Genomic DNA, 57,671 nt, shown 5'->3' with positions numbered 1-57,671 from the left:
AGGCCGAACGGGCGGCGATCCCCCGGCTGCCCGACGGCCGCAGCGGCGTGCTCGGCGCGCTGATCACCGACCCCCGGCCGCTGCGGCTGGACGACCTCGCGCAGGACCCCCGCTCGGCCGGCCTGCCGCCCGGGCACCCGCCCATGCGCAGCTTCCTCGGCGTGCCGATCAGGGTGCACACCGAGGTCTTCGGGAATCTCTACCTCACGGAGAAGGCCGGCGGCGGCCCCTTCACGGACGAGGACCTCACCCTGGTGCGGGTCCTGGCCTCGCAGGCCGGGATAGCGATCGGCAACGCCCGACTGTTCGAGACCGCCCGCCGCCGGGAGCGCTGGATCGAGGGCGCGGCCGCCGTGACCACCACCCTGCTGGCGGGGCGGCCGGCGGCCGACGCCCTGATGTGCGTCGCCGAACGGGCCCGGCTGCTGGCGGACGCGGCGGCCGGCGTGGTGCTCCAGCCGACCCCGGAGGGCGGCATGGAGATCGTGGCCGCCTCCACGCACGGGGACCCCGGCGACCTGATCGGCACCACCATCGCGCCGGGTTCGCCCGTACTGGTGCAACTGCTGGGCGGAGAACCCGTCTTCATAGAGGACTCGTCGACCGACCCCCGGATGACCACGCACGTCCGCAAGCGGTTCGGGCCGAGCATGATGCTCCCCCTCCAGAGCGGCGGCCAGCTGATCGGCACCCTCGCCCTGCCCAGAGCCCGGGGCGGGCGCCCGTACGACGCCGTCGACCGGCTGCTGGCCTCGCAGTTCGCCTCGCAGGCGGCGCTGGCACTCGTCCTGGCGGACGCGCAGCACGACCGCGAGCAGCTCGCCGTCTACGAGGACCGCGACCGCATCGCCCGCGACCTGCACGATCTCGTGGTCCAGCGGCTGTTCGCGACGGAGATGATGCTGGAGAGCACCCGGCGGCGGTCCTCGAACGCGCCGACGGGGGACGTGGCGGACGTGGGCGACGAGCTGAGCCGGGCCGTGGACGAGCTCGACTCCACCATCCAGGAGGTCCGCACGGCCATCTTCGCCCTCCAGCAGCCTCCGACGGACGCCCCGACGACCTTCCGGGGACGGGTGCTGCGGGAAACCGGCGGAGCCGCCGTCCTGCTGGGCTTCCAGCCGTCGGTCCACTTCGCGGGGGCGGTCGACGCGCTGCTCCCTGACCGGGTGACGGACGCCCTCCTGGCCACCCTCCGCAGCGCCCTGGCAGCGGCCCACCGCCGCAGCGGGGTCACGGCGATCGCGGTCGAGGTGGACGCCACCCCGTCCCGCGTCCGCCTCACGGTCTCGGACGACGGCGACACGGACGCGGGCTCCCGGGGAACGACGGTGACGTGGGAGTCGGGGCTGTAGCAGGGGGGTGCGGGCCGTCTCCTTTGGCACACCCGACTCCCATGGCCGCCCGGCTCCCCGTCTGCGGCTGGGTGGGCCGGGGGCGGAGTCCCGCCGGGTCGGCTCCGCACCGCGGGGCGGGACCGGGAAGGGCGGGACCTCGGCCGGGCGGTCCGGGGAGGGCTCGGGGGGTTCCCGGAGGGACGGCACGGTTCGGTGATGGACATGCGGCAGGACCAGGAATCAGACGAGGTCGTCGGGGCCGCCTCGCCGGGCGTCCGGGCCGGCCACAGGCCTCAAGCGGCACCGCCCGACGCATCGGATCGCCACGCGCTCCTCCCGTCTCGGCGTCAGACGCCCGCCTGGGGCCGCTGCCTGCACGAAATGCCGATCAGGAAGGCATCCGGGGCGGACAGGCGCATCGGATCGCTACGCGCTTCCCATGTCTCGGCGTCAACCGGCCGTCCGGGCCTGGCCATGGGCAGGGACGTCCGGCCGAGACCCCGCCATGGCCCCGGCACCCCGCGCGGGCAGTGGCGGGCCTCCGCCACGGGCCCCCGTACGCCGCGCCCACCGCCTACCCTGGCCGCGTGACGACCCGTCTCTCGGCCCGTGCCGCCATCGCCGCCCTGACCGACCCCGGGAGCTTCGCCGAGCTGCCCGCGCCCGCCGCGGAGTACCCCGACGACGACGGGCCGCTCGGCTGGGCCGGGTACGACGCCTCGCGGGCCCGGGCCGGGGCGCGGACCGGGGAGCGGGAGTCCGTCGTCACCGGGACCGCCCGCATCGGCGGGCACGAGGCCGCCCTCGTCTCCTTCGAGTTCGGGTTCCTCGGGGGCAGCCTCGGCCGGCGTACCGGCGACCGGCTGGAGGCCGCGTACGCGCACGCCCGCGAGCGCCGCCTGCCGCTGGTCTCCCTGATCGCCACCGGCGGCTCCCGCATGCAGGAGGGGATGCTCGCGCTGGCGCAGCTCCAGCGCGTGGCCCGCCAGTGCGTGCTGACCCGGGCCGCCGGGCTCCCGCAGATCGCGGTGCTGCGCGACCCCACCACCGGCGGCGGCTGGGCCACCCTCGGAGCGGGGGCCGACGTGGTGCTGGCGCTGCCCGGGGCGCAGGTCGGCTTCGCCGGGTCCCGGGTGCGGCCGGCGGACGCCGATCCGGCGGCGTACACCGCCGAGGGGCAGTACGCCGCCGGGCACGTCGACGCCGTCGTCCCCCCGGCGGAGCTGCCCGCGGCGGTCGGGGACTGGCTGCGGGTGCTGGCCGCGCCCCGGGCGGGCGTCCGCGTCGAGCCCCCGGCCGCGCTGGGTGTCGTCACGCCCCCGCTGACCGGCTGGGACGCCGTCCGGCAGGCCCGGCGCCCCGAGCGCCCCCGGGCGGAGGCGTACCTGGACGCGTACTTCGGGCTGCGGCTGCCGCTGCGCGGGGACCGGGCCGGGGCCTTCGACGCCGGGATGCTGTGCGGGTTCGGGCTGCGGGAGGGGCGGGCGGTGGCGTACGCGGCCCAGTGCGGCACCGCCACCCGCCCGGCGGGCTACCGTACGGCGGCCCGCGTGATCCGCCTCGCGGACCGGCTCGGCGTCCCCGTGCTCACCCTGGTCGACACCCCGGGCGCGGCCAACGACGCCGCCGCCGAGCACGCGGGCGCCGGTCCGGCCATCGCGGACTGCTTCGCGGCGGTCGCGGCAGCGACCGTCCCGGTGACGACCCTGCTGATCGGCGAGGGCGGTTCGGGCGGGGCTCTCGCCCTGGCCGCGCCGGGCAACACATGGGTGACCCCGGACAGCTACTTCTCGGTGATCGCCCCCGAGCTGGCGGCGGCCATTCTCAAGCGCCCCGCCGAGGAGGCCCCCGCCACGGCGGACCAGCTCCGCATCCGCCCCCAGGACCTGGTGGACCTCGGCGTGGCGCGGGGCGTCGTCGGCCCGGAGGCCCGCGCGTAGGCCGGACCGCGGATCCCGGGAGACCGGCGCCATGGCACATGACCGAGGCGCCGTCGCGAAGATGCCCGGCCTCTTCGACCCCGGCCCCGGCCGTTGGGGCCCGGGCGGCGATCCCCACGTCCGGCAGGCACTCCGCGACGCCCTGTCCGGTACGGACGTCCCGCCGTCGGCCGAGGCGGTCGCCGGCCTCTCGCGGGCGACGTCCGAAGAGCTCGTGGAGGTCGCCCTCGACGGAGCGGTACGCCCACGGCAGGGTGTCCGGCGGCGTGGTCCATCCCGTCAGGTGGCGGCAGAGGTTGCTGCCGCTGGTGGTGGAGCGTGCCGGCAGGCCCCGGGACCCGCTGACGGCGCGGCGCACCCGCCGGCTCCCGTTCACAGCCGGGCCCCGGCCCCGTCCCCCCTACGCCTGCGGCGACCGGGAGTCGTACCGGGCGAAGGACCGCCACCGCGCGGCCAGCAGCCCCAGGACGGCCACGCACGCGAGGCCGCCGCCGGTGACGGCGACGGTCGGGGAGGCGAGGTCGCCCACGGTTCCGGCCAGGAAGTCGCCGAGGCGGGGCCCGCCCGCGACGACGACGATGAACACGCCCTGGAGCCGGCCCCGCATCCCGTCCGGGGTCGCGGTCTGCATCATCGTGGAGCGGAACACCATCGAGATGGTGTCGGCGCACCCGGCCAGCGCGAGGAAGAGCAGCCCCAGCCAGAGGTTGCGGGTCAGTCCGAACACGGCGATGGCCAGCCCCCACGCGGCGACGGACAGCAGGATCGCCAGCCCGTGCCGCCGGATCCGCCCCTGCCAGCCGGAGAACAGCCCGCCGAGCAGCGCGCCCACGGCGGGGGCGGCGACCAGCAGGCCGACGGTCTTGGCGTCGCCGCCGTACCAGAGGACGGCGATGGCCGGGAACAGCGCCTTCGGCTGGGCGAAGATCATCGCGGCCATGTCGGAGAAGAAGGTCATCCGGATGTTGGGCGTGGTCCCGAGGAAACGCAGCCCGTCCATCACCGAGGCCCGCCCCTTGCGCCCCTCCGGAAGCATCGCGGGGAGCCGCCACATGGCATAGAGGGCGGCGACGAAGGTCACGACGTCGATCAGGTAGGCCGCCTGGTAGCCCCACCAGCCGACGATCAGCCCGCCCAGCACCGGGCCGAGCATGGTGCCGGAGGTCATGGTGACGGAGCCCAGCGCGTTCGCGGCGGGAAGCTGCTCGGGCGGCAGCAGCTTCGGGATCATGGCCGAGCGGGCCGGCCCGTTCAGCGCCCCGCAGACGGCCTGGAGGGCGACGACGGTGTAGAGCAGCCAGACCCGGTGGTAGTCGAGCAGGGCCGCGGCCGCCAGGCCGGCGGACAGGACGGTGAGCCCGATCTGGCTGTAGAGGCCGAGTTTGCGCCGGTCCACGGTGTCGGCGATGGCTCCGCCGTACAGGCCGAAGGCGACGAGCGGGACGAGGGAGAAGAGGCCGACCAGCCCGACGGAGAAGCTGGAGCCGGTGATCTCGTAGACCTGGAGCGAGATCGCCAGGGCCGTCATGGCCTGGCCCATCCAGGAGATGGTGCCGCCCACCCACAGCCGTCTGTAGTGGGCGGAGGTGCGCAGCGGTGTCAGGTCGGCGAGTATGCGCCGCTTCGGTCGGGTCGGGGAGGCGGTACCGGTCACACGGGATGGTAACCGGACCTTTCTAGGGCGCTCCTGGAGCCCGGAGGGCGTTCGTACGGGCATCACGCGCGCGCAGCGCGCGACCGCACACCCGCACCGCGCGACCCACCCGGACCGGTGGTTTCAGTGCGCGATCGGTCTTGCCGCTAACTCGCCATTATCACCCGACATTTGACCGGATCGACGTTGCGTCCCGGGCGCCTGTTCGGCTCATGATGAAAGACTCGTATGTCCAGGGAGGCGTAGTGATCGATCCTGGCAACAGCACCACGAGCACCAGTGACACCGGCCCCGCGGGCCACGCCCTGCACACCGCGAGCGGTGTCACCACCCCCCTCACGGTCGGGGTCGAGGAAGAGTTCCTGCTCGTCGACGACCGCACCCTTCGGGTCGTCCCGGCCGCGCCGCTCGTCCTCGCCACCGCGGCCGGGCTCCCCCAGCAGCTGCATCCCGAGGGGACCCGGTACCAGGTGGAGATCTCCACCCCGGTCGCCGACTCGGCGACCGGCCTGCGCGAGGAGCTCGCCGCCCTGCGGCGGACCCTCGCCGCGGCGGCCCGTGAGCACGGCTGCCGCCTGCTGGCCGCGCCCTCGCCCGTCGTGGCCGTCGAAGGGCCGCTGCACCTGACCGACGACGAGCCGCGCCAGCGCGAGCAGCACCGCCGCTTCGGCGCGCTGACCGACACCCTGGTCAGCTGCGGCCGCCACATCCACATCGGCACCCTCGACGTGGACACCGCGGTGGCGGTGTCCAACCGGGTCCGGCCCTGGCTGCCCACGCTGATCGCGCTGGCGGCCAACTCCCCCTTCTGGAACGGCCGTGACACCGGCCACTCCAGCTGGCGGGCGATGGCCTGGGCGGGCTGGCCCTCGGCGGGCCCGCCGCCGCACTTCCCGTCCACGGCCCATTTCCGGCGATCGGTGCAGACCCTGCTCGGCTCCGGGGCCGCCCTGGACACCAAGATGGTCTACTGGGACCTCCGCCCCTCCGGAAACTGGCCCACGCTCGAGATCCGGGCGCCCGACATGTCCCCGGACATCGACACGGCCGTGCTCCAGGCCGAGCTGGGCCGCGCCCTGGTCTCCTCGGCGCTGCGCGACATCGCGGAGCAGCGGCCCGAACGGCCCGTACGGGACGAGGTACTGCGTCTCGCGCGGTGGCGGGCGGCGCACGACGGGCTGGAGGGATTCGGCCTGGACCCGTACACGGGCGCCGAGCTCCCGGCGGCCGACCTGGCGGAGGCCCTGCTCGACCTGGTCGCCCCGGACCTGGCCGCCGCCGGCGACCTGGACCACGCGGCGAAGACCCTGGGCGGACTGCTGCGCGACGGCTCGGGCGCGGCCCGTCAGCGCTCGGCGTTCGCCCGCCGCCAGGACCTGACGGACGTCCTGCGCCACCTGGTGGAGGAGACGGAGAAGTTCTGACCCCGGCCGCCGCCGGCACACGGGGCCGCAGGCACCGACGCGCACGCCTGCGGCCCCTTCGCGCGCCTCGGGGACGTCACGGGCGACATCGGCGGGACCCGTGTCGTCCCGAAACGGAGAAGTGCCCCCACCCAGGCCTGGGCAGGGGCACCGATGACGCCGACGACACCAGCCGCAACGTTTCTGCGACACGGGCCTCGTGGTGGGGCGGGTGGGACTCGAACCCACGGCCGACGGATTATGAGTCCGCTGCTCTAACCGGCTGAGCTACCGCCCCTTCACGGCGTGGCGCGTACATGTGTGCGCGCCGTCTGCCGCAGCATAGCCGCTCATACGATCTCCTGCTTCGGATGCCCCGCATGATCGGCTTCGCATGTCCAGAGAGACCGCGCTGGAAGCTGCCCGGTTCCAGATCCGGGGTAAAAAGAAAGAGGACCCGACCGGGTCCTCTTCCCTTCCTGCTCCCCCGACTGGACTCGAACCAGTAACCTGCCGGTTAACAGCCGGCTGCTCTGCCAATTGAGCTACAGGGGACCGCGCTCCCCCGACTGGACTCGAACCAGTAACCTGCCGGTTAACAGCCGGCTGCTCTGCCAATTGAGCTACAGGGGATTGCTGCGGTGCCACGAACAGCCCACCTCCGGCCTTGCCGGGGGGCGAGCGCCCGTTGCGAGTCATAGATTAGCGCAAGCAGGGGGGTGCTCCGCCAATCGGTATCGCCAGCCGGCCGGGCACCGACACGACGAAGGGTGACAGGCATGCGGTACAAGGTCACGTTCCTCGCCGGAGTGGTCCTCGGCTACGTGGTGGGAACCGCCGCGGGGCGCGAGCGGTACGAGGAGATGAAGAAGTCCGCCCGGCGCTTCGCGCAGAACCCGGTGGTGCGCAACGCCGCCGAGACGGCGGGGCAGAACGGGCGGGCGTTCGCGGGCAAGGCGTTCACCGCCGTCGGCGGCAGGGTCGGCGACGCCCTGCCGCCCTCGGTGGCCAGGCGGGTGCCCGGACTGCGGGACCGGCGGCAGGGGTCCGAGGACGAGTGGGGAACCAGCAACACCTGACCCTCCTGGCAGGGCCGTTCGGTGGGGCAGAATTCTCCGCATGGGGATAGTCGCCGGGCTGGACAGCTCTTCCACCTTCACTCGCATCGTCGTCTGCGACACGGACACGGGCGCCGTACTGCGCCAGGGCTACGCACCCCATCCGCAGCAGGCGGGCGAGGCGGTCCCCCACGAGACCGACCCGCAGGCCTGGCTGCTCTCCCTCGGCGAGGCCGCCGGCGGCGGGCTGCTGGAGGGCGTCCAGGCCATCGGGGTCTCCGCGCGGCGCGGCCTGCTGGCACTGGACGCGCAGGGCGGGCTGGTCGGGCCCGCCCTGGTCGGCAACGACCGGCGCGGGCAGGTCGCCGCGGCCGACCTGGTCGAGGCGCTCGGCGGCAAGGCCGCCTGGACGGCGGCCGTGGGCTCGGTCCCGCACCCCGCGCAGCCGATCGTGAAGCTCGCCTGGCTGGCCCGTACCGACCCCGAGGCCGCGCGCCGGGTGGCGGTGCTGATGTCCCCGCACGACTGGCTCGTCTGGCAGCTGCTGGGCCGGCCCGCCCGCCGCACCACCGACCGGGCCGACGCCTCCGGGACCGGGTACTGGTCGGCGGCCACCGGCTCCTACCGGCCGGACCTGGTCGAGCTGGCGCTCGGCCACCAGGCGCTGCTGCCCGAGGTCCTCGGCCCGTGCGACGCGGCCGGGATGACCCCGGAAGGGCTGCTGATCTCCGCCGGGACCGGGGAGACCACGGCGGCCGTGCTCGGGCTGGGCCTGGGGCCGGGGGACGCGGTGGTCTCGCTGGGGGCCACCGGTTCGGTGATGGCCGTGCACCACGAGGCGCTGGCCGAGCCGGGCGGCCTGATCACCTCCCTCGCCGACGCCGGCGGCATGCACCTGCCGGTGGTGAACACCTCCAACGCCGTACGGACCCTGCGCGGCACCGCCGACATGCTGGGAACCGACCTGGAGGGGCTGAGCGCGCTCGCGCTGAAGTCGACGCCGGGCGCCCACGGGCTCGTGCTCCTGCCGTACCTGGAGGGGGAGCGCACCCCGAACCTGCCGCACACCGCCGGGACCCTGTCCGGGCTGCGCCGGGACTCCATGAAGCCGGAGCACCTGGCGCGGGCCGCGTTCGAGGGGATGCTGTGCGGGCTGGTCGACGCCCTCGACGTGCTGCGGCACCGGGGCGTGGGGATCCGGCGGGTGTTCCTGCTGGGCGCGGCGGCCGAGCTGCCCGCCGTACAGGCCGCCGCTCCGGGGCTGTTCGGGACGCAGGTCGTCGTGCCCGCCCCGGCGGACTACGCGGCGCTGGGCGCGGCCCGGCAGGCGGCGTGGGCGCTCGGGGTGCGGCAGGGCACGCTGGCCCCGCACACCCCGCCGCTGTGGCCGGCGCCGGCCGCGCAGGTCTTCGAGCCGGGCGAGGAGTTCGCGGCCTGGCAGGCGGTGCGCCATCAGTACGTCGCGACGCGGGAGCAACTGCACCCGGGGGCCTTCTGAGCGGGAAGTGACAGCATGCGCGCCCGGTCCGCAAGGCTTTGCGCGTGCGGGTTCTGGCAGCAAGGGGACCTTGGCATGAAGAGGCCTCCGCCTTTTGACCCGGTTTTGCGAAAAGCGGTAGGGATCAAGCCTGCGCTTGGCACAAGATGGAGTGAACCCCCTCGATCTTGCCTACCGGAGCCTGCGCGTGCTCATACGACTTCTGCGGACGTACCTGCGTCCGCACCGGAAACCCATCGCCGCACTGGTGCTGCTGCAACTCCTGCAGACCAGTGCGAGCCTCTACCTGCCCACGCTCAACGCCGACATCATCGACCACGGTGTCGTCAGCGGTGACACGGGTTACATCCTGCGCTTCGGCGCACTGATGCTCGGTGTCTCGCTCGTCCAGCTCGTCTGCAACGTCGGGGCCGTCTACTTCGGTGCGCGGACCGCCGCCGCGCTGGGCCGGGACCTCCGGGCCGCCGTCTTCGACCGGGTGCAGAGCTTCTCCGCCCGCGAGCTGGGCCAGTTCGGCGCGCCGTCGCTGATCACCCGTACGACCAACGACGTCCAGCAGGTCCAGATGCTGGCGCTGCTGACCTTCACGCTGATGGTCTCGGCGCCGATCATGTGCATCGGCGGCATCGCCATGGCGCTCTCCCTGGACGTGAAGCTGTCGGGCGTGCTGCTCGCCGTGGTCCCGGTGCTGGGCATCTCGGTCGGCGCGATCGTCTGGAAGACGCGTCCGCTGTTCCGCCGGATGCAGGAGCGTCTCGACGTGGTCAACCGGGTGCTGCGCGAGCAGATCACCGGCAACCGCGTGATCCGCGCCTTCGTCCGCGACGGCTACGAGGAGGAGCGTTTCCGCGGGGCGAACACCGAGCTGACGGGCGTCTCGCTGGCCTCGGGCCGGCTGCTCGCGCTGATGTTCCCCGTCGTCATCCTGGTCGTGAACATCTCCAGCGTGGCCGTCATCTGGTTCGGCGCGATGCGCGTCGACGGCCGGGAGATGGAGATCGGCCAGCTGACGGCCTTCCTCGCCTACCTGATGCAGATCGTGATGGCCGTGATGATGGCCACCTTCATGTTCATGATGGTGCCGCGCGCCGAGGTCTGCGCGGAGCGCATCCAGGAGGTCCTGGACACCGAGTCCAGCGTGGTCCCGCCCGTGGACCCGGTGCGTTCGGTGTCCCTGCGCGGCCGGCTGGAGCTGCGCGGCGCCGACTTCCACTACCCGGGCGCCGAGGCGCCGGTGCTGCGCGGGGTGGACCTGGTGGCCCGCCCCGGCGAGACGACGGCGGTGATCGGCTCCACCGGCAGCGGCAAGTCCACACTGCTGGGCCTGGTGCCCCGGCTGTTCGACGCGACGGGCGGCGAGGTGCTCGTCGACGGCGAGGACGTGCGCCGGCTGGACCCGCAGCTGCTGGCCCGGACGGTCGGCATGGTCCCGCAGAAGCCGTACCTGTTCTCCGGGACCGTCGCCTCGAACCTGCGCTACGGCCGTCCGGACGCGACGGACGAGGAGCTGTGGCGGGCCCTGGAGGTGGCCCAGGCCAAGGACTTCGTCTCCGAGCTGGAGCACGGCCTCGAAGCCCCCATCACCCAGGGCGGGACGAACGTCTCCGGCGGCCAGCGCCAGCGCCTGGCGATCGCCCGCACGCTGGTGCAGCGCCCGGAGATCTACCTCTTCGACGACTCCTTCTCGGCCCTGGACTACGCGACGGACGCGGCACTGCGCGCGGCGCTGGCCCGTGAGACGGAGGAGGCGACGGTGGTCATCGTCGCCCAGCGGGTCTCCACGATCCGCGACGCCGACCGGATCATCGTCCTCGACGAGGGCCAGGTGGTCGGCGAGGGCCGCCACCACGAGCTGATGGCCGGCAACGAGACCTACCGGGAGATCGTGCTCTCCCAGCTGACGGAGGCGGAGGCCGCATGAGCGGGCCCGGAGGACGGATGATGATGGGCTCGCCCCAGAGGTCCATGGACTTCAAGGGGTCGGGCAAGCGGCTGCTGGGGCAGCTGGCGAGGGACAAGAAGAAGCTGTGGGGCATGGTCGCGGCCGTGGTCGGCAGCGTCGCCTGTTCGGTGGTCGGGCCGAAGATCCTGGGCGAGGCCACGGACCTGGTGTTCGCGGGGATCGTCGGCCGGGAGATGCCCGAGGGCCTCACCAAGGAGCAGGCGCTGGAAGGGCTGCGCGCCCAGGGGCACGGCGGCATGGCGGACATGCTGGCGAGCACCGACTTCACGCCGGGCGAGGGCATCGACTTCGGCGCCGTCGGGGTCGTGTCGCTCTGGGCGCTGGCGGTCTTCGTCATGGCGGCCCTGCTGATGCTGGTCGCGACGAGGCTGTCGAACCTCGTGCAGAACGGCATGGTGTACCGGATGCGCGAGGAGCTCCAGGCGAAGCTGTCGCGGCTGCCGCTGTCGTACTTCGACCAGCAGAAGCGCGGCGAGGTGCTGAGCCGGGCGACGAACGACATCGACAACATCGGGCAGACCCTCCAGCAGACGCTGGGTCAGCTGATGAACTCGCTGCTGACGATCGTCGGCGTGCTGGCGATGATGTTCTGGATCTCGCCGCTGCTGGCGCTGGTCGCGCTGGCGACCGTACCGGTGGCCATGGTGGTCGCGGCGAAGATCGGCAAGAAGTCGCAGCCGCAGTTCGTGGCCCAGTGGAAGAGCACCGGCACGCTGAACGCCCACATCGAGGAGATGTACTCCGGCCACGCGCTGGTGAAGGTCTTCGGGCGGCAGAAGGAGTCGGCGGAGGTCTTCGCCGAGCAGAACGAGGAGCTGTACCGGGCCTCGTTCAAGGCGCAGCTGGTCAGCGGCATCATGCAGCCGGTGATGTTCTTCGTCTCGAACATCAACTACGTGCTGGTGGCGGTCGTCGGCGGTCTGCGGGTGGCCTCGGGCAACCTGTCGATCGGTGACGTGCAGGCGTTCATCCAGTACTCGCGCCAGTTCTCGATGCCGCTGACGCAGGTGGCGTCGATGGCGAACCTGGTGCAGTCCGGCGTCGCCTCGGCGGAGCGGGTGTACGAGCTGATGGACGCGCCCGAGCAGGAGCCGGACGCCGAGGTCCCGGAGCGTCCGGAGGAGCTGCGCGGACAGGTCGTCCTCGACAAGGTGGCGTTCCGCTACGAGCCGGACAAGCCGCTGATCGAGGACCTGTCGCTGCGCGTGGAGCCGGGCCAGACGGTCGCGATCGTCGGCCCGACCGGCGCGGGCAAGACCACCCTGGTCAACCTGCTGATGCGGTTCTACGAGGTCACCGGCGGCGAGATCGCCCTCGACGGGGTGGACATCGCGAAGATGACCCGCGAGGAGCTGCGCTCCGGGATCGGCATGGTCCTCCAGGACACCTGGCTGTTCGGCGGGACCATCGCGGAGAACATCGCGTACGGCGCCTCCCGCGAGGTCACGCGCGCCGAGATCGAGGAGGCCGCGCGGGCGGCGCACGCGGACCGGTTCGTCCGTACGCTGCCCGACGGCTACGACACGGTGCTCGACGACGAGGGCGCGGGCGTCAGCGCGGGCGAGAAGCAGCTGATCACGATCGCCCGGGCGTTCCTGTCGGACCCGGTGATCCTCGTGCTGGACGAGGCGACGAGCTCGGTGGACACCCGTACCGAGGTGCTGATCCAGAAGGCGATGGCCCGCCTGGCGCACGGCCGTACGTCCTTCGTGATCGCGCACCGTCTGTCGACGATCCGCGACGCCGACGTGATCCTGGTGATGGAGAGCGGCTCGATCGTCGAGCAGGGCACGCACCAGGAGCTGCTGGACGCGGACGGCGCGTACGCGCGGCTGTACGCGGCGCAGTTCGCGCAGGCGGTGGCCGAGGTCGACTGACCCGGGTCACGCGCGAGCGGTGGGGGCGTCCTTCGGGGCGCCCCCTTCCCGTGGGCGGCGCGGTCAGTCGAGGTAGCCGCGCAGCTGGTCCGCGAAGGCGTGGTCGCGGAGTTTGGCGAGGGTCTTGGACTCGATCTGGCGGATCCGTTCGCGGGTGACGCCGAAGATGCGGCCGATCTCCTCCAGGGTGCGCGGGCGGCCGTCGGCGAGCCCGTAGCGGAGCTGGACGACCTTGCGTTCGCGTTCGCCGAGGGTCGACAGGACGGCTTCGAGGTGTTCGCGCAGCAGGAAGAAGGCGGCGGACTCCATGGGGGAGGCGGCGTCGCCGTCCTCGATGAGGTCACCGAGCGCGACGTCCTCCTCCTCGCCGACGGGGGCGTGCAGGGAGACGGGCTCCTGGGCGAGGCGCAGGACCTCCAGGACCCGTTCGGGGGTCAGTTCCAGGTGGAGGGCGACCTCTTCGGCGGTGGGCTCGTAGCCGCGCTCCTGGAGCATGCGGCGCTGGACGCGGACCACGCGGTTGATGAGTTCGACGACGTGGACGGGGACGCGGATGGTACGGGCCTGGTCGGCGAGGGCCCGTGACATCGCCTGGCGGATCCACCAGGTGGCGTAGGTGGAGAACTTGTAGCCGCGCGCGTAGTCGAACTTCTCGACGGCGCGGATCAGTCCGAGGTTGCCCTCCTGGACCAGGTCGAGCATGGTGAGCCCGCGGCCGACGTAGCGTTTGGCGACGGAGACGACGAGGCGCAGGTTGGACTCGATGAGCCTGCGTTTGGCCATCCGGCCCATGACGACGAGTTTGTCGAGGTCGACGGCGAGCTGGGAGCCGAGGTCGGCGGCGCCGCCGAGCTTCTCCTCGGCGAAGAGTCCCGCCTCCACCCGCCGGGCGAGTTCCACCTCTTCGGCGGCGGTGAGGAGCGGGATCCTCCCTATCTCGCGCAGGTACTGGCGGAAGAGGTCGGCGGAGGGCCCTCCCGCGGCCGGTCCCATCGGTCCCCGGCCGGGCTTCGGGGGTGCCGGCTCGATGAGTTCGAGCACCTCGGGCCCGTCGTCCTCGGCGTGCTCCGCGGCTGCGCGTGCGGCGGCGTCTGCGGTTTCGTCCACGGTCTCGGCCTCGGCCTCTGCGGTTGCGACGGCGTCGGCGTCGGCGTGGAAGGAGCTGCCGGCGGGGTGGCTCACGTTCACGGTCAGGGTCCGGGTCTGCACGGGGGCGACCTCCAGGGGCTCCGAGGACGGTGGCACCGCACCTCAGTGTGGGGTACGACACATCGCCGCCACGAGGGGCGTGCGGGCATTTTCTGGGCCCGCTGCGTGACCGGATGGTTACCCCCCGGCGGCAACCCCGATGCGGATCGGACTCATGTCCGAGACGATCGGGGGCCGCCCGCGCCGGGCCCGTGCAGGGCGTCCGGTCAGGCCATCCAGAAGAAGACGGCCGTCATCCGCTTGTCCTCCAGGGTGGTGCCCCAGTAGCCGGTGGCGCTGTGGATCAGGTTGGCGGAGTAGAGCAGGAGGCGGTTGTAGCGGTGCGGGACGCGGAGGTCCTCGGTGAAGGAGTCCTCGGGGACGAAGCGAGTGCCGAGGGCGTCGACGAGGTTGTTGTGGGGGGCGAGGACCTGGTTGCCGCCGAGAACCCCGCCGGGGAGGCTCTGGCGGTAGAAGCTGGTGCCGCAGTCCTTGGGGATGCCGGGGGTGAGGTAGAGCACGGCGGCGTAGCGGCACAGGGTCCGGGAGTCGGTGTGCGGCCGGGACTCGCACTCCCCCTCGCCGACGACCTGGACGCAGTTGTGGTTGAAGGTGCCGGCGCCGGCGGGGTCCTCGGCCCAGATCCGCTTCGCCCCGGTGGCCTGCCGCACCAGCTTCTCGACGTGGGCGAGTTCGTCCGGCTCCAGGCCCGGCATGGCGCGCAGGCCGGGCCAGGGCTCGGGCTTGTGCGGGGCGCCCTGGACCCAGTCGTCCTTGGCGAGGCAGCGTTCCCGTACGGCGTCCACGTCGGGCAGGACGTTGTCCAGCACCCAGTAGTCGCGGCCGCGCGTGGGCTTGCGGTAGGGCAGCACGGGGAGGGTGTTCGGGGGTCGGAGTGACATGCGCGGAAGGCTAGTTGGGGCAGCTGTGAGGCTCCCCAAAGCGGGTGCCAAGAGTGCGGCAAGAGATGGTCCGCGGCCGGACCGGGGCCGGGCCGTGTCTCCGGGGTCAGGCCGGCTCCACGCGGACGGCGCAGACCTTGAACTCGGGCATCCGGGAGACGGGGTCCAGGGCGGGGTTGGTGAGGGTGTTGGCGCGGCCTTCGCCGTACCAGTGGAAGGGCATGAACACGGTGTCCGCCCGGATGGTGTCGGTGATCCGGGCCGGGGCCACCGCCCGGCCGCGCCGCGAGGTGACGGCCAGCGGGGTGCCGTCGGCCACCCCGAGGCGCGCGGCGAGGCGCGGGTGGAGTTCCACGAAGGGGCCGGGCGCGGCCTCGTTGAGCTCGGGCACGCGACGGGTCTGCGCCCCGGACTGGTACTGGGCGACGACCCTGCCGGTGGTGAGCAGCAGGGGGTAGGCGGCGTCGGGGGTCTCGGCGGCCTCGCGGTGGGCGACGGGCATGAAGCGGGCCCGGCCGTCCTCGGTGGCGAAGCGGTCGAGGAAGAGCCGGGGCGTTCCCGGGGAGCCCTCGGGGCAGGGCCAGAAGACGCCCTGTTCGGCGGTGATGCGGTCGTAGGAGATGCCGGAGTAGTCGGCGGGGCCGCCCTCGGAGGCGCGGCGCAGTTCCCCGAAGACCTCCTCGGGGTCGGTGGGGAACCCCTTCTCCACGCCGAGGCGGGCGGCGAGGCCGTGCAGGACCTCCAGGTCGCTGCGGACGCCGGGGGGCGGGGTGAGGGCGCGGCGGCGCAGCAGGACGCGGCCCTCCAGGTTGGTGGTGGTGCCGGTCTCCTCCGCCCACTGGGTGACCGGCAGGACCACGTCGGCGAGGGCGGCCGTCTCGGAGAGGACGACGTCGGCGACGGCGAGGAAGTCCAGGGAGCGGACGCGTTCCTCCACGTGCGCGGCGCGGGGGGCGGAGACGACCGGGTTGGAGCCCATGAGGAGGAGGGCCTTCACGTCGGTGCCGAGGGCGTCGAGGAGTTCGTAGGCGCTGCGGCCGGGGCCGGGCAGGGTCTGCGGGTCGACGCCCCAGACCCGGGCGACGTGTTCCCGGGCGGCGGGGTCGGTGAGCTTGCGGTAGCCGGGGAGCTGGTCGGCCTTCTGGCCGTGTTCGCGGCCGCCCTGGCCGTTGCCCTGTCCGGTGAGGCAGCCGTAGCCGGAGAGGGGGCGGCCGGCGCGGCCGGTGGCGAGGCAGAGGTTGATCCAGGCGCCGACGGTGTCGGTGCCCTTGGCCTGCTGTTCGGGGCCGCGGGCGGTGAGCACCATGGCGGAGGAGGGCGCGCAGAACATCTCGACGGCGCGGCGCAGCCGGGGTACCGGGACGCCGGTGATCCGCTCGACGAGTTCGGGCCAGTGGGCCATCGCGGCGGCTCGGGCGTCCTCCCAGCCGGTGGTGCGGGCGGCGATGAACTCCGTGTCGGTGCGGCCCTCGGCGACGACGAGGTGCAGCAGGCCGAGGGCCAGGGCGAGGTCGGTGCCGGGGCGGGGGGCCAGGTGCAGGTCGGCGTGTTCGGCGGTGCGGGTGCGGCGGGGGTCCACGACGATGAGGGTGCCGCCGTTGGCCTTGAGCTCGGTGAGGTAGCGCAGGGCGGGGGGCATCGTCTCGGCGGGGTTGGAGCCGACGAGGATCACGCAGCCGGTGCGCGGGATGTCCTCCAGCGGGAAGGGCAGCCCGCGGTCGAGGCCGAAGGCGCGCTGGTGGGCGGCGGCGGCGGAGGACATGCAGAAGCGGCCGTTGTAGTCGATCTGCGAGGTGCCGAGGGCGACGCGGGCGAACTTCCCGAGGGTGTAGGCCTTCTCGTTGGTGAGGCCGCCGCCGCCGAAGACGCCGACCGCGTCGGGGCCGTGCGCGCGGCGGGTGCGGGCGAGGCCGGCGGCGACGGCGTCGAGGGCCTCCTCCCAGGTGGCCGGTACGAGCGGCCCGTCGGCGCGGGTACGGACCAGCGGCTCGGTGAGGCGCACCCGGGAGGAGAGCACGGCGGGGGCGGTGCGGCCCTTGCCGCAGAGCGCGCCCCGGTTGACGGGGAAGTCGGCCCGCTCCTCGACCACGACGCCGTCGCCGTCCGGGCGGGGGCGCAGGTTCATGCCGCACTGCAGGGCGCAGTAGGGGCAGTGGGTGGCGGTGGCTTCCTCGGTGCGGTGCATACGGGTCAGGGTGCGGGCGGGGTGTTACGCCGGGCCGCGTCCTTGCGTTACGGGCAAGGGTGCGGGGGCTCAGCGCGGGCGGGCGGGAGCGGTGAGGCCCCGGCGGCGGGGCGGAGGGGTCTTCTCCCCGCCCCGCTCTCCTCCGTTCCCGCCTCAGTCGCCGGCGCGGCTCGACGATTCGCCGCAAACGCCGGCGGGGCTGTCCATGGCCCCGCCGGCGTTTGCGGCGTGGGGGGCCGGGGGCGTGGCCCCGGGGGGAAACGGGCGAAGGGCGGGCAGGGGACCCGGCCCAGCGCAGCGGTACCCGGTCAATACCCGCGATCGCGGCGTCAGCCTGCCAGAGCGCCCAGCGCCCGCGACACTCCCTCCTCCTTGGGTCCGAGGAACCTGGGCGACGGCTGGAGGACGGCGTCCACGGCCGCCTTGCCCGCCGCGAAGACCTCGCGGACGCCGCCGTAGTACCAGGTGGCGTCGTGCGCGTTGTCGACGCCGACCCCGTACGCGTCGACGCCCGCGGCCCGGCACAGCGTGACGGCCCGGTGGATGTGGAAGCTCTGGCTGACCAGCACGGCCCGGCGGACCCCGAAGATCTGGTGGGCGCGGACGCAGGAGTCCCAGGTGTCGAAGCCGGCGAAGTCGCTGACGATCCGGCCGTCGGGCACCCCGTGCCCGGTGAGGTAGGTGCGCATCGCGTCGGGCTCGTCGTACTCGGTGCGGCTGTTGTCCCCGGTCACCAGGACCGCCTTCACCTTCCCGGCCCGGTACAGCTCGACGGCCGCGTCCAGGCGGGCCGCGAGGTAGGGGGTGGGCCGGCCGTCCCACAGCCCGGCCCCGAACACCACGGCCACCCCCGCGGCGGGCGCCCCCGCGGTGTCACGCAGCCGGCCGGCGGCGGTCGCGTGGGTCCAGGCCGAGGGCAGCAGGGCCAGCACGCACAGCGCCATCACGGCCTGCACGGCCCGCCGCCGGGCCGCGACGGTGCGCGGCATCCGGTTCCGCAGGGCGCGCGCGATCCTGCTCGGGCGCGGTGTGCGCATGAACGTTCCCCCTGGTCGTCCCGCCGGCGCGGTCGCCCGGCTCGCAGACCAGGACGCGCCGGGAGATCGTCCCGGTTTCAGGGCGGGGTGCCGGGCGGGCGGTGTGAGGAGGCGGCAAACACCCGTCACCGCCGCGCAACGCGCACGCAATCTGCGGCCCGCAGGATCGGTTCATGACGGAGCCGGTGCACCCTCCCGAAAGCCAGTCCCCCTTCTCCCCCTCCCTCCCCTTCGGCAGCGCGGCCGAGCTGCTGACCCGGATCACCGACCAGCTCGGCGCCCAGCTGAGCGGAGTGCGCCCGCCGCGCGCCCGGCCCCACGGAGCCCCCTCATGCGCCCCACCCTCGTCGCCGTGGCCCACGGCAGCCGCGACCCCCTCGCGGCGCACACCGTCCTCGCCCTCCTCGAACGGGTCCGCGAGCTCCGTCCGCGTCTCGACGTCCGGCTCGGGCACATCGAGCTGAACCGGCCGCTGCTCGCCGACACCCTGCGGGACGCCACCGGCGCGGCGGTCCTCGTCCCCCTGCTGCTCGGGCGCGGGACCCACGTCAAACGGGACCTCCCCGCCGCCGCGGCCCGGGCCGGACACCTGCGGACCCGGGTCGCGGCTCCGCTCGGCCCGCACCCGCTGCTGGTGGAGGCCCTGTTCGAGCGGCTGCTGGAGGCCGGCTGGCAGCCGGGCACGGCCGTCGTCCTGGCCTCGGCCGGCTCCCTCGACCCGGACTCCGCCGCCGACGCCCGCCGCTCCGCCGCCCTGCTCGCGGAGCGGATCGGCGGGGTGCCCGTGGTCCCGGCGTACGCCTCGGCGGCCGCTCCGGGCGTACCGGAGGCCGTACGGGCGCTCGCGGCGCGGGGCCATCGGGTCGCGGTGGCCTCGTACTTCGCCGCCCCGGGCCGCTTCGCCACCGCGAGCGCGGCCGCCGCACCGGGCCCGGCGGCCGCCCCGCTGGGCGCCCATCCGGCACTGGCCCGCCTCGTCCTGCACCGCTACGACGAGGCACTGGCCCGCCCCGCCCGCCACCGGGAACTGGCCAGCGCCTGAAAGGGACGGGACCGGATTGCTCGGATTGTCGGTGTCTGCGGTTACCGTCTGAACCATGGAAGGCACCGCGCACACCCCCGCGTACGACTCCTACGACCCCGCCGCCACCGAGCGGTGGGCCCCCGAGCCCGACAAGCGGCCCGGACGGACCGCCTTCCAGCGCGACCGCGCCCGCGTGCTGCACTCGGCCGCTCTGCGCCGCCTCGCGGGGAAGACCCAGGTGGTCACCCCGGGCACCCGCTCCTACGACTGGGACGCGAGCCCGCGCACCCGGCTGACCCACTCGCTGGAGTGCGCGCAGGTCGGCCGTGAGCTCGGCGCGGCCCTCGGCTGCGATCCCGACCTGGTCGAGGCGGCCTGCCTGTCGCACGACATGGGCCACCCTCCGTTCGGCCACAACGGCGAGGAGGCGCTCAACGAGTTCGCGAAGGACTGCGGCGGCTTCGAGGGCAACGCGCAGTCGCTGCGCCTGCTGACCCGGCTGGAGCCCAAGCGGTTCGTGCCCGACCCGGCCACGGGCGACCCCGTGAGCGTCGGCCTCAATCTGACCCGGGCCTGTCTGGACGCGGCCACCAAGTACCCCTGGGCCCGCGGCGGCCACCCCACGGACCCCGGCTCGGTCAAGTTCGGGGCCTACGAGGACGACCTGCCGGTCTTCGCCTGGCTGCGCAGCGGCGCGCCCGCCGACCGCAAGTGCTTCGAGGCCCAGGTGATGGACTGGTCGGACGACGTGGCGTACTCGGTGCACGACTTCGAGGACGGCCTGCACGCCGGGCACCTCGACCCCAACCTGCTGTTCGCCGAGCCCGAGCGCGCCGCCATCTGGCAGGTCGCCATCGGCCGGTACGTCCCCGCCGACACCGAGCCGGAGGAACTGCGCGAGGCACTGGACCGGCTGATGGAGCAGGAGTGGTGGCCGCACGGCTACGACGGCTCGGCCGTGGCGCAGGCCCGCCTGAAGGACGCCACCAGCCAGCTGATCGGCCGGTTCTGCCTGGCCGCCGAGAGCGCCACCCGCGAGGCGTATGGCCCCGGCCCGCTGACCCGGTACGCGGCGGAGCTGGTGGTGCCGCGCCGGGCGCGCAACGAGTGCGCCGTCCTGAAGGCGGTCGCCGACCTGTACGTGATGCAGCGCGACGAACAGGAGCGGCTGCGGGCCGACCAGCGCATCGTCCTGGCCGAACTCGCCGAGGCGCTCAGCGCCCGCGCGCCGGAGGGGCTCGACCCGCAGTTCCGGGCGATCTTCGACGCGGCGCCGGACGACAGGGCCCGCAAGCGCGCGGTCATCGACCAGATCGCCTGCCTCACCGACGCCTCCGCCCGGTCCCTGCACGCCCGCCTCACCCGTCGCGGGCGGCGCGCCGAAGGGTGAGCCGATCGGGCCATTCCCCCTTCACTGGGCAGGCTCGGTGCGGGACGCTCGCAAGTGGCCGCACATGGCGGAGAGGTTATGAGGAGGCATCAGGTGGTCGACGCACACCAGACGTTCATCATCGTCGGCGCGGGGCTGGCCGGGGCGAAGGCCGCCGAGACGCTGAGGTCGGAGGGGTTCACCGGCCGGGTGATCCTGATCGGCGACGAGCGCGACCATCCGTACGAGCGGCCCCCGCTGTCCAAGGGCTACCTGCTGGGCAAGGAGGAGCGCGACAGCGTCTTCGTGCACGAGCCGTCCTGGTACGCGGGTGCCGACATCGAGCTGCACCTGGGCCAGCCCGCCGTGCACCTGGACCGCGGGGCGAAGACGGTGCGCCTGGGTGACGGCACCCTGCTGCACTACGACAAGCTGCTCCTGGCGACGGGCTCCGAGCCGCGCCGCCTGGACATCCCGGGCACCGGCCTGGCCGGGGTGCACCACCTGCGCCGGCTCGCCCACGCCGACCTGCTGCGCAAGGCCCTGACCTCCCTGGGCCGGGACAACGGGCACCTGCTGATCGCGGGCGCGGGCTGGATCGGCCTGGAGGTGGCGGCCGCCGCCCGCTCCTATGGCGCCGAGGTGACCGTGGTCGAGCCGCTGCCCACCCCGCTGCACACGGTGCTCGGCCCGGAGATCGGCCAGTTCTTCGCCGACCTGCACGCCGAGCACGGGGTGCGCTTCCACTTCGGGGCGACGCTGACGGAGATCGTCGGACAGGACGGCATGGTGCTGGCCGCCCGTACGGACGACGGCGAGGAGCACCCGGCGCACGCCGTGCTCGCCGCGATCGGGGCGGCGCCGCGCACCGCGCTCGCCGAGACCTCCGGGCTGGCCCTGGTGGACCGGGAGCACGGCGGCGGGATCGCCGTGGACGCCTCGCTGCGCACCTCCGACCCGGACGTCTTCGCGGTCGGTGACGTGGCCGCCGCCCAGCACCCGGGGCTGGGAACCCGGCTGCGGGTGGAGCACTGGGCCAACGCCCTCAACGGCGGGCCGGCCGCCGCGCGGGCGATGCTGGGGCAGGAGGTCTCGTACGAGCGGGTTCCGTACTTCTTCTCCGACCAGTACGACGTGGGCCTGGAGTACTCCGGGTTCGCCCCGGCGGGCGGCTACGACCAGGTGCTGGTGCGCGGGGACGTGGCCAAGCGGGAGTTCATCGCGTTCTGGCTCTCCGAGGGCCGGGTGCTGGCCGGGATGAACGTGAACGTGTGGGACGTCACCGAGCACCTCCAGAACCTGATCCGGTCGAAGGCCCCGGTGGACCGGGAGAGGCTGGCGGACCCGTCCGTTCCGCTCGCCTCCCTGGTCCCGGCCGAGGGGGCCTGACGGGTTTGCCGCCGACCCACCGTAGAATTCTCGGGTGGCAGGACGGATCAACGACGACGACGTGAAGGCGGTACGGGACGCGGTCCCGATCGACGCCGTGGTCTCCGAGTACCTCCAGCTGCGCAACGCCGGCGGCGGCAACCTCAAGGGCCTGTGCCCCTTCCACGACGAGAAGTCCCCGTCCTTCCAGGTCAGCCCGAGCAAGGGGCTCTACCACTGCTTCGGCTGCCAGGCCGGCGGGGACACCCTCGACTTCATCATGAAGATCGACCACCTCTCCTTCTCGGAGGCGGTCGAGCGGCTGGCCGGCCAGGCCGGCATCACCCTGCGCTACGAGGAGGGCGGCTACACCGCCGGCACCAGCGGCCGCGGCGAGCGGATCCGACTGGTCGAGGCGCACAAGGCCGCCGCGCAGTTCTACGTCGACCAGCTCGGCGGCGCCGAGGCCGAGATCGCCCGCCGCTTCCTGGCGGAGCGCGGCTTCGACCAGGGGGCGGCCGAGCACTTCGGCGTGGGCTACAGCCCGGCGGGCTGGGACCACCTGACCCGGTTCCTGCGCGGGCGGGGCTTCAGCGACAAGGAGCTGATCCTCTCCGGGCTGGCCCAGGACAGCCGCAGCGGCAAGCCCATCGACCGCTTCCGCGGCCGCCTGATGTGGCCGATCCGGGACATCAGCGGCGAGGTGGTCGGCTTCGGCGCGCGCAAGCTGCGCGAGGACGACAACGGCCCCAAGTACCTGAACACCCCCGAGACGCCGATCTACAAGAAGTCCCAGGTCCTGTACGGCATCGACCTGGCCAAGAAGGAGATCGCGAAGACCTCCCGGGCCGTGGTCGTCGAGGGCTACACCGACGTGATGGCCTGCCACCTGGCCGGAGTCACCACCGCCATCGCCACCTGTGGCACCGCCTTCGGCGGGGAGCACATCAAGATCCTGCGCCGGCTGCTGATGGACAACGCGACCGCCGAGGTGATCTTCACCTTCGACGGCGACGCGGCTGGGCAGAAGGCCGCCCTGCGCGCCTTCGAGGACGACCAGAAGTTCGCGGCGGAGACCTCGATCGCGATCACCCCGGGCGGGATGGACCCCTGCGACCTGCGGCTCGCGCAGGGCGACGCGGCCGTCTCCGGGCTGGTGGAGTCCCGCACCCCGCTGTTCGAGTTCGCGCTGCGGCACATCGTGTCCCGGCACAACCTGGAGAACCCGGCGGGGCGGGCGGCCGCCCTGGACGAGGCCGCTCCCGTCGTCGCCGGGATCAAGAACATCGCGATCCAGCACGAGTCGGCGGTGCAGCTGGCAGGCATGCTGGGCATCCGCGACGAGCAGTTCGTGGTCAAGCGCGTCGCGCAGCAGGCCCGCTGGGCGCGCGAGCGCGGCCAGCAGTCGGACCGGCGGCAGCCGCAGCAGTCCGGCCGCCGCTACGAGGAGGCCCCGGCCGCGCCTGCCGCGGCACGGCCGAGCGGTCCCGCCCTGAACCTGCGCAGCCCGGCGCACCGCACGGAGCGGGAGCTGCTCAAGCTGGCGCTCCAGCGGCCGGCCCTGGTCTCCCCGGCGTTCGACGCGTACGGGGCCGACGAGTTCACCGCCCCGCCGTACGCGGAGGTCCGCCAGGCCATCCAGGACGCGGGCGGCGTCGCGCAGGGCACCGAGGACTATCTGGCGCGGGTGCGCGAGGCGGCCCCGAACGACACGGTGCGCGCGCTGGTGACGGAGCTGGCGGTGGAGGCCATCCACGCCAAGACGGTGGACGAGGTCTACGCGGGGGTCCAGCTGGTGCAGGTCCGCCTGCGCGCCGTGGACCGCCGGGTCCACGAGATCCAGGGCCAGATGGCCCGCCTCGGCCCCCAGGCCCCGCCGGAGCAGCACGCGGCGGTCCAGCAGGAGCTGTGGGTCCTCCAGCAGTACGGCCAGCGCCTGCGCAACCGCGGCGCGGAGGGCCTGTAGGCCCTGGGGGTGCCGCTGCGCGGGGCAGTCCCCTGCCCGCCGTTCCCCGGGCTCCGCCCGGACCCGTTCCGGACGCTCCGCTCCCCGCCGGTGTCCGAGGCGGGGGGTACTCCCAGCGGTTGCCGGGGGAGAAACGGAGAAAGGGCGGGGAGAGGCACCGCGCAGCGCCACCGCCCCGCTCCCGGCTACCGCCGCAGCCAGTCCCCGCCCGGTATCTCGGTCCCCGACCGGGCGAGCCGGCGGGCCAGCGGCGCGGCCGCCAGGTACACCCAGGCCCGCACCCGGCTCCCGTCGGGCCGTACGGCGTCCCGCGCCACGCGGTCGTAGACGTTCCCCGGGCTGTCCGGCCCGGCGTACTCCTCCAGCAGGTCCAGCGCGTCCAGCAGCTCCCCGTACGCGTCCGCCGACGGGGTGATCAGCTCCCCGGCTATCACCGAGCCGGCCCGCTCCACCGCGTACGGGTACCCCGGCCCCTCGTACAGCACGGCGCCCGGCAGCCGGGCCGGCTCCTCGGCGGCGGTGCGGCCGCGCAGGAACAGGTCGTGGTTGACCTCCCCGGGCCGCAGCGTCCCGTACACGAAGAACGGCAGCACACCGCCGGATCCCGGCCGGTCGACCGATGCCACGAGCCCCTCCTCCGACTGCACCGGACCTGCTCGGACCGGGCCCGAAGGCCCCTCTTTCCCGTGCACCCCCACCGTACGCAGGCGCCGGGGTGCGCCTGCGGGCCCCCGCCTCCGGGGGGGCGCGGCAGCGACGGTGACCCTGCCGGAGGCCCGAGCGGGCCGCGTTTCACCCGGACGGGGTGGGGGCGCCCGGATGGCCGCGCAGTGCCCCTGACGTGCCCGGATGACCTCTCGGAGGACAGTCGGGGCCATATCTGACGATGGGTCAGCAGGCGGCTGCCGGGCGCCCCGGTTTTCCTCGAGACACGACCCCGTGTCCCCTGGAGTGACCCATGCGCCGCAGGACCGCCCACGCGCTGACCGCCGCCGCACTGACCGCCGCCGCCTTCGCGGGCCCGGTCGCGGGAGCGGTGGCCGCCGCGGACCTCGGCATGCCACCCTTCGCGCCGGGGGACTTCGCCGTGCTGGAGGTCTGGCCGAAGTCCGCGCTGCCGGGGACCACGGTCACCGTGAACACCAAGGCCTGCGGCCCGGGCGGGCATGCCGAGGGCGATGCCACCACCGTGGGCGGGGGCCGCTTCAAGCTGACCCCGGGCACCCACAAGGAGGGGGTGGCGGGCCAGTTCCAGGTCGCCCGCGACCTGCGGCCCGGCACCTACGGCATCGGCGCCACCTGCGCCGACGGCAAGTTCGCCACCGGCGACCTGATCGTCACCGCGCACGGCCCCCAGGGGCACGTACGCACCGGGGTGGGCGGTGGCACGTCCACCACCACGGACCCGGCCAAGATCACGGCGGGAGCGGCAGTGCTGGCCGCGGCCGCCGTCGGCGGTACCTGGCTCCTGCGTCGCCGGGCGAGCGGCACGCGGAGCTGACGGGCGCCCACCGCGGCTGCGGCCGCGGTCCGACCGGTACCGCCCCCCGTCGCCCGCCCCGCGAGGTCCCCCCCGTTCGCGGGGCCGGGCGACGGCCACTCCTGTCCACGGCGAGGCAAGGGGGTACGAGGCATGGCCGGCGGCTTCCCGGGCTTCCGGGGCATCCGTGACATCCGGGAGGTCGCGCGCACCCGCGGCCGCCGGCCCGGGGCCGGCGGGGGCACGGGGTCCGGCACAGGCGCCGGCGACGGCAGGGGCGACGAACACGGCCGCGGCACAGGCGACGGCCGTGGCACGGCCGGCGCGCACGGCACGGCCGGCGCACACGGGACGGGTGACGGCCGCGGCACGACCGGCGGGCACGGCACGGACGGCGGGTACGGGACGCATCCCGGTCCGGCGGCCCGGCGCGGGCGGGCCGGCCTGGTCGCGGTGGCCGCCTGCGTCGGCGTATGGCTGATCACCACCGGGTCGAACGAGACCGTCCGGCCGCCGCTCCCCTCCCCCGCCGACGCCCTGAGCGCGCAGGCCGTCTACCCCGGGAGCATCGACCCGCTCCCCGGCTCCCCGCCGACCCGGATCCGGATCCCTGCCATCCGCGTGGACGCCCCGCTCACCGGGCTCGGCCTGGAGCGCGACGGCAGCCTGGAAGTGCCGCCGCCCGCCCGGGGCGACCTCGCGGGCTGGTACCGCGACGGGACCACCCCGGGCGCGACCGGCACCGCCGTGATCGCGGGCCACGTGGACAACGCGAGCGGCCCGGCGGTCTTCTACCACCTGGGCGCGCTGCACCGGGGGGCCGTCATCGAGGTCGTCCGCGCGGACGGACGCACGGCGGTGTTCACGGTCCACGCGGTCGCGGTCTACGACGCGAAGTCCTTCCCCGACCGGCGCGTGTACGGCCCCTCGCCGCGCGCCGAGCTGCGGGTGATCACCTGCGGCGGGGGATTCTCGCCGCGCACCGGCTACCAGGGCAACGTGGTCGTCTTCGCGCACCTCACCGGGACCTACTGAACCGGGCACCCCGCCTCCAGGATCAAGATCATCAACTTGCAGAATGACCCTTATGTCGATAAGGAACACGCCCAGAGCAGCCACCCTCGACGACGCCGCGGACCTCGGCCGGACCCTGGCCCGCGCCTTCGCCGACGACCCGATGATGTGCTGGTTCTTCCCCGACGAGACCACCCGCGAGGAGGGCCTGACCCGCTACTTCTCGACGATCTTCACCCGGCAGTACGGCCGTCACGGCTTCTGCGAGCGCACCGACCTGGCCGCCTCCTTCTGGGTGGCGCCGGAGGCGCAGGCCAAGGCCGTTCCGGACGCGGAGACCATCGCGGAGCTGACGGACATCCTCGGCGACACGGCTCCCCTGTTCCGCGAGGCCGTCGAGGCCGCCGCCGAGCACGCGCCGCCGGAGGAGCACTGGTACCTGGCCGTGGTCGGCGCCGACCCGGCCGGCCAGGGCCAGGGGCACGGGGCCGCGCTGCTGCGCTCCGGGCTGGCCCGGGCCGACGCGGCGGGCCTGCCCGTCTACCTGGAGTCCTCCAAGGAGTCCAACCTGCCCTTCTACGAGCACTTCGGCTTCACCGTGCTCGGCGAGGCGCAGCTGCCCGGCGGCGGGCCGACCCTGTGGGTGATGCGCCGCGCCCCGCGCGCCTGACCCCCGGCGGGTGCGGGGCCCGCGGGTCCCGCACCCGCTCAGCCCCACTGCTCCAGGCCGAGCTTGACCACCAGCGCGCCGACGACCGTCAGCAGCACGCCCCGGACGAACCCGCTGCCCTTCTTGAGGGCCATCCGGGCCCCGACCATGCCGCCGGCCAGGTTGAACACCGCCATCAGCGCGGCCAGCTGCCAGAAGACCATCCCCTGGTAGGCGAACATCGCGAGCGCGCCCGCGTTGGTGCAGCAGTTGACGATCTTCGCGGTGGCGGAGGCGGTGACCAGGTCGAGGTGGAGCAGGGCGGTGAGGGCCAACACCAGGAACGTTCCGGTGCCGGGTCCGATGAGGCCGTCGTAGAAGCCGATGCCCAGGCCGGCGAGGGCGATGGTGAGCAGCACCCGCTTCCGGGAGACCGGCGAGGCGGAGGGGGCGGCACCGAACCCCGGCTTGAAGATCACGACGGCGGCGACCACCACCAGCACGCCCATGATCAGCGGCCGCATGGCGTCCTTGCTGATCCCGCCGGCGAGCGCGGCCCCGCCCATCGAGCCGGCCAGCGCGGCCAGGCCGATCCGGACGGCGAGCTTCACGTCCACGGGGGTCTTGCGCGCGTAGGTGACGGCCGCTCCGGCCGTGCCGACGATGGCCACCGCCTTGTTGGTCCCCAGCACGGCGGCGGGCTGGGCGTGCGGCAGGCCGAGCAGCAGGGCCGGCAGGAGCAGCAGCCCGCCGCCGCCCACCACCGCGTCGATCCAGCCGGCCGCCGCGGCGGCCGTGCACAGCACGATGATCATGGTCGTTGATATGTCAGGCACGCACCCGACCCTAGGGAGCGGATCCGTGCACGTCCCATCGATCGCCGGAAAGTTGCGCGAAGCTTGAGGTTCACGGCCCGCGCCCGGCGGCGGGCGCAAGCCTCACCGGCCGCCGCCGCGGGCGCTGAGGCCGGCGTTCCGTCCGGGTAACAGGAGCGATGCCACGGGGAAACAGCCGCCCCGCACGCTCGTTCCATGACCTCGGAACAGCGTGTGGTGGTGATCGGCGGCGGCCTGGCGGGCCTGCGGCTCGCCGCGCGGCTGGGACCGGCCGCCTCGGTGACCGTCCTCGGCGAGGAGTCCCGCGCCCCCTACAACCGGGTCCTGCTGGCGGAGGTGCTGGCCGGCCGGTACGCCCCCGACGTGGCCGCGCTCCCGGACCCGGGCCCGGCGCTGCGGCGCGGGGTGCGGGCGGTGCGGATCGACCGCGCCGCGCGGCGGGTGCACTGCGACGACGGCACGGCCCCGGAGTACGACGCCCTCGTCCTGGCCACCGGCTCGAACCCCGTCCTGCCGCCGCTGCGCGGGCTGTTCCCGCCCGGCGGCGGGGAACTCCCCGAGGGGGTGCACGCGTTCCGCACCATGGACGACTGCCTCGCCCTGGGCGCGGCCGTCCGTCCGGGCGTGCGCGCGGTGGTGATCGGCGGCGGGCTCCTCGGCGTCTCCGCGGCCCGCGCGCTGGCCGCCCGGGGCGCCCAGGTGGTCCTCGCGCAGCAGGCCGAGCGGCTGATGGAGCGGCAGCTCGACGCCGACGCCTCGGCACTGCTGCACACCCACCTGACCGCGCTCGGCGCGGAGATCCACACCGAGTGCCGCGTCAGGGGCCTGGCCACGACCGGTGCGCCGCCGTCCCCAGCCCCTGCCCGGCCCGGCCGGGCCCACCGCAGGGTCGTCACCGGGGTCGAGCTCGCCGACGGCTACCGGCTCGACGCCGACCTCGTCGTCCTCGCCTGCGGCGTCCGCCCCCGCACCGGACTCGCCCAGGCCGCCGGGCTGGAGGTCCGCAAGGGCGTCGTGGTCGACGACCGGCTGCGCACCAGTGACCCGTACGTCCACGCCATCGGCGACTGCGCCGAGCACGCCGGCCGGCTCTACGGCCTGGCCGGACCCGCCCTGGAGCAGGCCGACGCCCTCGCCGCCACCCTCGCCGGCTCCCCCACCGACTACACCGGCACCCGCGCCCTGACCCGGCTCACCCTCGGCGGCGCCGACCGCCCCCTCGACCTCGCCGCCTTCGGCGACCCCACCCCGCTCCCCGGCGACGACGTGGTCCGCCTCACCGACGCCACCCGGCGCACCTACCGCAAGGTCGTCCTGCGCGGCGACCGGCTCGTCGGCGGGGTCCTGCTGGGCGAGCTCTCCACCGTGGGGGCCCTGGCCCGCACCTGGGAGGGCGACGAGTCCCTGGACGCACCGCACGACATGTTCCACCTGCTCACCGACGACGGAGGCCACTGACATGACCGAGCCCCTGCCCGCGATCGTGCTCATCGGGCACGGCATGGTCGGCCAGCGCTACCTGGAGGCGCTCGCCGAACGCGGGGCCACCGCCACGCACCGCGTCACCGTGCTCTGCGAGGAGCCCCGGCCCGCCTACGACCGGGTGCACCTCACCTCGTACTTCTCCGGCAGCAGCCCCGAGGAGCTCTCCCTCACCCCGCCCGGCTTCCTGGAGGAGCACGGCATCGAGCTGCACCTGGACGACCCCGCCGAGGTTGTCGACCGCGGGGCCCGCACCGTCACCTCGCGCTCCGGGCGCGTCTTCCCGTACGACGTGCTCGTCCTGGCGACCGGCAGCCACCCGTTCGTCCCGCCCGTCCCCGGCAAGGACGCCCCGGGCTGCTTCGTGTACCGCACCATCGAGGACCTCCTCGCGATCGAGGAGTACGCGAAGACCCGGTCCAGCGGCGCCGTGGTCGGCGGCGGGCTCCTCGGACTGGAGGCCGCCGGCGCCCTCCAGGGTCTCGGACTCGCCACCCGCATCGTGGAGTTCGCGCCCCGGCTGATGCCCGTCCAGGTGGACGAGGGCGGCGGCGCGGCCCTGCTGCGCACCATCGAGGGCATGGGCCTGACCGTGCACACCGGCGTCGGCACCCAGGCGGTGCTGACCGGCGCGGACGGCTCCGTCACCGGGATGAGCCTGTCCGACGGGTCCACGGTCGACACCGAGCTCGTCGTCTTCTCCGCCGGGGTCCGCCCCCGCGACCAGCTCGGCCGTGACTGCGGCCTGGCCGTCGGCGAGCGCGGCGGGATCTCCGTCGACGCCCGCTGCCGCACCTCCGACCCGCGCGTGTACGCGATCGGCGAGTGCGCGCAGGCCGTCGACGGCCGGGTCTACGGCCTGGTTGCGCCCGGCTACGAGATGGCGGAGACCGCCGCCGAGGACCTGCTGGGCCGCGAACGGGAGTTCACCGGGGCCGACCTGTCCACCAAGCTCAAGCTGCTCGGCGTGGACGTGGCCTCCTTCGGCGACGCGCACGGCGCCGCCGAGGGCAGCCTGGACGTCGTCTGGTCCGACTCCCGCTCCGGGATCTACAAGAAGCTCGTCATGTCCTCCGAGGGGGTCCTGCTCGGCGGGGTGCTGGTCGGCGACGCCGACGCCTACGGGCTGCTGCGCCCGCTGACCGGCAGCGTCCCGCCCGTCGCCCCCGAGCAGCTGGTGCTGCCCGCCGGACTCGGCCCCGCCGCACAGCTCGGACCGTCCGCGCTGCCCGACACCGCGGTGATCTGCTCCTGCCACAACGTCACCAAGAAGGCCATCACCGCCTGCTCGACCCTGCCCGAGGTCAAGAAGTGCACCAAGGCCGGGACCGGCTGCGGCGGCTGCCTCAAGGTGATCGGGCAGCTGCTGCCGCCCGCCGCCGACCCGGGGCTGTGCGGCTGCTTCGCGTACACGCGGGCGGAGCTGTACGAGATCGTCCGGACCCGGCGCCTCGCCTCGTTCCGGGAACTCCTCGACGGGCACGGCCGGCCGGAGGCCCGGGGCGGCGAGGGCTGCGAGGTCTGCAAGCCGGCCGTCGGCTCGGTCATCGCCTCGCTCGCCCCCGCCGTCGGCGCCAGCGGCTACGTCCTCGACGGGGAGCAGGCCGCCCTCCAGGACACCAACGACCACTTCCTGGCGAACCTCCAGCGCAACGGCTCGTACTCGGTCGTGCCGCGCATCCCGGGGGGCGAGATCACCCCCGAGAAGCTGATCGTGATCGGCGAGGTGGCCCGCGACTTCGGCCTCTACACGAAGATCACCGGCGGCCAGCGCATCGATCTGTTCGGGGCGCGCGTGGAGCAGCTGCCGGGGATCTGGGCCCGGCTGGTCGACGCCGGCTTCGAGTCCGGGCACGCGTACGGGAAGGCCCTGCGGACGGTGAAGTCCTGCGTGGGGCAGACCTGGTGCCGCTACGGCGTCCAGGACAGCGTGCGGATGGCCATCGACCTGGAGCTGCGCTACCGGGGCCTGCGCGCCCCGCACAAGCTGAAGTCGGCGGTGTCCGGCTGCACCCGCGAGTGCGCGGAGGCGCAGAGCAAGGACTTCGGGGTCATCGCGACGGCCAACGGCTGGAACCTCTACGTCGGAGGCAACGGCGGCGCCGTCCCGCGCCACGCGGACCTGCTCGCACAGGACCTCTCGGACGCCGAACTGGTACGGCTCATCGACCGGTTCCTCATGTTCTACATCCGCACCGCCGACCGGCTGGAGCGGACCTCCACCTGGCTGGAGCGGCTGGAGGGGGGCCTGGACCACCTGCGGGACGTGGTGGTGCACGACTCGCTCGGACTCTGCGCGGAGCTGGAGTCGCTGATGGCCGAGCACGTGGCGCACTACCGCGACGAATGGGCCGAGACGCTCCGGGACCCGGACCGGCTGCGGCGGTTCGTGTCCTTCGTCAACGCCCCCGGCGCCCCCGACCCGACCGTGAGGTTCGTCCCCGAGCGCGACCAGGTCAAGCCCGACCTGGCCGTCCTGACCATTGGAGGTCCTGTCCGATGACCGTCGAACTGCACGTGGCCGAGGGCTGGCTGACGGTGTGCGAGCTGTCCTCGCTCACCCCGGGCCGCGGGGTCGCGGCCCTGCTTCCGGACGGGTCCCAGGCCGCGGTGTTCGTCGACCGTACCGGGCGCCCGTACGCGATCGGCAACCAGGACCCCTTCACCGGCGCGCAGGTGCTGTCGCGCGGGCTGGTGGGGTGGGCGGCGGGCCGGGCCTTCGTGGCCTCGCCGCTGCTGAAGCAGCGCTTCGACCTGGAGTCGGGGCGCTGCCTGGACGACGAGGAGGTGGCGGTCCGGACGTACCCGGTGCGGACCGCCGCGACCTCGTAGGGCGGAGGATCAGCCCTGCACCATGGCCGGGTCCATCCACATGATCTCCCAGGTGTGGCCGTCGAGGTCGTCGAAGGCCCGGCCGTACATGACGCCGTGGTCCTGGGCGGGGCGGGGCTCGGTGGCCCCGGCCGCCAGGGCCCCGTCGACCAGCTCGTCGACCGCGGCGCGGCTCTCGGCGCTGAGGCAGACCAGCACCTCGGAGGTGGTCCGCGCGTCCGCGATGGCCTTGTGGGTGAAGTCCTTGTAGCGGGCCTCGGTCAGGAACATCGCGACGATGCTGTCGGAGATGGGCATGGCGGCGCAGTTCTCGTCGGTGAACTGGGCGTTGAAGGAGTAGCCCAGCTTGCCCCAGAACGCCTTCGTGGCCTCCAGGTCGCTGACGGGCAGGTTGACGAAGATCATGGTGGAGGACATCCCGGTGTCTCTTCTCTCTGGTGGGGCCCGGCGCGCGGTGCGCGTGGTCCGTTCGTTGCTGTCGAGGGGTAGACCGGGGCCGGCCCGCGAACTCATCGCTCTGCGCGAGATTTTTTCGACTTTTTTCGACGGGCCGGGAATCCGCAGGTCAGAGCCGGTTCCGGGGTGGCGGCCGGAGGGGCCGCCACCCCGGTGAAGCGATCCTTCAGGAGACCACCGCGCCACCCTTGAGGAGGGCCGCGCCGAGCGGGGTCACCGTGTGCAGGACGGCGTTGCCGTGGCGCAGGGTGGTCACCAGGCCCGCCTCGCGCATCACGCAGGCGTGCTGGCTCGCCGAGGCCAGGGAGACCCCGGCCCGGCGGGCGAGTTCGCTGGTGGTGGCCCCGTCGCCGATGGCCCGCAGCACCACCGAGCGGGTGTGGCCCACCAGCTTGCCCAGGGTGCGCTGGCGCTGCTCCTCGGCCGGCCGCGCGGCCTCCCCGCCGGCTCCGGCGGAGGCCAGCTGGGCGGCCGCCGGATAGACCAGCACGGGCGGCAGCTCCGGGTCGTGGAGGGTCACCGCCGTGCGCCGGCAGAAGAAGGACGGCTGGAGCAGCAGCCCTCGCCCCCGCAGCCGTACGTCCCGGTCCACCGGGTACTCGCATTCGAGCACCGGGGCCCGCCAGCGCAGCATCGGCGGCAGCGAGGCCAGCAGCTCGTCGGCGCCCCCGTCGAGGAGGGCGCGGCCGCGCGCGGCCCGCTCCGCCTCGATCTGGGCCTGGATGTGGGTCCAGTACGGTTCCACGGCCGCCCGGTGGTAGCCGCGCAGCTCGCCCAGCAGCCGGGGCAGGTGCTTGGTGCCGCCGTCCATGAACTCCCGCAGCCGGGTCGGCGGCGGGGTCCCGAAGGCCGCGCCGAAGCCCGCGGCGGCGCCCGCGCCCACGAGGGACAGTTCGTGGCGCAGCCGGTCCGCGTGGAGGCCGCGCAGGGCGTCGAGGCCGACGTCCCACCCGTACTGGCCCTCGGACGGGGTCAGGAAATCGGGGAAATAGCCGCGAGCCGGTATCAGCGCGCTCAGCAGCCTTGTTTCACCATTCAACCGGCTCCGGGCTTCCGTACGCCATTCGCCGAACAGCCGGGCGTCACGCCGGTCTCTTAAGCGATGAAAACTAAGAATCGTTTCCCACAACGCATCGGGACGCCCTGCCATCCGTACGCGTGCCAGGTCCACTCCAGTGAAATGGATACGCAGCACCGAACCCCCACCTGTGCAACCGCAATCCCCCCGCCCCACGAGTATGCATGCCGTCACACGTGGTCACCACGCCCTTTCGGCCACAGTTGAAACCCCTTTCGGCAGGGGCGTGACAAGCGAAATCCTGTACTCCGCCAGGCACACTCCGGCGCGACCGAAACGCTCCGTGAAGGCCGTGGGGGGCTTTGCGGGGCCTGGCGGTCGGTCGCACCGGGAAGCGCCGACGTGCCTGGCGGATAGGCGGCAGGCGGCGGACGGGTGGGGATCCGTCCGCCGCCTGGCGCCGTAATGACTTCGTTGAATATTCGCGAAACGCGGTCCGGGTGAGGCGCACGGGGCTTCCCGGGGCATCACGGGGCTTCCGGGGGGGGCTTCCAGGGAAGGCTTCCGAATAGATGGAAGCGCCCGCCCCCGGCAGTCAGGGAACCGGGGGCGGGCGCTGTCGGGGGGCCGGGCTCAGCGGCTGTCGGAGCCCTTGGCCTCGGCGGCGGCTCGGCCGGCCTCCAGGCGCGCCACCGGGATCCGGAACGGCGAGCAGGAGACGTAGTCGAGGCCGACCTCGTGGAAGAAGTGCACGGACTCGGGGTCGCCACCGTGCTCGCCGCAGACGCCGAGCTTGAGGTCGGGACGGGTGGCCCGGCCCTGCTCGACCGCGTGGCGCACGAGGGAGCCGACGCCGTCCTTGTCGATGGTCTCGAAGGGCGAAACCCCGAAGATGCCCTTCTCCAGGTACGCGGTGAAGAAGCTGGCCTCGACGTCGTCGCGGGAGAAGCCCCACACCGTCTGGGTCAGGTCGTTCGTGCCGAAGGAGAAGAACTGCGCGGCCTCGGCGATCTGGGCGGCCGTCAGCGCGGCGCGCGGCAGCTCGATCATCGTGCCGACCGTCAGCCTGAGGCTGGTGCCGGTGGCGGCCTCGACCTCGGCGATGATCGCGTCGGCCTCCTCGCGGACGATCTCCAGTTCCTGGACGGTGCCCACGAGCGGGACCATGATCTCGGCGCGCGGGTCGCCCTTGGCGTTCTTGCGCTCGGCGGCGGCCTCGGCGATCGCCCGGACCTGCATGGCGAACAGGCCGGGGATGACCAGGCCGAGGCGGACGCCGCGCAGACCCAGCATCGGGTTCTGCTCGTGCAGCTTGTGCACGGCCTGGAGCAGGCGCAGGTCGTTCTCGTTGGCGTCCTGGCGGGACTCGGCGAGGGCGACGCGCACCGAGAGCTCGGTGATGTCGGGCAGGAACTCGTGCAGCGGCGGGTCCAGGAGGCGGACGGTGACGGGCAGGCCGTCCATCGCCTCGAACAGCTCGACGAAGTCCTTCTTCTGCAGCGGCAGGAGGGCACTGAGTGCCTCCTCGCGCTCCGAGTCGGTGTCCGCGAGGATCAGGCGCTCGACCATCTCGCGGCGCTCGCCGAGGAACATGTGCTCGGTGCGGCACAGACCGATGCCCTGGGCGCCGAAGCGGCGGGCGCGCAGCGCGTCCTCGGCGTTGTCGGCGTTGGCGCGCACCCGCAGGCGGCGGACGCGGTCGGCGTAGGCCATGATCCGGTGCACGGCGCCGACGAGCTCGTCGGCGTCGTCCGCACCGGCGTGCATGCGGCCCTCGAAGTACTCGACGACCGGGGACGGTACGACGGGCACCTCGCCCAGGTAGACCTTGCCGGTGGAGCCGTCGATGGAGACGACGTCGCCCTCTTCGATGACCTGCCCGCCGACCGTCATCCGGCGGCGCTTGGTGTCGACGTCCAGGTCCTCGGCGCCGCAGACGCAGGTCTTGCCCATGCCGCGGGCGACGACGGCGGCGTGCGAGGTCTTGCCACCGCGCGAGGTCAGGATGCCCTCGGAGGCGATCATGCCGTCCAGGTCGTCCGGGTTGGTCTCGCGGCGGATCAGGATGACCTTCTCGCCGGACCGGGACCACTTGACGGCCGTGTAGGAGTCGAAGACGGCCTTGCCGACCGCCGCGCCCGGGGAGGCGGCGATGCCGCGGCCCAGGAGGGTGGTCGTGGCGTCCTCGTCGAAGCGCGGGAACATCAGCTGGGCCAGCTGGGCGCCGGTGACGCGCTGGAGGGCCTCGGCCTCGGAGATCAGGCCCTGGTCCACGAGCTGGGTGGCGATACGGAAGGCGGCGCCGGCGGTGCGCTTGCCGACGCGGGTCTGGAGCATCCACAGCTGGCCGCGCTCGATGGTGAACTCGATGTCGCAGAGATCCTTGTAGTGGGTCTCCAGCTTCGTCATGATCGCCATGAGCTGGTCGTAGGAGGCCTTGTCGATGGCCTCCAGGTCCGCGAGCGGCACGGTGTTGCGGATGCCCGCGACGACGTCCTCGCCCTGGGCGTTCTGCAGGTAGTCGCCGTAGACGCCGGCGTGGCCGCTGGCGGGGTCGCGGGTGAAGGCGACGCCGGTGCCCGAGTCGGGGCCGAGGTTGCCGAAGACCATGGAGCAGACGTTGACGGCGGTGCCCAGGTCGCCGGGGATGCGCTCCTGGCGGCGGTAGAGCTTGGCGCGCTCGGTGTTCCAGGAGTTGAAGACGGCCTCGACGGCGAGGTCGAGCTGCTCGCGGGCGTCCTGCGGGAACTCGCGGCCGGCCTCCTTCGCGACGATCTTCTTGAAGGCCTTGACCAGCTTCTTGAGGTCGGCGGCGTCGAGGTCGGTGTCGACGGTGACCTTCTTGGCGGCCTTGGCCGCGTCGAGGGCGTCCTCGAAGAGCTCGCCCTCGACGCCGAGGACGGTCTTGCCGAACATCTGGATGAGCCGGCGGTACGAGTCCCACGCGAAGCGCTCGTTGTCGGCCTGGGCGGCGAGGCCGACCACGGACTCGTCGGAGAGGCCGATGTTGAGGACCGTGTCCATCATGCCGGGCATGGAGAACTTGGCGCCGGAGCGCACGGAGACCAGGAGCGGGTCGTCCGACTGGCCGAGCTTCTTGCCCATCTTCGCTTCGAGGGCGTCGAGGTGCGCGCTGACCTCGTCGCGCAGCTCGGCCGGGGCCGTGCCGCTCTCGAGGTAGACCTTGCAGGCCTCGGTGGTGATGGTGAAGCCGGGGGGGACCGGGAGACCGAGGTTGGTCATCTCGGCGAGGTTGGCCCCCTTGCCGCCGAGGAGGTCCTTGAGGTCCCGGTTGCCCTCGGTGAAGTCGTAGACGAACTTCTGATCTTTGTTTTCCGACACGGGTCTCGACTCCTCGAGGACTCGGGTGGCTGCCCTGACGGCCAGGAACATACCCAGATCGAAGGCTTATCGGTACGTCCACTTGGCGGTCATGGGGCCGTAACCACCCGTGCGCCACCGTATCGAAAGTAACCGGTCGGTAATGAGAACCCACGATCAGCGTTCACATCCCGAAGGGTGAGGGGCCCAGAAAGGCTTGATCCCGCTCGGATGAGCGATCATCGATACATTTGCGTTCAAGTCTTGAACACACAAAGGGTGGCACCCAGTGCCACCCTTTGGAAGTCTTACCCGTGACTTACGCGCTCATATGAGCGAAACCTCTCCCATGCGTGGCGTATATCACGCACCACGCAGGGCGATTTGTCAGCCTCCGGACGTGTCCAGCTCGGCATCCTCGCTCACACCGGCGCAGTCGTACGGGTCCTTCAGCCAGCCGTCCGGCAGGACAACCCGGTTGTTTCCGGACGTCCGGCCCCGAGGGCCGTCCGCGCTCTCGGGCCACGGCTGGTCCAGGTCGAGCTCGCTCAGATGAGCGTCCAGCTCGGCCAGGGACGAGACGACCGCCAGCTTCCCGCGCATCTCGGACCCGACCGAGAACCCCTTGAGGTACCAGGCCACGTGCTTACGGAAGTCGATCACCCCGCGGGCCTCGTCGCCGATCCACTCCCCCAGCAGCTGGGCGTGGCGCAGCATGGTGCGCTTGACCTCGCGCAGCACCGGCTTGTGGAAGTCCTCGGGACGGCCCTCGAAGGCCGCGACCAGGTCGTTGAAGAGCCAGGGCCGGCCCAGGCAGCCGCGCCCCACGACCACGCCGTCGCAGCCGGTCTCGCGGACCATGCGCAGCGCGTCCTCGGCGCACCAGATGTCACCGTTGCCGAGCACCGGGATCTCCGGCACGTGCTCCTTGAGGCGGGCGATGGCCTCCCAGTCGGCGGTGCCGCCGTAGTGCTGGGCGGTGGTGCGGCCGTGCAGGGCGATGGCGGTCACCCCCTCCTCGACGGCGATCCGGCCGGCGTCGAGGTAGGTGAGATGGTCGTCGTCGATGCCCTTGCGCATCTTCATGGTCACCGGCAGGTCGCCGGCGCCCGCGACGGCCTCGCGGAGGATGGCGCGCAGCAGGTGGCGCTTGTAGGGCAGGGCGGAGCCGCCGCCCTTGCGGGTCACCTTGGGGACCGGGCAGCCGAAGTTGAGGTCGATGTGGTCGGCGCGGTCCTCTTCGACGATCATGCGGACCGCCTTGCCGACCGTCACGGGGTCCACCCCGTACAGCTGAATCGACCGCGGCTTTTCGGTCGCGTCGAAGTGGATCAGCTGCATGGTCTTCTCGTTGCGCTCGACCAGGGCGCGGGTCGTGATCATCTCGCTCACGAACAGCCCCTTGCCGCCCGAGAACTCGCGGCAGAGGGTCCGGAAGGGGGCGTTGGTGATGCCGGCCATCGGCGCGAGCACCACCGGGGGCTGCACGGTGTGCGGGCCGATCGCGAGGGGGGCGGGAAGCGTGGTCATCCCCCCATTGTCCCGCAGCGCCGTTGCCTGCTTATTCGTACGATCGGCGGTATGCATCACATGAGTGGCGTGGATCAAGCGGGCCGCCGGCACCGCCTGCTCGTCCTGGCGGTCTGCTGCATGAGCCTGCTGATCGTCAGCCTGGACAACACCGTCCTGAACGTGGCCCTGCCGGCGATGCGCCGCGAGTTCGACGCCTCGGTCTCGGGGATGCAGTGGACCATCGACGCCTACACGCTGGTCATCGCCTCGCTGCTGATACTGGCCGGGTCCACGGCGGACCGGATCGGGCGGCGCAGGGTCTTCGCGTGGGGACTGGTGCTGTTCACGGCGGGATCGGTGCTGTGCTCCCTGGCGCCCGGCCTCCACTGGCTCATCGCCTTCCGGATGGTCCAGGCCGTCGGCGGGGCGATGCTCAACCCCGTCGCCATGTCGATCATCACCAACACCTTCACCGACCCCAAGGAGCGTGCCCGCGCCATCGGCGTCTGGGGTGCGGTGGTCGGCATCTCCATGGCCGCCGGACCGCTGATCGGCGGCCTGCTGGTGGACTCGGTGGGCTGGCGGTCCATCTTCTGGGTCAACCTGCCCGTCGGGCTGGTCGCCCTGGCGCTGACCCTGCGCTTCGTTCCGGAGTCCCGGTCCGAGCGACCGCGCCGGCCGGATCCGGTGGGGCAGCTGCTGGTCGTGGTGCTGCTGGGCGGGATGACGTACGCGATCATCGAGGCGCCGGCCCAGGGCTGGAGCTCGCCGCCGATCCTCGGGTGCGCGCTGGGCGCGGCCGCCGCGCTGGGCGGGCTCCTGTTCTACGAGCCCCGGCGGACCGATCCGCTGATCGACCCCCGGTTCTTCCGCAGCGCCCCCTTCAGCGGGGCGACCGTGATCGCGGTGAGCACCTTCGCCTCGCTCTCCGGGTTCCTCTTCCTGACCACCCTCTACCTCCAGGAGGCACGGGGGCTCGACGCCCTGGACGCGGGGCTGCACATGCTGCCGATGGCCCTCTTCGCCTTCCTGTGCGCGCCGGTCTCGGGGCGCCTGGTCGCCAACCACGGGCCCCGGCCGTCGCTGCTGGTGTCCGGGGTGGCCATGGGGGCGAGCGGGCTGCTGTTCGCGGCGTTCTCGGCGGAGACCTCCACGCCGCTGATGTTCACCGGGTACGTGCTCTTCGGCATCGGCTTCGGGCTGGTCAACGCCCCGATCACCAACACGGCGCTGTCCGGGATGCCACGCAGCCAGGCGGGCGTGGCGGCCGCGGTGGCCTCCACCAGCAGGCAGACCGGCGGGGCGCTCGGCGTGGCCGTCATAGGAGCCGTGCTGGCCGCCGGGACGGCGGGCGGGGCGGACTTCGCGACGGCGGCCCGGCCCGCCTGGTGGATCATCACCGGCTGCGCGTTCCTGGTGCTCGTCGTGGGCGCCGTCACCACCGGCCCGTGGGCCCATGCCACCGCGCTGCGGACGGCCCGGGAGCTCGAACCGTCACCGCCCGCCCCCGCCGCCGCCCAGGCGGGGCAGACCCCCGGCCCCCGCAGGGACGGCGGGATGCCCCCGACCCCGGGGCCCGCCCCGGCGGGCTGATCCGCCTCCGCAGGACGGCCTTCCTCCGATGCGCCGTGCCGCGACCCCGCCATCCTGACGAGTGACAGATATTGAAATCTGTCAGCCGTCATGCCATTCTCGCTCCATGACCTCGAACGAGAACACCTCCGCGTCCGCCGCCGCCACCGCCCGCCGGCTCGGGGCCGCCGGGCCGTCCGTCTTCCCCCTGGGGCTGGGCTGCATGGGCATGTCCGCCCTCTACGGCGAGGCCGACCGGGCCGAGTCCCTGGCGACGATCCACGCCTTCCTGGAAGCCGCCCCCGCGGGCATGAACACGCTCCTGGACACCGGCGACTTCTACGGCATGGGCCACAACGAGCTGCTGATCGCCGAAGCCCTGCGCACCGCCCCCACGGCAGCCCGCGAGCAGGCCCTGACCAGCGTCAAGTTCGGCGCCCTGCGGACCGTCGAGGGCGGCTTCACCGGGTACGACGGGCGGCCCGAGGCCGTGAAGAACTTCCTGGCCTACTCGCTCCAGCGGCTCGGCCGGGACCACATCGACATCTACCGGATCGCGCGCGTGGACCCGGACGTCCCCGTCGAGGAGACCGTCGGCGCCATCGCCGAGGCCGTGCAGGCGGGGCATGTCCGGCACATCGGCCTCTCCGAGGTCGGTGCGGACACCCTGCGCCGGGCCGCGGCGGTGGCCCCGATCTCGGACCTCCAGATCGAGTACTCGCTGATCTCGCGCGGCATCGAGGACCGGATCCTGCCGGCCGCCCGGGAGCTCGGCATAGGCGTGACGGCGTACGGGGTGCTGTCCCGGGGCCTGATCAGCGGGCACTTCAGCCGCGACCGGGCACTGGCGCCCGGCGACTTCCGCGGGATGAGCCCCCGCTTCCAGGGCGAGAACCTGGACCACAACCTCGGCCTGGTCGAGGCCCTGCGCAAGGTCGCCGAGGAGAAGGGGGTGACCGTCGCCCAGATCGCGATCGCCTGGGTACTCGCCCAGGGCCCGCGCCGCGGCGTCGACATCGTGCCGCTGGTGGGCGCCCGCCGGCGGGACCGGCTGGCCGAGGCGCTCGGCGCGAGGGAGGTCGGGCTGACCGAGACCGACCTGGCCGCCATCGAGGCCGCGGTCCCCGCCGGGGCCGCTTCCGGCGACCGGTATCCGGCGGCGCAGATGGCCCACCTCGACAGCGAGCACTGAGCTGGCGGTACGGTCGTACCCATGCCCTCCGCTGCTGCCGAGCCCCTGACCCCCGAGCGCATCCTCGAGACCACCGAGGAGGTGCTGCGCCGCTTCGGCCCCACCAAGGCGACCGTGGTGGACGTGGCGCGCGCCCTGGGCGTCAGCCACGGCAGCGTGTACCGGCACTTCCCCTCGAAGGCGGCGCTGCGCGAGGCCGTCACGGACCGCTGGCTCGCCAAGAGCGTGGTCATGCTGGAGGGGATCGCCTCGGCGCCGGGCGAGGCCGCCCCCTCCAAGCTGGAGTCCTGGCTGGAGGCCCTCTTCGAGGCCAAGCGCCACAAGGCGGGGGACGACCCGGAGCTGTTCGCGACGTACACGGTGCTGCTCGCCGAGAACAGCGGGGTGGTCGACGCGCACCTGACGGAGCTGATCGAGCAGCTGACCCGGATCATCGCCGAGGGCGTCGCCGCCGGCACCCTGGCCGCGCCCGACGTGCCGGCCGCCGCGCGCGCCGTCTTCGACGCCACCGGCCGGTTCCATGACCCCCAGTACGTGACGGAGTGGCTCTCCCCCACGATCATCACGGAGTTCGAGGCGGTCGTCGCCCTCGTCATCCGGGGTCTGCGCGCCTGAACCGGCGCGGTTCCGCGCCCCGTTGGGCGGAATGAGAGGCTCCGGACGGCTTGGTGATCATTTTGAGCCGTGTCGACTTGTACATGCCATCGACAGTTCCTTACGGTCCCCTTACCGCACTACTCAGGCACGTTCCAGGGGGAACCTTGTCCACGGCAGCAGTACAGCCCTCACCTCCCGCCCGCTCCGGCGGAGCCGCAGCCATCGGCTTGATCCTGACCATCGCGCTCAGCGTGGTGGCACCGATCGTCACCTACAACGCCCTCGTCGACGACCACGGCTGGAGCGAGGCCTCGGCGCTGCTCGTCAGCGGCGCCTGGCCGGTGCTCGACACCGCCGTCATGGTGGCCTGGCGGCGCAAGCTGGACGAGTTCGCCATCGTCACGCTGGTGTTCCTGGCGATCACCGCCGCCGTGTCCCTGATCGGCGCCAACTCCACCCGGGCCCTGCTCGTCAAGGACTCCGCCGTCACCGGGCTGTTCGGGCTCCTGTGCCTGGCCACGCTGCTCGCGCCCCGGCCGCTGATGTTCTACTTCGGCCGGAAGTTCGGCACGGACGGCACCCCGGCGGGCGTGGCGTACTACAACGGCCTGTGGCAGTTCGAGGGCTTCCGCAACGCCCAGCGCCGCATGACCCTGGTCTGGGGCGTGGTCTACCTGATCGAGGCGGCGGTCCGGATCGCCCTGTCGTACGTCCTGGACACCTCCACCATGGTGACCATCAGCCCGTTCATGATCTACGGCACGCTCGGCGGGCTGGCCCTCTGGACGATCAGCTTCGTCAAGCGGACCAAGGCCGAGGGCGAGAGGCGGGCCGCCGCGAACGCCGCCGCGGCCACGGCCGCGCAGGCCGGGGGCTCCGCGGCCTGACCGCGGCGAACGGGGAAAGGCCGGTGGCCCGGTGCGCGGATCGCGCACCGGGCCACCGGCCTTCCGGCGGGAACTAGCAGCCCAGCAGACGGCTGCCGAGGTAGGCCTGGATCTGGTCCAGGGAGACGCGCTCCTGCTTCATGGTGTCGCGCTCGCGCACGGTCACCGCGTTGTCCTCCAGGGTGTCGAAGTCGACGGTGACGCAGAACGGCGTACCGATCTCGTCCTGGCGGCGGTAGCGGCGGCCGATGGCACCCGCGTCGTCGAACTCGATGTTCCAGAACTTGCGCAGGTCGGCGGCCAGGCCCTTGGCCTTCGGCGACAGCTGGGCGTTACGGGACAGCGGCAGGACGGCGACCTTGACCGGGGCCAGGCGCGGGTCGAAGCGCATCACGGTGCGCTTCTCCATGACGCCCTTGGCGTTCGGGGCCTCGTCCTCGACGAACGCGTCCAGCATGAAGGCGAGCATGGCGCGGTTCACGCCGGCCGCCGGCTCGATGACGTAGGGGGTGTAGCGCTCCTTCGACTCCTGGTCGAAGTAGACGAGGTCCTGGCCGGAGGCGGCCGAGTGCGACTTCAGGTCGAAGTCGGTGCGGTTGGCGATGCCCTCCAGCTCGGAGAACTCACTGCCACCGAAGTTGAAGCGGTACTCGATGTCGGCGGTGCGCTTCGAGTAGTGGGACAGCTTCTCCTTCGGGTGGTCGTACCAGCGGATGTTCTCCTCGCGGATGCCGAGGTCGCGGTACCAGTTCCACCGCTCCTGCATCCAGTACTCCTGCCACTGCTCGTCCTCGCCCGGCTTGACGAAGAACTCCATCTCCATCTGCTCGAACTCGCGCGTGCGGAAGATGAAGTTGCCCGGCGTGATCTCGTTGCGGAAGGACTTGCCCATCTGCGCGATGCCGAAGGGCGGCTTCTTGCGCGAGGTGGTCTGCACGTGGGCGAAGTTGGTGAAGATGCCCTGGGCGGTCTCGGGGCGCAGGTACGCCTTCGAGCCGGTGTCCTGGGTCGGGCCGAGGTGGGTCTCCAGCATGCCGGAGAACTGCTTCGGCTCGGTGAACTGGCCCTTCACGCCGCAGTGAGGGCAGTTGACGTCCGCGAGGCCGTTCTCGGGGAGGCGGCCGTGCTTGGCCTCGTAGGCCTCTTCGAGGTGGTCCGCGCGGTGACGCTTGTGACAGGCGGTGCACTCGGTCAGCGGGTCCGAGAAGGTCGCCACATGGCCGGAGGCCACCCAGACCTCGGGGGCCAGGATCACCGAGGAGTCGAGGCCGACGATGTCCTCCCGTCCGGTGACCATCGCCTTCCACCACTGGCGCTTGATGTTCTCCTTGAGCTCGACACCCAGCGGACCGTAGTCCCAGGCAGCCCTGGAGCCGCCGTAGATGTCACTGCAAGGGAAAACGAAGCCACGGCGCTTGCTCAGGCTGACGATGGTTTCGATCTTGTCGGCGGCCACGGTGCTCTCTTCATTACGAGGACGAACGGCGAAGGCTTTAGGTTACCGGCGCCCGCACCCTCCACTTCAAGTCGGTACCCCTCTTCCAGCATGCGCTCGGGCCCCCCACCCCGCCTTTTGACAATCGTTTCCATCTTTGATGAAAATGGATGTCATGAACGTACGACGCCTCATACCCACCGCCGCGCTCGCCGGTGCCGTCGCCCTTGCCGCGACGGCCCTCACCGCCTGTTCCGGGGCGGGAGCGGCGGGCGCGGACCAGGACGGCAGGCTTGCCGTCACGGCGTCGTTCTACCCCCTCCAGTTCCTCGCCGAGCGGATCGGCGGCGACCACGTGAAGGTCGCCACCCTGACCAAGCCGGGCGTCGAACCGCACGACCTGGACATCACCCCCCGGCAGACCGGCCAGCTGGGCGACTCGGACGTCGTCCTCTACCTCAAGGGCCTCCAGCCCGCCGTCGACAAGGCCATAGCCCAGTCCGGCGTGAAGAACACCGTGGACGCGGCCTCCCTCACCCGGCTCGAGGTGCACGGCACCTCCGGCGAGGAGGACCACGACCACGCCGCCGAGGAGCACGGCCACGGCCACGACCACGGGGAGGCCGGCGAGGACCCCCACGTCTGGCTCGACCCGGTCAAGTACGCGGAGATCGCCAAGGGCTTCGGCGCCGCACTGGAGAAGACCGATCCCGGCCACGCGGCCGACTACCGCAGGAACACCGACGGGCTCGTGGCCGAACTGGGCGCGCTGGACACCGAGTTCAAGGAGGGCCTGCGGAACACGGCCTCCAGGACCTTCATCACCACCCATTCCGCTTTCGGCTACCTCGCCGAGCGCTACGGCCTCGACCAGGAGGGCATCTCCGGCGTCGACCCCGAGGCCGAACCCAGCCCGGCCCGGATGAAGGACCTCCAGGCCGTCGCGAAGAAGGACAATGTCACCACCGTGTTCTTCGAGGCCCTGGCCAGCGACAAGACGGCGAGGACCCTGGCCCGGGACACGGGGCTGCGGACCGACGTCCTCGACCCCCTCGAGGGGATCACCGAGAAGTCGCAGGGCGCCGACTACTTCGAGGTCATGCGCTCCAACCTGAAGAACCTCCAGAAGGCCCTCGGAACCAATCGATGACAGCAGCAACGGAGGCGCGAGCCATGCAGTCAACGCCCCGACCGGCGGACGACGACCAGACCGTCATATCCCTGCGCGGGGCCACGGCCTCGCTCGGCTCCCGGCCCGTGCTGCGCGGGGTCGACCTCACCGTCCGCCGGGGCGAGGTGGTCGCCCTGCTCGGCGCCAACGGCTCCGGCAAGTCCACGGCCGTGCGCGCCGTGGTCGGCCAGGTCCCGCTCACCGGCGGGAGCCTGAGCCTTTTCGGCACCGACTTCAGGCGCTTCCGCCAGTGGTCGCGCATCGGGTACGTCCCCCAGCGCACCACCGCCGCCAGCGGCGTCCCGGCCACCGTCCGGGAGGTCGTCTCCGCCGGCCGCCTCGCCCGCTCCCGCTTCGGGATCCTGCGCAAGGCCGACAGGGCCGCCGTCGAGCGGGCCCTGGCCCTCGTCGACATGGACGCGTACGCCGACGCCTCGGTCAACGCCCTCTCCGGCGGACAGCACCAGCGCGTGCTCATCGCCCGGGCGCTGGCCGTCGAACCCGAGCTGCTGATCATGGACGAGCCGATGGCCGGCGTGGACCTGGCCAACCAGGAGGTCCTCGCGAACGCCCTGCGCGAGCAGGTCGCCGCCGGCACCACCGTCCTGCTCGTCCTCCACGAGCTGGGCCCGCTGGAGCCCCTGATCGGCCGCGCCGTCGTCCTGCGCGACGGCTGCGTCGTCCACGACGGCCCGCCGCCGGAGGCCGTCGGGCAGCACGCCCTCCCCGGCCACGACCACGTACACCCCCACGCGGCGCACGACGCCGAGCCCCTGCGGACGGGACTGCTGAGCTGATGGAAATCCTGCACCAAGCCTTCATGCAGCGGGCGCTGATCGCCGCCGCGCTGGTGGGCATCACCGCGCCCGCGATCGGCACGTACCTCGTCCAGCGCCGCCAGGCGGTCATGGGCGACGGCATCGGCCACGTCGCCATGACCGGTGTCGCCCTGGGCTTCCTGCTCAACACCAGCCCGGTCTGGATGGCCACCCTCGTCGCGGTCGTCGGCGCCGTCGGCATGGAGCTGATCCGCTCCCGCGGCAAGACCAGCGGCGACATCGCGCTCGCCATGCTCTTCTACGGCGGCCTGGCCGGCGGCGTCATGATCATCAACCTGGCCCCGGGCGGTTCCACCGCCAACCTGAGCAGCTACCTCTTCGGCTCGATCAGCTTCGTCTCCCCCGAGGACGTCACCGCGGTGGTGGTCCTGGCCGCCTTCGTCATCGCCGTCACCGTCGGCCTGCGCCGCCAGCTGTTCGCGATCAGCCAGGACGAGGAGTTCGCCCGCGTCACCGGTCTGCCGGTGCGCGCGCTGAACCTGCTGATGGCCGTCACCGCCGCCGTCACGGTCACGGTGGCCATGCGCATCGTGGGCCTGCTGCTGGTCAGCGCCATGATGGTGATCCCCGTCGCGGCCGCCCAGCGGGTCACCCGCGGCTTCGCCGCGACCCTGTCGCTGGCGATGGGGATCGGCGTGGTGGTCTCGCTCAGCGGTACGGCCGCCACGTACTACATCGACGCGCCGTCCGGCGCGACGATCGTGCTGCTCGCGATCGCCGTCTTCGTGGCGACCACGGCCCTGTCCGCGCCCGTGGCCCGGCGCCGGGCCAGGGCCGTCCGGGCCGCCGAGGAGCTCTGCACGCAGGACGACGTGAAGGTCTAGGAGGACCGGCCGCCTGGCACAATGAGGCGAGGCCGAAACGAGGAGGAACCGGTGGCGACTGCGCCTGGCGAGACGAATACCGCGCCAGTACGAGGACGGTCCACCCGGCAGCGGGCAGCCGTCGCGGCGGCACTGGACGAGGTGGACGAGTTCCGCAGCGCCCAGGAGCTGCACGACATGCTCAAGCACCGCGGCGACTCCGTGGGCCTGACCACCGTGTACCGCACCCTCCAGTCCCTGGCGGACGCCGGCGAGGTGGACGTGCTGCGCACCAGCGACGGCGAGTCCGTCTACCGCCGCTGCTCCACCGGTGATCACCACCACCACCTGGTCTGCCGCAAGTGCGGCAAGGCGGTCGAGGTGGAGGGCCCTGCGGTGGAGAAGTGGGCGGAGTCCATCGCGGCCGAGCACGGCTACGTGAACGTGGCCCACACCGTCGAGATCTTCGGGACCTGCGCGGACTGCGCGGCCGCCGGCTAGATCGAAAGCACCGGATTCCGGTCGAACACCGATCGGAATCCGGCCGATCTCGTACGACCTCCGCCGCCGGGCCCAGGACCTCGGCGGCGGAGCCGTTTACCGGGGTCAGCCCTGGGAGCCCTCGGTCTGGTTCGGGACCGCGCCGCCGAAGCGGCGGTCGCGCTTGGCGTACTCCAGGCAGGCGTCCCACAGGTGGATCCGGTCGAAGTCCGGCCACAGGACGTCCTGGAAGACCATCTCGGCGTAGGCGCTCTGCCAGATCAGGTAGTTGGACGTGCGCTGCTCGCCGCTGGGCCGCAGGAACAGGTCCACGTCCGGCATGTCCGGGTAGTAGAGGTACTTGGCGAGGGTCTTCTCGGTGACCTTCGACGGGTCGAGCCGGCCGGCCTTCACGTCCTCGGCGAGGGCCTGGGCGGCGTCGGCGATCTCGGCGCGGCCGCCGTAGTTCATGCAGAAGTACAGGGTCAGCTTGTCGTTGCCCTTGGTCTGCTCCTGGGCGATCTGGAGCTCCTTGGCCACCGACTTCCACAGCTTGGGCATCCGGCCCACCCAGCGCACCCGGATGCCGAGCGCGTCGAGCTGGTCGCGGGTCTTGCGGATGAAGTCGCGGTTGAAGTTCATGAGGAAGCGCACCTCGTCGGGCGAGCGCTTCCAGTTCTCGGTGGAGAAGGCGTAGAGGGAGATGTTCTTGACGCCCATCTCGATCGCGCCCTGGAGGACGTCCAGGACCCGCTCGGCGCCGACCTTGTGGCCCTCGGTGCGCGGCAGGCCCCGCTCCTTGGCCCAGCGGCCGTTGCCGTCCATCACGATCGCGACGTGCTCCGGCACCAGCTCGCCCGGGATCTTCGGCGGGCGGGCGCCGGTCGGGTGCGGTTCGGGGATCGCGTACTCGCGGCGGGAGAGTCCCAGGAATCCGCGTACTGCCATGGCGCTTCGGTCTCCGATCTCGGTCACTTCTCTACGTAACGCAGGGAACGCAGCCCGCGTTCCAGATGCCAGTGCAGATAGGCGGAGACGAGTCCGCTTCCCTCGCGCACGTGCCGCGGCTCGGCCGCGTCGGCCGTCGGCCAGTCCCCCGTCAGCAGGGCGCTGAGCAGCCCGATGGCCTCAGCAGATGGTACGACGCTTCCGGGAACCCGGCAGTCACCGCATACGACCCCGCCGGCGGCGACGGAGAAGTGCCGGTTGGGGCCGTGGATCCCGCATTTCGCGCAGTCCTCGAAGCTGGGCGCGTAGCCGTTGACGGCCAGGGAGCGCAGCAGGAAGGCGTCGAGGACGAGATGCGGTGCGTGCTCGCCGCGCGAGAGCGTGCGCAGGGCGCCGACCAGCAGCAGGTACTGCTGGACGGCGGGCTCGCCCTCGTTCTCGGTGAAGCGCTCGGCGGTCTCCAGCATGGCGGTGCCGGCGGTGTAGCGGGCGTAGTCGGTGACGATGCCGTTGCCGTACGGGGCGATGATCTCGGTCTGGGTGCACAGGGGCAGGCTGCGGCCGATCAGCTCGCTGCCTCGGGCGAAGAACTGCACGTCGGCGTGGGAGAAAGGTTCCAGCCCGGCGCCGAATTTGGACTTCGTGCGCCGTACTCCGCGGGCGACGGCGCGGACGCGGCCGTGGCCGCGGGTGAGCAGCGTGATGATGCGGTCCGCCTCGCCGAGCTTCTGGGTGCGCAGCACGATGCCGTCGTCGCGGAACAGACTCATGCGCCCATTGTCCCCCGTGCGCGGACGGCGCCGACCCCCGTCGGGGCGGCGGTGTCCGGACGGGAGGGGCGGCACTCCTGGGGAGGTTCCGGGGGAGGCGGTCAGGCGGCGGGGGTCCCCGCCTCGCCGGCGGAACGACTCCGCCGGGCCCGGATCCGCGTACGGAAGAGCGCTAGGGTGCGCGCACCGCCGACAGCAGCCCGGCCACCTCTTCCGAGCCCATCCGCAGCGCCGAGCCCACGGTGGCGAGCACCTCGCGCTCCGCCGGGATGTAGGGCCCGTCCGCGAGGGCGATCCGCGCGCCCTGCAGCAGGATCGATTCGCGACCGGGTCCGGCGAGGTGGGCGGCGAGCGGTTCCAACGCCTCGTGGAGCTCGATCGACAGCGCCGCCCCGCAGCAGTCGGGCCCGTCGTACAGCCCCAGCCGGCCCTCGTCGGTCGCCAGGGCCTCGACGAGGGACTCCAGCTGCTCCTCGGTGCAGTCCGGGAAGCCGGCGCCGCGTACGGCCGACACGGCGGCCTCCAGGGCGCTGCGCGAGGAGGTCCCGCCCGCGGCGAGCACGGCCAGCGCGACGGTGTGCACGGCGTCGCGCAGGAGCGAGGAGAAGCGGGTGGTGGTGAGGTGGTCCAGCACCTCGGTGCCGAAGCGCTGCCGGCAGGCCTGGCACTCGACGACGGGCCCTGCCTCCCCGCGCGGCAGCAGCGGCAGGCCGAGCACGGTGAACCGGCGGCGCCCGGTGCGCCGGCGGTAGTTGCGGTCACCGCCGCAGCCGGGGCAGAAGAACTCCCCGTCGCCCACGGTGTTCCAGATGGTACGGATGCCCCAGAACGTCAGCTTCCGGCCGTCCCCACCCCGAACTGGCAGCACGTCGCACCTCCGTAACCACCCGGCAACGACGCCGGGTTGGCGTGATGTTAGCCACATCGGTGAGTGTGCGTCAGTCGTGCGGCAGGACAACATGGGCCCGGGAGCCCACTTGGCCGGTCTGCGCCCCCGCCCGTCAGGCCCCTGGCGGCGGCCCCGCGGGGGACGGCGGAGCCCCGCCCCTCCGGCCGGAGGGGCGGGGCTCCGCCGGGGGTGGTTCAGCGGCCCGCGCGGTTGACGGCGGAAATGACCGCCTTCAGGGAGGCGCGGGTGGTGTTGGCGTCGATGCCGATGCCCCACAGGACCCGGCCGTCGATCGCGCACTCGATGTACGAGGCGGCCACGGCGGAGGCTCCCTCGCTCATCGTGTGCTCGGTGTAGTCCAGCAGACGGGCGTCCACGCCGATGCCGGCCAGCGCGTCGAAGAAGGCCGAGATCGGACCGTTTCCGGTGCCGTTCAGGACCGTCTCCACGCCGTCAACGACGGCCTCGACGGTCAGCGTGTCCGTACCGTCCTTGTCGGTGGCGGTCGAACCGGAGCGCAGCTGGATGCGGCCCCACGGGTTCTCGGGGTTGGGCAGGTACTCGTCCGAGAAGACCTCCCAGATCGCCTTCGGCGTGACCTCGCCGCCCTCGGCGTCGGTCTTGGCCTGGATGATCCGCGAGAACTCGATCTGCATGCGGCGCGGCAGGTCCAGCTTGTGGTCGTTCTTCAGGACGTACGCGATGCCGCCCTTGCCGGACTGCGAGTTGACCCGGATGACCGCCTCGTAGGAGCGGCCGACGTCCTTCGGGTCGATCGGCAGGTACGGGACGGCCCACTCGATCTCGTCGACCGTCTTGCCCCGGGCGGCCGCGTCGGCCTCCATGGCGTCGAAGCCCTTCTTGATGGCGTCCTGGTGGGAGCCGGAGAAGGCGGTGTAGACCAGGTCGCCCGCGTAGGGGTGGCGCGGGTGGACCTCCATCTGGTTGCAGTACTCGCTCGTGCGGCGGATCTCGTCGATCTGCGAGAAGTCGATCTGCGGGTCGATGCCCTGGGAGAACAGGTTCATGCCCAGGGTGATCAGGTCGACGTTGCCGGTGCGCTCGCCCTGCCCGAACAGGCAGCCCTCGATGCGGTCGGCGCCGGCCATCAGGGCCAGCTCGGCGGCGGCGACGGCGGTGCCGCGGTCGTTGTGCGGGTGCACGGAGATGCAGACGTGCTCGCGGCGGGTCAGGTTGCGGGCCATCCACTCGAAGCGGTCCGCGTGGGTGGAGGGCGTCGAGCGCTCCACGGTGGCGGGCAGGTTGAGGATGATCTCGCGGCCCTCGCCCGGCTGCCAGACGTCGCAGACGGCCTCGCAGACCTCCAGGGCGAAGTCCAGCTCGGTGTCGGTGAAGATCTCGGGGCTGTACTGGTAGCCGAAGACGGTCTCGGGGCCCAGCAGCTTGTCGGCGTACTCCATGACCAGGCGGGTGCCGTCGACGGCGATCTGCTTGATCTGCTCCTTGGAGCCGCGGAAGACGACGCGGCGGAACGTCGGGGCGGTCGCGTTGTACAGGTGCACGGTGGCACGCTTGGCACCCACCAGCGACTCGACGGTCCGCTCGATCAGGTCCTCGCGGGCCTGGGTCAGTACGGAGATGGTGACGTCGTCCGGGATCGCACCCTCTTCGATGATGGAGCGCACGAAGGCGAAGTCGGTCTCGCCGGAGGAGGGGAAGCCGACCTCGATCTCCTTGTAGCCCATGCGCACCAGCAGGTCGAACATCTCGCGCTTGCGGGCGGGGGTCATCGGGTCGATCAGCGACTGGTTGCCGTCGCGCAGGTCGGTGGACAGCCAGCGCGGAGCCTTGGTGACGCGGGCGTCCGGCCAGGTGCGGTCGGGGATGTCCACCTGCTCGTACCGGCCGTACTTGTGGATGGGCATCCCGGAGGACTTCTGGGTGTGGGTCGCGTTGGTGATGGGCGTGGGGCGACCGACAAAAGGCTGCTGGCTCATGGCGTTGGGCTCCTCGCGTGTCCGCGTGTAGTTCGCTGAACGGCCGACGGCGGTAGTGAAAACCGCAACACCAGACTCCGCGGGGAGGGGGCCGGCCTACGACTACAGACCCTCGCCGCGGCAGCTAAGGAGAAGCAGCCCGAAACGCATGATGGGCCGAGCCTAACCGAGCCGCGCCGTGTCGCGAGGACCTGTTTCAGTATGCAAGACCGGGGGGCCCGATTTACACCTTTTGTGGCCCAAGACTCCTTTCGTCCGGCAAGGTCCGGTGGATCCGTCAACACGGCGCGTCGCCTTTGAGACAACCGAATGAATCATGCTCGCCGCTAGTGACACCGACATCACCCACTGCCACATTTCCGGCATGGATGCCTTCCTTTCGCACGGACACGCCCCCCACCACCCGGTCTTCTGCACCGTGGTGCCGCCGCACCTGCTGGACAAGGCCGCCCGGTCCGCCGACGCCGCCCGCGCCGACGCCGCGCAGCGCACCCTGGAGACCGACGCCCTCCTGCGCACCCGGCGCCGGATCAGCACCGTCCGGGGGATCGCCCCGGCCGTCACGGACGCCCCCGACGCGGACGGGCCGCGCCGCACGGTCTACGACGCCCAGCACCACACCCGGCTGCCGGGGAAGAAGGTCCGCGCGGAGGGTGCCGCCACCTCCAAGGACGCCACCGTCAACCGCGCGTACGCCGGGCTCGGGGCGACGTACGAGCTCTTCCTCAAGGGCTTCGGCCGGCGCTCGATCGACGGCTCCGGCCTGCCGCTGGACGCGAGCGTGCACTACGGCGAGGACTACAACAACGCCTTCTGGGACGGCCGGCAGATGGTCTTCGGCGACGGGGACGGGGACCTGTTCCTCGACTTCACGGTGTCGGTCGACGTGATCGGGCACGAGCTGACCCACGGGGTCACCCAGTACACGGCCAACCTCGACTACCACGGCCAGTCCGGCGCCCTCAACGAATCCATGTCGGACGTCTTCGGCTCGCTGATCAAGCAGTACTCGCTCGGCCAGACCGCCGACCAGGCGGACTGGCTGATCGGGGCCGGACTCCTCGGCCCGAACGTCACCGGGGTCGCCCTGCGCTCGATGAAGGCGCCGGGGACCGCGTACGACGACGACGAGCTCGGCAAGGACCCGCAGCCGGCCACGATGGACGGCTACGTGACCACCTCGCGCGACAACGGGGGCGTCCACATCAACTCCGGCATCCCCAACCACGCCTTCTACATCGTGGCGACCGAGCTGGGCGGCAAGGCCTGGGAGCGGGCCGGGCAGATCTGGTACGACACCCTGACCGGCGGGCAGCTGGGGGCGCGGGCGGACTTCAAGGACTTCGCCCGGCTGTCGGCGGCGGCGGCCGTCGCCCGGTACGGGGAGGGCGGCGCCGAGCACCAGGCCCTCCAGAAGGCCTGGTCGACCGTCGGCCTGGGATAGCCGGGACAAGGCGGGGCCCGTCCGGGTAGAAGGGGGACCATGAAGATCGAAGTGGTACGGACGGGCGGTTTCTCGGGGATCGAGCGCCGGGCCGAGGTGGACACCTCGGGCCGGCCCGACGAGCAGGAGTGGCAGGCGCTGGCCCAGCTGGCCCTGCGACCCGACCCCCGGGCCGCCGGGGGGCCGGGCGGGGTCAGGGACGGGTTCTCGTACCGCATCACGGTGGACGGGCGGACGGTGTCCTGCCACGACCCCCACCTCTCCGACGCCCAGCGCAGCCTGATCACGAGGGTGCTGAAGGAGGGCGCCTAGGGGTCGCCCAGGGGCTCCCGACCCGCGACGGGGGGTGCCGGAGGGGCGGCAGGAGCCGGAGGGGCCCGATACCTTCCTTCGGGTGGCCGGAAACAGCCCCTCCGTTCGAGCCGCAGCGGAAACGGCAGATCGGCTCTTTGCGGAAACGGCAAGAAGGATTGCCCCGGTCGCGGAGGGGACGGAGCATCGGCGGTGTCCTTGCAGGAACGCACCGAGGAGACCGCGTGCCCACCCCCTCCCACCCCCACGACCACGGCGACCACGACGGCCACGACGGCCACGACCACGAGCAGGGCCACGGCGGTGACGCGGCCGGCCAGGAGTTCTGGGACTCCCGCTACCGCGAGAGCGAGCGGATCTGGAGCGGCCGGCCCAATTCCGTCCTGGTCCGGGAGACCGCGGACCTCGCCCCCGGCCGGGCCCTGGACCTCGGCTGCGGCGAAGGGGCCGACGCGGTGTGGCTGGCCGGGCGGGGCTGGCGGGTGACCGGCACCGACATCTCGCCGGTGGCCCTGGAACGCGCCGTCGGGCACGCGGCCGAGGCGGGCGTGGCCGACCGGATCGCCTTCGAGCGCCACGACCTCGGGGAGTCCTTCCCCGCCGGGGAGTTCGACCTGGTCGCGGCCTGCTTCCTGCACAGCCCGGGCGAGATGCCCCGCGAGCGGATCCTGCGCACCGCCGCCCGGGCCGTGGCCCCCGGCGGGGTCCTGCTGGTGGCCGGGCACGGCGGCCCGGCCCCGGGCGCCGAGAACCCGCACCCGGACCTGTACTTCCCCACCCCCGAGGAGGTGCTGGCGGGCCTGGACCTGCCCGAGGACGGCTGGGAGGTGCTGGTCTGCGCCGAGCACGAACGGGTCGGCGCGGAGGCCGACCGGCCCGGGCACGGCTTCGACAACACCCTCAAGGTCCGCCGCCTGGCCTGACGGGGGCGGCGGCCCCGGGGGTCAGAAGCCCAGCTTGCGCAGCTGCTTGGGGTCCCGCTGCCAGTCCTTGGCGACCTTCACGTGCAGGTCGAGGAAGACCGGCGTGCCGAGCAGCGCCTCGATGTGCTTGCGCGACTTCATGCCGACCTCCTTCAGGCGGGAGCCCTTGGGGCCGATGATGATGCCCTTCTGGCTGGGCCGCTCGATGTAGACGTTGGCGTGGATGTCGAGCAGCGGCCGGTCCGCCGGGCGGTTCTCGCGCGGGATCATCTCCTCGACCACGACGGCGATGGAGTGCGGGAGCTCGTCGCGGACGCCCTCCAGCGCGGCCTCGCGGATCAGCTCCGCGACCATGACCATCTCGGGCTCGTCGGTGAGGTCGCCCTCCGGGTAGAGCGGGGGGCTCTCCGGCAGCATCGGGGCGATCAGGTCGGCCAGCAGCCGGACCTGGTTGTCGCCGACCGCCGACACGGGGACGATCTCGGCCCACTCGATGCCGAGCTCGGCGCCGAGCTGCTGGATCGCGATGAGCTGCTCGGCCAGCTGCTTGGACTCGACCAGGTCGGTCTTGGTGACGATGGCGATCTTGGGGGTCTTCTTGATCCCCGCGAGCTCCTTGGCGATGAACTTGTCACCGGGGCCGAGCTTCTGGTCGGCGGGCAGGCAGAAGCCGATGACGTCGACCTCGGCCCAGGTGGTGCGCACGACGTCGTTGAGCCGCTCGCCGAGCAGGGTGCGCGGCTTGTGCAGGCCGGGGGTGTCCACCAGCACCAGCTGGGCGTCGGGGCGGTGCACGATGCCGCGGACGGTGTGGCGGGTGGTCTGGGGCCGGTTCGAGGTGATCGCGACCTTGGTGCCCACCAGCGCGTTGGTCAGGGTCGACTTGCCCGCGTTGGGGCGGCCGACGAAGCAGGCGAAGCCCGCGCGGTGCGGGGCGGTGGGCTCGGGGGAACGATCGCTCATACGGGCCATTCTCCCCGATGCCGCCCGGCCCGCCGACCAGACCACCCCGGCGGGGGTCCCGGCCCGTCGCCCGAAGCCGCCTCCCCGCCCCGCCCGTCACCGAGACGACGGGCGGGCAGGCGGCACCGCCCCGCGCGGCGACGCCCCCGGGGCCGGGCTACGACAAGGTCAGGGTCAGGGCCGCCCGGTACGCGCCCGGCGGGGTGTACGGAGGCACCCGGAGGATGAGCGTCGCGTCGACCGTGAACCTCCCGCCCGCCCCCGAGGCCAGCACCGCGCCTTCCGGCCCGACCTCCCCGGAGGGGCCGGCCTCGCACCCGCCCCCGCACGAGGGGGTCCACGCCGGCGAGGCCCCCGGCACCAGGACCCCGTCCGCCCCCTCGAACCCCGTCAGCCTCCCGCGCAGGGTCCACCGCCCCGCTCCCCCGCCCCGGGTGTCCGTCACCGTCACCGTCCCGATCCGCCCGGCGGCCGCGCCCCCGCCCCCGAACCCGACCGCGCCCAGCGTGACCGCCGCCCCGGCCTGCGTCATCGTCAGGGAGCCCGCCACCGGGGCGGCCGCCTCGACGACCGCGTACGCCGCCGGGTCGGAGCCCCGCGCCGCCGTCCAGGTGGGGCCCTCGTACGCCACGACCCCCGTCGTCCTGCGGTCCTCCACCGTCAGCTCCGCGCCGAAGGCCCCGAACGCGTCCGCGGTGGCCGCCACCCGGTCGGCCGTCCCGGCGGCGCCCGCGCGCCCCGCGACCGTCACGGCCGCGCCCGGGGCGAAACCGGCCCCGGTGACCCGGACCCGGACGCCCGGCTCCCCGTACGAGGCGGCGAGGGCCACGCCCCGCAGGTTCATCACCGGCCGCCGGGCCGCGACGATCCGCCCCGCGACCGGCGCCGGCGCCCCGGCCGCCGCACAGGCGGACCCCGGCAGGGCGTAGCCGCCCGGGGCGAGGGTGGTCTCTCCGGGCTCGGTGACGGTGAAACGCCCGCTCATGACCGCACCGGGCGCCCCCGCCACCGCGGCCACCGGCACCTCGCCGCCCTGGGCCCCGCCCAGCAGGATCCGCCCCGTCGCGGCGGGGAGCCCGCCCTCCGGCGGGGCCGCGGACGGGGTCCGGTCCAGCCGGTAGGTCACCGTGACGGTGTCGCCGACCGCCGGGGCCGGGTCGTCGACCTCGACGCGGGCCGTGGTCGTCCCCTCCCCGGACGGCAGGCAGCGCGTGGGGAACTCCACCCGCCCCGGGGCCGTTCCCCCTTCGGCCGCCGCCGGCGTCCCCAGCGCGCCCCCGGCCGCCGCCGCGAGGACGGCCAGGCCCGCAGCCGCCGCCCTGTGCCTCCCGCGCGCGCCCCTCCGCACCGCCGGCCCCCTCCCGCCGCCCCGACTGGAGGCCATTCACGGGCGGGCGGCGAGAGAAGTCAATGCACGGGACCGTCAGGACCTGACGGAGTATCAGAACTCTGCGCCACCGCCACCGCCCCCGTCGCCCGGAACGTCCGCCGGTAGGCCGTCGGACTCACGCCCAGCGCCGCCTGGACGTGCTTGCGCAGCGACTGGGCCGTCCCGAAGCCCGCCTCCCGGGCCACCGCCTCCATCGGCAGCTCCGTCCGCTCCAGCAGCCGCCGCGCCCGCTCCACCCGCTGGCCGGTGATCCACTCCCCCGGGCTGACCCCCGACTCCTGGCGGAAGCGGCGCGTGAAGGTCCGTACCGACATGGCCTCCTGACGGGCCAGGTCGCTCAGCCGCAGCGGTTCGTGCAGCCGGTCCAGCACCCAGGCCCGCGCGGCCGTGGTGCTGGCCTGCTGCGGCTCGGGCACGGGCCGGTCGACGAACTGCGCCTGGCCGCCGTCCCGGTGGGGCGGTACGACGGTGAGCCGGGCGGTCTCGTTCGCGACGGCCGCGCCGTGGTCCCGGCGGACGATGTGCAGGCACAGGTCGGTGCCGGCGGCCACCCCGGCGGAGGTCAGCACGTCCCCGTCGTCGGTGTAGAGCACGTCCGGGTCGACCTGGACCGCCGGGAACAGCCGCTGGAAGTGCTCGGCGTGGGCCCAGTGCGTGGTGGCCGGGCGGCCGTCCAGGTACCCGGCGGCGGCCAGGACGTAGCCGCCCGTGCAGATGGAGACCATCCGG

46 protein-coding genes, 3 tRNA genes and 1 pseudogene (2 of these 50 only partly in view) are annotated in these 57,671 nt (G+C 73.0%); 28 read left to right on the top strand and 22 right to left on the bottom strand.

The features are described 5' to 3' along the window. Positions 1–1,355: the 3' portion of a GAF domain-containing protein gene (locus ACFY15_RS21875; RefSeq protein WP_390689169.1), read on the top strand. Its footprint begins 211 nt before the window's first position; the window shows 1,355 of its 1,566 coding nt (coding positions 212–1,566); its start codon lies off the left edge, out of view; it ends in the stop codon at positions 1,353–1,355. Positions 1,356–1,924: 569 nt separating this feature from the next. After that, positions 1,925–3,277 (top strand): carboxyl transferase domain-containing protein, encoded by a 1,353-nt coding sequence (locus tag ACFY15_RS21870; protein WP_390825968.1) that lies wholly within the window; start codon positions 1,925–1,927, stop codon positions 3,275–3,277. A gap of 400 nt (positions 3,278–3,677) precedes the next feature. On the opposite strand, the gene ACFY15_RS21865 is transcribed toward ACFY15_RS21870, so the two are convergent. Continuing rightward, positions 3,678–4,931 carry an MFS transporter gene (locus tag ACFY15_RS21865; protein ID WP_390825967.1) on the bottom strand — a complete coding sequence of 418 codons (1,254 nt, stop codon included), beginning with the start codon at positions 4,929–4,931 and terminating at the stop codon, positions 3,678–3,680. A 245-nt stretch (positions 4,932–5,176) separates the two neighbouring features. On the opposite strand from ACFY15_RS21865, the gene ACFY15_RS21860 reads away from it, so the two are divergent. Next, positions 5,177–6,355 (top strand): glutamate--cysteine ligase, encoded by a 1,179-nt coding sequence (locus tag ACFY15_RS21860; protein ID WP_390689109.1) that lies wholly within the window; start codon positions 5,177–5,179, stop codon positions 6,353–6,355. Between the two features lie 200 nt (positions 6,356–6,555). Here the strand turns inward: ACFY15_RS21860 and ACFY15_RS21855 are convergent. From ACFY15_RS21855 to ACFY15_RS21845, 3 genes are all read right to left on the bottom strand, one after another. After that, positions 6,556–6,632: transfer RNA gene (locus ACFY15_RS21855), tRNA-Ile, on the bottom strand. A gap of 184 nt (positions 6,633–6,816) precedes the next feature. Beyond that, positions 6,817–6,889 (bottom strand) — tRNA-Asn (locus ACFY15_RS21850). Positions 6,890–6,894: 5 nt separating this feature from the next. Then, positions 6,895–6,967: transfer RNA gene (locus ACFY15_RS21845), tRNA-Asn, on the bottom strand. Positions 6,968–7,113: 146 nt separating this feature from the next. Here ACFY15_RS21845 and ACFY15_RS21840 point away from each other — a divergent pair. From ACFY15_RS21840 to ACFY15_RS21825, 4 genes are all read left to right on the top strand, one after another. After that, positions 7,114–7,413 (top strand): YtxH domain-containing protein, encoded by a 300-nt coding sequence (locus ACFY15_RS21840; protein WP_390825966.1) that lies wholly within the window; start codon positions 7,114–7,116, stop codon positions 7,411–7,413. 40 nt (positions 7,414–7,453) lie between these two features. Continuing rightward, on the top strand, positions 7,454–8,890 hold the full coding sequence (locus tag ACFY15_RS21835) for an FGGY-family carbohydrate kinase (RefSeq protein WP_390825965.1): 1,437 nt from the start codon (positions 7,454–7,456) through the stop codon (positions 8,888–8,890). Positions 8,891–9,077: 187 nt separating this feature from the next. Further along, the gene (locus ACFY15_RS21830; RefSeq protein ID WP_390689106.1) at positions 9,078–10,811 is read left to right on the top strand and encodes an ABC transporter ATP-binding protein; all 1,734 of its coding nucleotides are present in this window, start codon (positions 9,078–9,080) and stop codon (positions 10,809–10,811) included. Continuing rightward, positions 10,808–12,730, top strand: coding sequence for an ABC transporter ATP-binding protein (locus tag ACFY15_RS21825; protein ID WP_390689105.1), 1,923 nt, complete (start codon positions 10,808–10,810; stop codon positions 12,728–12,730). The genes ACFY15_RS21830 and ACFY15_RS21825 overlap by 4 nt, the downstream gene beginning before the upstream one ends. A gap of 63 nt (positions 12,731–12,793) precedes the next feature. Here ACFY15_RS21825 and ACFY15_RS21820 read toward each other — a convergent pair whose 3' ends face one another. The 4 genes from ACFY15_RS21820 to ACFY15_RS21805 all read right to left on the bottom strand — a co-directional run bounded on the left by ACFY15_RS21820 (position 12,794) and on the right by ACFY15_RS21805 (position 18,042). Further along, the gene (locus ACFY15_RS21820; RefSeq protein ID WP_390825964.1) at positions 12,794–13,975 is read right to left on the bottom strand and encodes an RNA polymerase sigma factor; all 1,182 of its coding nucleotides are present in this window, start codon (positions 13,973–13,975) and stop codon (positions 12,794–12,796) included. Between the two features lie 170 nt (positions 13,976–14,145). Beyond that, positions 14,146–14,820, bottom strand: a complete 675-nt coding sequence (locus tag ACFY15_RS21815) for a DUF6445 family protein (protein ID WP_390825962.1) — start codon at positions 14,818–14,820, stop codon at positions 14,146–14,148. 106 nt (positions 14,821–14,926) lie between these two features. Then, positions 14,927–17,005: a molybdopterin oxidoreductase family protein gene (locus tag ACFY15_RS21810; protein ID WP_390825961.1), complete on the bottom strand. Its 2,079-nt coding sequence runs from the start codon at positions 17,003–17,005 to the stop codon at positions 14,927–14,929. A 329-nt stretch (positions 17,006–17,334) separates the two neighbouring features. Next, positions 17,335–18,042: a vancomycin high temperature exclusion protein gene (locus ACFY15_RS21805; protein WP_390825960.1), complete on the bottom strand. Its 708-nt coding sequence runs from the start codon at positions 18,040–18,042 to the stop codon at positions 17,335–17,337. A 173-nt stretch (positions 18,043–18,215) separates the two neighbouring features. On the opposite strand from ACFY15_RS21805, the pseudogene ACFY15_RS21800 reads away from it, so the two are divergent. The 4 genes and pseudogenes from ACFY15_RS21800 (at position 18,216) to dnaG (ending at position 23,769) form a co-directional block, all read left to right on the top strand. Then, positions 18,216–19,084, top strand: a pseudogene (locus ACFY15_RS21800) (sirohydrochlorin chelatase). Positions 19,085–19,139: 55 nt separating this feature from the next. Next, a complete protein-coding gene (locus ACFY15_RS21795; RefSeq protein WP_390689100.1) occupies positions 19,140–20,456 on the top strand; it encodes a deoxyguanosinetriphosphate triphosphohydrolase in 1,317 nt (438 codons plus the stop codon). Between the two features lie 93 nt (positions 20,457–20,549). After that, positions 20,550–21,824, top strand: a complete 1,275-nt coding sequence (locus ACFY15_RS21790; protein ID WP_390825959.1) for an NAD(P)/FAD-dependent oxidoreductase — start codon at positions 20,550–20,552, stop codon at positions 21,822–21,824. A 34-nt stretch (positions 21,825–21,858) separates the two neighbouring features. Next, positions 21,859–23,769, top strand: a complete 1,911-nt coding sequence (gene dnaG / locus ACFY15_RS21785) for a DNA primase (protein WP_390689098.1) — start codon at positions 21,859–21,861, stop codon at positions 23,767–23,769. Positions 23,770–23,954: 185 nt separating this feature from the next. On the opposite strand, the gene ACFY15_RS21780 is transcribed toward dnaG, so the two are convergent. Beyond that, positions 23,955–24,395 carry a gamma-glutamylcyclotransferase family protein gene (locus ACFY15_RS21780; protein WP_390689097.1) on the bottom strand — a complete coding sequence of 147 codons (441 nt, stop codon included), beginning with the start codon at positions 24,393–24,395 and terminating at the stop codon, positions 23,955–23,957. A 332-nt stretch (positions 24,396–24,727) separates the two neighbouring features. On the opposite strand from ACFY15_RS21780, the gene ACFY15_RS21775 reads away from it, so the two are divergent. The 3 genes from ACFY15_RS21775 (at position 24,728) to ACFY15_RS21765 (ending at position 26,933) form a co-directional block, all read left to right on the top strand. Beyond that, a complete protein-coding gene (locus ACFY15_RS21775; RefSeq protein WP_390825958.1) occupies positions 24,728–25,270 on the top strand; it encodes a hypothetical protein in 543 nt (180 codons plus the stop codon). Positions 25,271–25,693: 423 nt separating this feature from the next. After that, entirely contained in the window at positions 25,694–26,284 is a 591-nt protein-coding gene (locus ACFY15_RS21770) for a class F sortase (protein ID WP_390689168.1), read from the top strand. 43 nt (positions 26,285–26,327) lie between these two features. After that, positions 26,328–26,933: a GNAT family N-acetyltransferase gene (locus ACFY15_RS21765; RefSeq protein ID WP_390825957.1), complete on the top strand. Its 606-nt coding sequence runs from the start codon at positions 26,328–26,330 to the stop codon at positions 26,931–26,933. A gap of 38 nt (positions 26,934–26,971) precedes the next feature. Here the strand turns inward: ACFY15_RS21765 and ACFY15_RS21760 are convergent, their stop codons facing one another. Next, complete coding sequence (locus ACFY15_RS21760; protein WP_390825956.1) at positions 26,972–27,748, bottom strand: sulfite exporter TauE/SafE family protein; 777 nt, start codon at positions 27,746–27,748, stop codon at positions 26,972–26,974. 195 nt (positions 27,749–27,943) lie between these two features. On the opposite strand from ACFY15_RS21760, the gene ACFY15_RS21755 reads away from it, so the two are divergent. The 3 genes from ACFY15_RS21755 to nirD are packed head-to-tail and all read left to right on the top strand — an operon-like array spanning position 27,944 to position 32,062. Further along, positions 27,944–29,206: an NAD(P)/FAD-dependent oxidoreductase gene (locus ACFY15_RS21755; protein ID WP_390825955.1), complete on the top strand. Its 1,263-nt coding sequence runs from the start codon at positions 27,944–27,946 to the stop codon at positions 29,204–29,206. A gap of 1 nt (position 29,207) precedes the next feature. Then, entirely contained in the window at positions 29,208–31,733 is a 2,526-nt protein-coding gene (gene nirB / locus ACFY15_RS21750; protein WP_390689092.1) for a nitrite reductase large subunit NirB, read from the top strand. Continuing rightward, positions 31,730–32,062 carry a nitrite reductase small subunit NirD gene (gene nirD, locus ACFY15_RS21745; protein WP_390825954.1) on the top strand — a complete coding sequence of 111 codons (333 nt, stop codon included), beginning with the start codon at positions 31,730–31,732 and terminating at the stop codon, positions 32,060–32,062. Before nirB ends, nirD begins: the two co-directional genes overlap by 4 nt. A gap of 9 nt (positions 32,063–32,071) precedes the next feature. On the opposite strand, the gene ACFY15_RS21740 is transcribed toward nirD, so the two are convergent. The 4 genes from ACFY15_RS21740 to dusB form a co-directional block, all read right to left on the bottom strand. Further along, positions 32,072–32,479 carry a VOC family protein gene (locus ACFY15_RS21740; protein ID WP_390689091.1) on the bottom strand — a complete coding sequence of 136 codons (408 nt, stop codon included), beginning with the start codon at positions 32,477–32,479 and terminating at the stop codon, positions 32,072–32,074. A 205-nt stretch (positions 32,480–32,684) separates the two neighbouring features. Continuing rightward, on the bottom strand, positions 32,685–33,713 hold the full coding sequence (locus ACFY15_RS21735) for a helix-turn-helix domain-containing protein (protein ID WP_052291211.1): 1,029 nt from the start codon (positions 33,711–33,713) through the stop codon (positions 32,685–32,687). A 456-nt stretch (positions 33,714–34,169) separates the two neighbouring features. After that, positions 34,170–36,878: a pyruvate, phosphate dikinase gene (gene ppdK, locus ACFY15_RS21730; RefSeq protein WP_390825953.1), complete on the bottom strand. Its 2,709-nt coding sequence runs from the start codon at positions 36,876–36,878 to the stop codon at positions 34,170–34,172. Between the two features lie 366 nt (positions 36,879–37,244). Further along, positions 37,245–38,387, bottom strand: coding sequence for a tRNA dihydrouridine synthase DusB (gene dusB, locus ACFY15_RS21725; protein ID WP_390825952.1), 1,143 nt, complete (start codon positions 38,385–38,387; stop codon positions 37,245–37,247). A gap of 60 nt (positions 38,388–38,447) precedes the next feature. Between dusB and ACFY15_RS21720 the strand changes: the two genes are divergently transcribed. From ACFY15_RS21720 to ACFY15_RS21705, 4 genes are all read left to right on the top strand, one after another. Beyond that, complete coding sequence (locus ACFY15_RS21720) at positions 38,448–39,962, top strand: MFS transporter (protein WP_390825983.1); 1,515 nt, start codon at positions 38,448–38,450, stop codon at positions 39,960–39,962. 106 nt (positions 39,963–40,068) lie between these two features. Then, positions 40,069–41,133 (top strand): aldo/keto reductase, encoded by a 1,065-nt coding sequence (locus ACFY15_RS21715; protein ID WP_390825951.1) that lies wholly within the window; start codon positions 40,069–40,071, stop codon positions 41,131–41,133. Between the two features lie 21 nt (positions 41,134–41,154). Further along, a complete protein-coding gene (locus tag ACFY15_RS21710; RefSeq protein WP_390825950.1) occupies positions 41,155–41,748 on the top strand; it encodes a TetR family transcriptional regulator in 594 nt (197 codons plus the stop codon). A 146-nt stretch (positions 41,749–41,894) separates the two neighbouring features. Continuing rightward, the gene (locus ACFY15_RS21705; RefSeq protein ID WP_390825949.1) at positions 41,895–42,617 is read left to right on the top strand and encodes a VC0807 family protein; all 723 of its coding nucleotides are present in this window, start codon (positions 41,895–41,897) and stop codon (positions 42,615–42,617) included. Between the two features lie 73 nt (positions 42,618–42,690). Here the strand turns inward: ACFY15_RS21705 and ACFY15_RS21700 are convergent, their stop codons facing one another. Beyond that, on the bottom strand, positions 42,691–44,073 hold the full coding sequence (locus ACFY15_RS21700) for a glycine--tRNA ligase (protein ID WP_390689085.1): 1,383 nt from the start codon (positions 44,071–44,073) through the stop codon (positions 42,691–42,693). A 154-nt stretch (positions 44,074–44,227) separates the two neighbouring features. Between ACFY15_RS21700 and ACFY15_RS21695 the strand changes: the two genes are divergently transcribed. The 4 genes from ACFY15_RS21695 to ACFY15_RS21680 are packed head-to-tail and all read left to right on the top strand — an operon-like array spanning position 44,228 to position 47,366. Further along, positions 44,228–45,202 (top strand): metal ABC transporter substrate-binding protein, encoded by a 975-nt coding sequence (locus ACFY15_RS21695; protein WP_390825948.1) that lies wholly within the window; start codon positions 44,228–44,230, stop codon positions 45,200–45,202. Positions 45,203–45,225: 23 nt separating this feature from the next. Beyond that, complete coding sequence (locus tag ACFY15_RS21690) at positions 45,226–46,020, top strand: metal ABC transporter ATP-binding protein (protein ID WP_390689166.1); 795 nt, start codon at positions 45,226–45,228, stop codon at positions 46,018–46,020. Beyond that, the gene (locus ACFY15_RS21685) at positions 46,020–46,886 is read left to right on the top strand and encodes a metal ABC transporter permease (protein ID WP_366453080.1); all 867 of its coding nucleotides are present in this window, start codon (positions 46,020–46,022) and stop codon (positions 46,884–46,886) included. Before ACFY15_RS21690 ends, ACFY15_RS21685 begins: the two co-directional genes overlap by 1 nt. A 51-nt stretch (positions 46,887–46,937) precedes the next feature. Then, the gene (locus ACFY15_RS21680) at positions 46,938–47,366 is read left to right on the top strand and encodes a Fur family transcriptional regulator (protein ID WP_150519707.1); all 429 of its coding nucleotides are present in this window, start codon (positions 46,938–46,940) and stop codon (positions 47,364–47,366) included. A gap of 105 nt (positions 47,367–47,471) precedes the next feature. Here ACFY15_RS21680 and ACFY15_RS21675 read toward each other — a convergent pair whose 3' ends face one another. The 4 genes from ACFY15_RS21675 to leuA form a co-directional block, all read right to left on the bottom strand. Continuing rightward, on the bottom strand, positions 47,472–48,293 hold the full coding sequence (locus tag ACFY15_RS21675) for an isoprenyl transferase (RefSeq protein WP_390689083.1): 822 nt from the start codon (positions 48,291–48,293) through the stop codon (positions 47,472–47,474). 23 nt (positions 48,294–48,316) lie between these two features. Beyond that, positions 48,317–49,063 carry a DNA repair protein RecO gene (gene recO / locus ACFY15_RS21670; RefSeq protein ID WP_390689082.1) on the bottom strand — a complete coding sequence of 249 codons (747 nt, stop codon included), beginning with the start codon at positions 49,061–49,063 and terminating at the stop codon, positions 48,317–48,319. Between the two features lie 172 nt (positions 49,064–49,235). Then, the gene (locus tag ACFY15_RS21665; protein ID WP_390689080.1) at positions 49,236–49,931 is read right to left on the bottom strand and encodes a TerB family tellurite resistance protein; all 696 of its coding nucleotides are present in this window, start codon (positions 49,929–49,931) and stop codon (positions 49,236–49,238) included. A 215-nt stretch (positions 49,932–50,146) separates the two neighbouring features. Beyond that, positions 50,147–51,910, bottom strand: coding sequence for a 2-isopropylmalate synthase (gene leuA, locus ACFY15_RS21660; RefSeq protein WP_390689079.1), 1,764 nt, complete (start codon positions 51,908–51,910; stop codon positions 50,147–50,149). A 364-nt stretch (positions 51,911–52,274) separates the two neighbouring features. Here leuA and ACFY15_RS21655 point away from each other — a divergent pair, with 364 nt between their 5' ends. The 3 genes from ACFY15_RS21655 (at position 52,275) to ACFY15_RS21645 (ending at position 54,589) form a co-directional block, all read left to right on the top strand. Next, a complete protein-coding gene (locus ACFY15_RS21655; RefSeq protein ID WP_390825947.1) occupies positions 52,275–53,354 on the top strand; it encodes a M4 family metallopeptidase in 1,080 nt (359 codons plus the stop codon). Positions 53,355–53,393: 39 nt separating this feature from the next. Beyond that, positions 53,394–53,666, top strand: a complete 273-nt coding sequence (locus tag ACFY15_RS21650) for a protealysin inhibitor emfourin (protein ID WP_390689077.1) — start codon at positions 53,394–53,396, stop codon at positions 53,664–53,666. Positions 53,667–53,890: 224 nt separating this feature from the next. After that, a complete protein-coding gene (locus ACFY15_RS21645) occupies positions 53,891–54,589 on the top strand; it encodes an SAM-dependent methyltransferase (protein WP_390825946.1) in 699 nt (232 codons plus the stop codon). Between the two features lie 21 nt (positions 54,590–54,610). On the opposite strand, the gene era is transcribed toward ACFY15_RS21645, so the two are convergent. From era to ACFY15_RS21630, 3 genes are all read right to left on the bottom strand, one after another. Further along, positions 54,611–55,561 carry a GTPase Era gene (gene era / locus ACFY15_RS21640; RefSeq protein ID WP_390689075.1) on the bottom strand — a complete coding sequence of 317 codons (951 nt, stop codon included), beginning with the start codon at positions 55,559–55,561 and terminating at the stop codon, positions 54,611–54,613. Positions 55,562–55,709: 148 nt separating this feature from the next. Next, positions 55,710–56,777: a beta-xylosidase gene (locus tag ACFY15_RS21635; protein WP_390689074.1), complete on the bottom strand. Its 1,068-nt coding sequence runs from the start codon at positions 56,775–56,777 to the stop codon at positions 55,710–55,712. A 182-nt stretch (positions 56,778–56,959) separates the two neighbouring features. Then, positions 56,960–57,671 carry the 3' portion of a GlxA family transcriptional regulator gene (locus ACFY15_RS21630; RefSeq protein WP_390689073.1) on the bottom strand. The gene runs 326 nt beyond the window's last position, so 712 of the gene's 1,038 nt are visible here — the last part of the coding sequence; its start codon lies off the right edge, out of view; the stop codon is at positions 56,960–56,962.

Origin of the sequence: Streptomyces sp. NPDC001373 (assembly GCF_042895815.1) — a bacterium.
Taxonomy (GTDB): domain Bacteria; phylum Actinomycetota; class Actinomycetes; order Streptomycetales; family Streptomycetaceae; genus Streptomyces.
Note: the sequence above shows the minus strand (reverse complement) of the source record. Positions and strands in the feature narration are given on the sequence as shown.

Excerpts from the sequence above, each read along its gene's own strand:
- ACFY15_RS21840 (WP_390825966.1), top strand. The coding sequence starts at position 7,114 with ATGCGGTACAAGGTCACGTTCCTCGCCGGAGTGGTCCTCGGCTACGTG.
- ACFY15_RS21675 (WP_390689083.1), bottom strand. The coding sequence starts at position 48,293 with ATGGCAGTACGCGGATTCCTGGGACTCTCCCGCCGCGAGTACGCGATC.
- ACFY15_RS21715 (WP_390825951.1), top strand. The coding sequence starts at position 40,069 with ATGACCTCGAACGAGAACACCTCCGCGTCCGCCGCCGCCACCGCCCGC.
- ACFY15_RS21690 (WP_390689166.1), top strand. The coding sequence starts at position 45,226 with ATGCAGTCAACGCCCCGACCGGCGGACGACGACCAGACCGTCATATCC.
- leuA (WP_390689079.1), bottom strand. The coding sequence starts at position 51,910 with ATGAGCCAGCAGCCTTTTGTCGGTCGCCCCACGCCCATCACCAACGCG.
- ACFY15_RS21650 (WP_390689077.1), top strand. The coding sequence starts at position 53,394 with ATGAAGATCGAAGTGGTACGGACGGGCGGTTTCTCGGGGATCGAGCGC.
- ACFY15_RS21720 (WP_390825983.1), top strand. The coding sequence starts at position 38,448 with ATGAGTGGCGTGGATCAAGCGGGCCGCCGGCACCGCCTGCTCGTCCTG.
- nirB (WP_390689092.1), top strand. The coding sequence starts at position 29,208 with ATGACCGAGCCCCTGCCCGCGATCGTGCTCATCGGGCACGGCATGGTC.
- ACFY15_RS21685 (WP_366453080.1), top strand. The coding sequence starts at position 46,020 with ATGGAAATCCTGCACCAAGCCTTCATGCAGCGGGCGCTGATCGCCGCC.
- ACFY15_RS21825 (WP_390689105.1), top strand. The coding sequence starts at position 10,808 with ATGAGCGGGCCCGGAGGACGGATGATGATGGGCTCGCCCCAGAGGTCC.
- ACFY15_RS21755 (WP_390825955.1), top strand. The coding sequence starts at position 27,944 with ATGACCTCGGAACAGCGTGTGGTGGTGATCGGCGGCGGCCTGGCGGGC.
- ACFY15_RS21795 (WP_390689100.1), top strand. The coding sequence starts at position 19,140 with ATGGAAGGCACCGCGCACACCCCCGCGTACGACTCCTACGACCCCGCC.
- ACFY15_RS21835 (WP_390825965.1), top strand. The coding sequence starts at position 7,454 with ATGGGGATAGTCGCCGGGCTGGACAGCTCTTCCACCTTCACTCGCATC.
- ACFY15_RS21775 (WP_390825958.1), top strand. The coding sequence starts at position 24,728 with ATGCGCCGCAGGACCGCCCACGCGCTGACCGCCGCCGCACTGACCGCC.
- ACFY15_RS21655 (WP_390825947.1), top strand. The coding sequence starts at position 52,275 with ATGGATGCCTTCCTTTCGCACGGACACGCCCCCCACCACCCGGTCTTC.
- ACFY15_RS21740 (WP_390689091.1), bottom strand. The coding sequence starts at position 32,479 with ATGTCCTCCACCATGATCTTCGTCAACCTGCCCGTCAGCGACCTGGAG.
- dusB (WP_390825952.1), bottom strand. The coding sequence starts at position 38,387 with ATGACCACGCTTCCCGCCCCCCTCGCGATCGGCCCGCACACCGTGCAG.
- ACFY15_RS21805 (WP_390825960.1), bottom strand. The coding sequence starts at position 18,042 with ATGCGCACACCGCGCCCGAGCAGGATCGCGCGCGCCCTGCGGAACCGG.
- nirD (WP_390825954.1), top strand. The coding sequence starts at position 31,730 with ATGACCGTCGAACTGCACGTGGCCGAGGGCTGGCTGACGGTGTGCGAG.
- recO (WP_390689082.1), bottom strand. The coding sequence starts at position 49,063 with ATGAGTCTGTTCCGCGACGACGGCATCGTGCTGCGCACCCAGAAGCTC.
- era (WP_390689075.1), bottom strand. The coding sequence starts at position 55,561 with ATGGCCCGTATGAGCGATCGTTCCCCCGAGCCCACCGCCCCGCACCGC.
- ACFY15_RS21695 (WP_390825948.1), top strand. The coding sequence starts at position 44,228 with ATGAACGTACGACGCCTCATACCCACCGCCGCGCTCGCCGGTGCCGTC.
- ACFY15_RS21815 (WP_390825962.1), bottom strand. The coding sequence starts at position 14,820 with ATGTCACTCCGACCCCCGAACACCCTCCCCGTGCTGCCCTACCGCAAG.
- ACFY15_RS21810 (WP_390825961.1), bottom strand. The coding sequence starts at position 17,005 with ATGCACCGCACCGAGGAAGCCACCGCCACCCACTGCCCCTACTGCGCC.
- ACFY15_RS21710 (WP_390825950.1), top strand. The coding sequence starts at position 41,155 with ATGCCCTCCGCTGCTGCCGAGCCCCTGACCCCCGAGCGCATCCTCGAG.
- ACFY15_RS21765 (WP_390825957.1), top strand. The coding sequence starts at position 26,328 with ATGACCCTTATGTCGATAAGGAACACGCCCAGAGCAGCCACCCTCGAC.